The following is a 54,067-nucleotide window of genomic DNA, read 5'->3' as shown; positions in this document are numbered from 1 at the left end:
GTGATGTGTATATGAGACATGTCAGGCACCGCCGCTTGCTCCTTCGTCGCCTACGCGGCGGCGCCTGGCCGGCGACCCGGCCGCGAACCGCCGCTGCGCGGCGGACCCTCCTCGAGGTCGGGTCGTGCGGGGCTGGGAGTGTTCTGTCGCCGGACACGGAGGTGAGCGGGGTGCGGTTCCCTGCGTAGGCGGCGTGGTTGCGGCACAGTGGTGTCATGACGAACCCGAGGAAGCGGGGGCGCGCGGAGGAACCTGCTCCGGCGCAGGCGCGGAAGGTGCCGGGGGCGGAACTGCTGTCGGCGGCTCAGGCGGCGGTGGGGGCGGCGCAGACTGCGGCGGGACAGGCTATCGATGCTGCTCAGCAGACTGCGGGGTACGCCTTCGATGCGGCGGTTCGGTTGCCGCCCGCGTCGGCGCAGCTGGCCGCGCAGTTGCCGGATCTGGTGGAGAACCTGTCGATCGCGGTCGATCGGCTCAACAGCACGATCGACCGGCTCGATCGGACGTTGGCGCTGGCCGATCCGGTGTTCGCGACCTATGACCGGCTGTTGCCACGGCTCGAGGCGATGATCTCCCTGGGCGAGGACGTGTTCGGCGCGGTGGCGAAGCTGCCCGGTGTCGGATTGCTCGGGCGGATCACGGGGCGTGGGGGCGAGGAACCCGCACCGGAACCGGAGCCGGACAAGCGCGGCCGTCGGCGGCGCTGATTCCTCGAACGCCGTCCGCTCCGGCGGCGAGGTGGCCCGACCGGTGTTGCCGCGTGCGCGTCGAACTCACCTTTCGGGAGTCAGCGCCCGGAATGTCGCCGCCGCCTTGAGCACCATCTCCGCGTACTCGTCCTCGGGATCGGAATCGAGGACGATCGCGCCGCCCGCGCCGATCCGCCACTCGTCGTCGTAGCGGACGGCGGTGCGGATGACGATGTTGAGGTCGGCGGTGCCGTTCAGGCCGAGGAAACCGATGGTGCCCGAATAGATGCCGCGCGCTTGGGTTTCCAGTTCGTCGAGGATTTCCATGGTCCGCAGCTTCGGCGCGCCGGTCATCGAACCGCCGGGGAAGCAGGCGCGCAGGCAGTCGATCACCCCGGCGTCGGGGAGCAGCGTGCCACGCACGGTCGACACCAATTGGTGCAGGGTGGAGTAGGTTTCGGTGTCCATCAGCTTCGGGACGTGCACCGAACCCACTTCGCAGACGCGGCCGAGGTCGTTGCGCAGCAGATCGACGATCATCAGGTTCTCGGCCCGGGTCTTCGGGTCGTCGGCCAGTGCGCGACGCAGGCGCTCGTCCTCGTCGGTGGTCCGTCCGCGCGGGGCGGTGCCCTTGATCGGCTTGCTCTCGACCACCCGATCCCGGTCGATCTTCAGGAACCGTTCCGGCGAGGAACACGCCACGTCCAGACCGTCGAAGCGCAGGTAGGCGGCGTACGGTGCCGGATTGCAGCGGCGTAGGCGCCGGTAGAAGGCGAATCCGTCCCCGGGCGCCGCGGCGACGGCGACCGCGTCGGTCAGGCAGATCTCGTAGGACTCGCCCGCGTGCAGCCGGTCCTGACACACCGCGATGTCGGCGAGGTAGCGGTCGCGGCCACGCACCAGATGCGCCTGCACGGCGCCGGGATCGGCGGCCACGGGCAGGTCGGCGGGATTGACCCAGGTGGGGAGATCGTCGAGGGAGTCGGAAGTCTCGCGCAGCCACTGCTCGGCGTCGCTCTCGGTGGCGGGTTCGCAGAGGGCGAGCAGGTGGGTTCGCCCGGCCTCGTGGTCGACGACGATCAGCCGGTCGGCGAAGATCCACTGGGCATCGGGGGTGGGGGAGCGGTGCGCGATGTTCGCACCACAGTCGGCCTTCACCTCGTAACCGAGATAGCCGACGTAGCCGCCCGCGAAATCGAAAGGCAGCGGCGGAGTTTCGCAGTGCCGAGCCCGGAGTTCGCGATCGAGATAGTCCAGGACCGTGCCCGCGACGGTACGGGTGCCTTCGATGTCCGTCACGGTGACGCGGGCGTCGCCGACCCGATAGCCGACGATTTCGGCATGCGGCCCGCTCGCGTCGCCGAGGAAGGAGAACCGGTCCAGGCCGGGTTCGACGTGCTCGCTGTCGAGCCAGAACGCGTTCGGAGCATCGGCGCAACGGCGCAGGAAGATCGCTTCGGTGTCGATCGCGCGTTCGATCACCTTGTGCTGCAGGCTGAATGAGCGTTCATGGGAAACGGGCGCCACGACACTGGGTCCGCGCACGACCACCGGTGCGGCTACCCGTGTGCGCGCTTTGGTGAGATCGGCGAAGTTGCGCAGCAGCGCGGCGCCGAATTCGCTCGACACCGACTCGGGGTGGAACTGCACACCCCACTGTGGCCGCTCGCGATGGCGCACCCCCATGATCACCCCATCGCTGGTCGACGCGGTCACCTCGAGCGAGGCGGGCAGCGGCTCCCGCGCCGCGAGCGAGTGGTAGCGCACCACGGTGAAGCCCTGCGGCAGACCGGCGAACAGATCCCGATCGTCGTGGGTCACCCGATCGAGGAAACCGTGCCTGGCCTGTGGCGCGCGCTCCACCGTTCCGCCCGCGCCGAGCACGATTCCCTGATGGCCCAGGCATACGCCCAGCAGCGGCAGATCGGTCTGCGCGATCAGCGCTGTCGACGCCCCCATGTCGCGGGCGCGGTCCGGGCGGCCGGGTCCGGGCGAGATCACCACATTGTCGAACTGATCGAGGTCGAGGGAGCTGTCGGCCTCGTCGTTGCGCACGACGGTCGGCTCGCTCCCGTTGACCTCGCTGATCAGCTGATAGAGGTTGTAGGTGAACGAGTCGTAGTTGTCGATCAAGAGCGTGCGCATCGTGGCAGAAACATTACGCCGGGCGTGCGCGTGCGCATTCCCGCGCAGTCCCCGCCGATCTCCGGGCACAATGTGCGGCATGGCTGTTTCTCAACCTGTCGATGTTGACCCGGCGATCGCCGATTTCGCGGCGATCGGGCGGTGGATGGACGAACAGGGCTTGCCCGGGACGGAATTCGATGCGGTCACCGCTCTCGGCGGCGGCACGCAGAACGTGATGCTGCGCTTCACCCGGGGCGGGCGCGAGTACGTGCTGCGGCGCGGGCCCAAGCATCTGCGTGCCAAGAGCAATGAGGTGATCGGCCGGGAATCACGACTGCTGCGCGCGATCGCCGGCACCGAGGTGCGCTCGCCCCGGGTGATCGCGGCCTGCGACGACGAGTCGGTGATCGGTGCGGTGTTCTATCTGATGGAGCCCATCCGCGGCTTCAACCCGCAGACGGAACTGCCTGAACTGCACGCCGGTGATCCCGAGGTCCGGCGCCAGATGGGTCTGTCCGCGGTCGAGGCCATCGCCCGGCTCGGCTCCCTCGACTATCAGGCGCTCGGCCTCGGCGACTACGGACGTCCCGCGGGTTTCCTCGAGCGGCAGGTCCCGCGCTGGCTGCGCGAACTCGACTCCTACAACGCCAACGAGGGCTACCCCGGCCCGCAGATCCCCGGTCTCGAGCGGATCGGTGACTGGCTCGAGCGGCACCGGCCGGCGGACTGGCTGCCCGGCATCATGCACGGCGACTGTCACCTGGCGAACATGATGTTCGACTACGACGGCCCCGAGGTGGCGGCGATGGTCGACTGGGAGATGTCGACGATCGGCGATCCGCTGCTCGACCTGGGCTGGCAGCTGGCGACCAGGCCCGAGCCCGGCACCGTCGGGGCGGGTCTGATGGGCACCCTCGGCACCGTCGGCGGTCTGCCGACCGAGGCGGAGATGATCGAGCACTACGGCAAGTTCTCCGATCGCGATCTCAGTGCCGTCACCTGGTACACCGTGCTGGCCTGCTTCAAGCTGGGCATCGTCCTCGAGGGCACGTACGCGCGGGCCTTCGCGGGCAAGGCGCCCAAGCCGGTCGGCGACTTCCTGCACGCGGTGACGCTGGAACTCTTCGAGCAAGCGAATCAGCTCGCCGAATAATGCCGGATCTCGCCGATAGTTGGCTGAATATTGATGGAGCATAAAAAGAGGACAATTTAGGCTGACTTCCATGATCGTCCCCGACACCAAGAACTGGACCTGGGTCCTCGAACGCGCCTGCTCCGAGTGCGGATTCGATGCCGAGGCCACCGCGTACTCGGCCGTCCCCGAGCTCGTGCTCGACAGTGCCACCCGCATCGGTGCGGCGCTCGAACGCGACGACGCACGAGTGCGTCCCGACGAGCTGACCTGGTCGGTCCTCGAATACGGCGCTCACGTGCGCGATGTGTGCCGGATCTTCGATACCAGGCTCGCGCTGATGCTCGACGGTGACGGGGTCGAGGCGCCGCGGTTCGAGAACTGGGATCAGGACGCGACCGCCGTCGCCGATCGCTACGACCGGCAGGACCCCGCCGTAGTCGCCCGGGAGCTGGCGCTCGCCGCCGATCGGGTGGCTGCCGCGTTCGGCGCGGTGCCCGTCGATCGCCTCGATCTGCGGGGCGCGCGCAGTGACGGTTCACTGTTCACGGTCACCTCGCTGGGCCGGTACTTCGTGCACGACGTCGTGCACCACGTCCATGACGTGCGCGGATAGAAATCTCTCGAATATTTTCTAGAACGTGTTTCAGAAACCGGTGATTTGTGGCTAGGGTGAGTGCAGTCACAACGAGGCACGAGCTTGGCGAGAGGTCTACCGGCATGAAGACGAAGGGCGCGATCCTGTGGGGCACCGACCAGGAATGGTCGGTCGAGGAGATCGAGGTCGGCGACCCCGTCGCCGGTGAAGTGCAGATCCGGATGGAAACGGCGGGCATGTGCCACTCCGACCATCACATCGTCACCGGCGCGACGCCGATGCCGGCCTACCCGGTGATGGGTGGGCACGAGGGCGCGGGTGTGATCACCAAGCTCGGCCCGAACTGTCCGGCCGACCTGGCCGTGGGTGACCACGTCATCCTGTCGTTCATCCCCGCGTGCGGCCGCTGTCCCTCGTGCGTCGCCGGCAACATGGCGCTGTGCGACCTGGGCGCCGGACTGCTGATGGGGCAGGCCATTTCGGACGGCACGTACCGCATCCAGGCGCGTGGCGAGAATGTCATCCCGATGTGCCTGCTCGGCACGTTCTCCCCGTACATGACGGTGCACCACACGTCCGTGGTGAAGATCGATCCCACCATCCCGTTCGAGGTGGCGTGCCTCGTCGGCTGCGGCGTGCCGACCGGGTTCGGATCGTCGACCCATGTGGCACAGGTGCAGCCGGGTGAGACCGTGGTGATCGCGGGTATCGGCGGCGTCGGCATGAGCGCGCTACAAGGGGCTGTGCTCTCCGGTGCGTCGAAGGTCATCGCCATCGACCCGAATCCGTGGAAGCGCGAACAGGCGCAGAAGTTCGGCGCCACCCACACCTACGAGAGCATGGCCGCCGCGATCATGCCGATGATCGAGGCCACCGAGGGTCGGATGGCCGAGAAGGTCATCCTCACCATGGGTGAGATGCACGGCGACTACGTCGAGGAGGGCCTGATCCTCACCGGCAAGGCGGGCACTCTCGTCGTCACCTCGATGGGGCGCATGGACGCCGGCGACGTCAAGATGAACAGCTTCCTGCTGTCGATGTTGCAGAAGACGGTGAAGGGCACGATCTTCGGCGGCGGCAACGCTCGCCAGGACGCGCCGCGCCTGCTCTCGCTCTACAAGGCGGGTCAGCTCAATCTCGACGACATGGTCACGCGCACCTACTCGCTCGAAGAGATCAACCAGGGCTACCAGGACATGCTGGACGGCAAGAACATCCGCGGCATCATCCGCTTCACCGAAGCCGACTGGTAGTCAGCTCTTGCCCGCCCGCTCGGCGAGGCGGACCGCGACCTGGGCGATCAGGTCGTACGGAATCGGTTCGCCGAGTGGGAATTTCAAGGTGCCACGACCCGAGTTGTAGGGCTCGACGGCTTGCTCGAGCGCCTCGTCCCCCTCGGGGACGGGGTACACGCTCACGTGGGACTTCCAGCCCGCGAAGAAGATGAACACCCGGCCGTCGATGGTGGCGGCCGGGATGGCGTAGCTGATCTTTTCGCCCGTGTCGGGCACCGCGCGGTGGATCGTTTCGCGGATCCGCTGCAGGACAGCGCGCTCCGACGGCGGTTGGGCCGCCAGATAGGCGTCGACGGAGTCGGGTTTCTCGGTCATGTCCTCGACTCTAGGCTCTGACCAGCACTTTCTCCGGATGACCCGCGGCCTTCAGTCGCCCGTCCCGCAGCAGCAGACAGTGGTCTGCCCGGCTCGCCTCGTCCAGGTCGTGGGTGGCCTGGACGACAGTCACACCTTCCGTGCTGATCTGCGCCAGAACCCGGGAGATCTCGGTCTGAGACGCCTCGTCCAAGCCCGCCGCCGGCTCGTCCAGCAGCAGTAGATCGGACTCCTGCGCCAAAGCCTGTGCGAGCAGGGCGCGTTGGCGCTGACCGCCCGAGAGGGTGTCGAGCCGCCGGGTCGCCAGGTCGGCGAGCTCCATGCGCTCCAGGCAGGTGCGCGCGATCTCGCGATCCGCACGGGTGAGACGCCGCCACGGTCCGCGGTGCGCCCAGCGCCCCATCGCGACCACTTCTCGCACCGTGATCGGCAGCGTCGGCGGAATCGCCGTGTGTTGCACCACGAAGGCGGGTCGCCGGGTGATGGACCGGTGCACCGTCCCCTCCTGTGCCGCCACGGTGCCGGCGAGAACGCCGAGCAGGGTCGATTTCCCCGAGCCGTTGGGTCCGACGATCGCGGTCACCTGCCCGCGCGGGATCGTGGCCGTCACCTCGTGGAGTACCGGCCGCCGGGCGTAACCGGCGGTCAGCCGCTCGATTCGGATTGCTGCGTCATCTGTGTGCTGCATCTCACCTCAATTGAAACGATAATCATTTTCAGTATATCGTCTCGCGCTATGGATTGGCTGTTCGCCCCGTTCGAGGTGGCTTTCGTGCAACGCGCGCTGTGGGGTGGGCTGCTCGTGTCGTGCGTATGTGCCCTCGCCGGGACCTGGGTGGTGGTGCGCGGCATGGCATTTCTCGGCGACGCGATGGCGCACGGGATGCTGCCCGGCGTCGCGGTCGCCGCCTTGCTCGGCGGGAACCTGATGATCGGCGCCGCGATCAGTTGCACCGCGATGGCCGCCGGAGTGTCGCTGCTCAGCCGTGGCAAGCGGTTCGCGCCGGATACCGCGATCGGGCTGTTGTTCGTCGGGATGCTCGCGACCGGGGTGATCATCGTGTCGCGGTCGCAGTCCTTCGCGGTGGATCTGACCGGGTTCCTGTTCGGTGATGTGCTCGCCGTGCGTGCCGTCGACCTGTGGTATCTCGTTGCGGCCCTTGGCGTCGCGCTGGTGGTGGCAGTGCTCGGACATCGCGCGTTCGTGGCGCTGACCTTCGATGCACGCAAGGCACACACCCTCGGCCTGCGCCCGAAGCCGGCGCACGCGGCGCTGGTGGGGTTGGTCACCCTGGCGATCGTGGCGTCGTTTCATGTCGTGGGGACGCTGCTGGTCTTCGGATTGCTGATCGCGCCGCCCGCCGCCGCGGTGTTCTGGTCGAACCGGGTGCCGGTGGTGATGGCGATTGCCGCGTTGATCGGTGGGCTGTCCACCGTGGGGGGACTGGTCATTTCGTGGCACGCGGGAACCGCGGCGGGGGCCACCATCGCGGCGGTGGCTGTCGGCGCGTTCTTCGTGTCCGCGCTCGTTTCCGCGGTGCGGGAACGGGTCGGTCGGGTGGGCGTGGTCGCGCTCGCCGCTGTGCCGTTGGTCGGCTGCGGGGCAACGGAGGTTCCGGTCGTCGAGGAGGCGGCGCCGCACGGGTTCGTCGCGGGCGCGGAGGAGATGAGCGAGGCTCAGACACGCGTGGTTGTCGCCGACGGGGCCGGGGCTGTGCGGGTGATCGATCTGTCGAGTGGGGGGGTCGCGACAGTTGCCGCCGGTTCACCGGAAAGTGTTCGAGCGCAACCGCATTCGAGTGCACCAGGTGGTGCTGCACCGTCACCGAGCAGTGGCGACCAGAAGGTGTCGACCGTGGGAGCGGTGGGGGACGGGCGTTTCGCGTACCTGAGTTCAGGTGGGTCTATCCAGGTCGTGGACAGCGGAGCGTGGACCGTCGACCACGGTGACCACCGGCACTACTACAAGGCCACTGTGCGGGAGATCGGTGCGATTGCCGCGACCGACACTGGTGCGACTACCGGGCCTGGCGCCGCAAGTGTTTCTCCCGTACCGGAAGGCGGCCGCGGGGTTGTCGGGGCGTACAGCGATGCTGCCGTCGCGTCGGTGGTGCTGGACTCCGGCGCATCGATCTTGTTCGACCGTCCGGCGCTGGACGGCGGCGTCGTCCAGACGCAACGCCGCATCGAGGGCATCGCGGTGCCGTACGCCGAGCGGATCGTGGTGGCTGACAGCTCGGGTCGAGTCGAGGTGCGCGGGCGTGACGGCGTAGCCGGGCGAGTGCAGGCTGCCACGTGTCCGCAGCCGAGAGGGCAGGCCGTAACCAGGCGCGGAGTAGTTTTCGGCTGTGCCGACGGCGCGGTCGTGGTGGCACAGCGCGAGGGCGAGGTCGTCGCCGAGAAGATTCCCTTCCCGGCCCAGACCTCGGACCGGGCGAGCGCCTTCACCCACCGCCCCGGCAGCACCACCCTGACCGCGCTCGCGGGCCGCGATGGTGTGTGGACGCTCGACATCAGGAAGAAGACCTGGGCTCGTGTCGCGATCTCCGGCGCGGTCGCGGTGAACACCGCCGGTGAGGGATCGCCGCTGCTGGTGCTCACCCGCGATGGCGTGCTGCACGGCATCGACCCCGGCACCGGCACGGAGACGACGCGGACCGCGCTCCTCGCTGGACCCGTCGAAGGAGATCCGGTGATCAGTGTCGACCCGGAGCGCGCCTACATCAACGACTCTCGGGCGCGCACCGTCCACGAGATCGCCTACAACGACAATCTTCGCGTCGCGCGCACGTTCTCGCTGGACATCGCGCCCTCGCTGATGGTGGAGACCGGCCTGTGAAGCGCGCGCACATCTCTCACGTGCTCCCCTCGAGCCGACGGCGGGCAACTGCCGTGTCATCGATACCGTTGCGCCGCTACGACATTGGTCGAATCATGGAGAAGATCCGCCGCGCAGTCCCGCTCCTGTTCGCGGCTGCCCTGCTCGTGCCGCTGGTGAGTGCGTGCAGCAGCGGAGCCGAGCGGTCCGGGATCGTGGTGACCACCAACATCCTCGGCGATCTGACCCGGGCCGTTGTCGGTGACACGGTGCCGGTGACGGTGCTGATGCAGGCGGGGGCCGATCCGCATTCGTTCGGTATTTCCGCACGTCAAGCAGCCGAGATCGAGCGAGCGGCGCTGGTGGTGCACAACGGGCTCGGGCTCGAGGAAGGTGTGGCCCGGCACGTGGGGGCTGCCGCCGGTGCCGGGGTTCCCACCCTCGCCGTGGCCGAGCGGGTGGATCCGATCACCTACACCTCCGATGAGTCAGTGGGACAACCCGATCCGCACTTCTGGACCGATCCGCGCCGGGTGCGCACGGCTGTCGAGGTGATCAGTACCGAGGTGCTCGCCCGGGTCGACGGCATCGACGCCGACGCGGTGCGGGCGAACACGCAGCGCTACCTCGGCGAGGTCGACGAGCTGGACCGGTGGATGACCGATCGGTTCGCCGCCGTCCCGGCCGAGCGCAGGCAGCTGGTGACCGACCATCACGTCTTCGGGTATCTCGCACAGCGATTCGGATTCCGGGTCATCGGCGCGGTGATCCCCAGCGGCACCACCCTGGCCTCGCCGAGCGCCTCCGATCTCGACGACCTCGCGACCGCGATCAGGACCGCGGGCGTGCGCGCGATCTTCGCCGACTCCGCACAGCCCGATCGGTTGTCGCGCGTCCTCGCCGAACACACCGGGCTACAGGTGCAGGTGATCGCCCTGCACACCGAGTCGCTCACCGCGCCCGGTGACGGCGCGGCCACCTATCTGGAGATGGCTCGCGCCAACACCGAGGCCATCGCCCGTGGTCTATCCGGGCCAAGCACGTAATGCACGCACAAGAGATGGAGCACTACATGAACAGGTCACGGACCACCACCATGGTGGCCCTGTCCGCGGCACTCGCCTCGGCGATGGCGCTGAGCGGTTGCGGCACAGCGGATTCCGGTCACGACCACCCGCACACGCCCGGTGCCGAACCGATCGCCCTCACCTATGACGGCGGAATCTACGTCCTCGACGGCGCGTCACTGGCCCAGCGGGGCGAGGTGAAGATCGACGGCTACAACCGGCTCAACCCGGTCGGGGACGACGACCATCTGATGGTGTCGACCAAGGACGGCTTCCGCGTCCTCGACGCCTATGAGGCCGCGTTCACCGGAACCCAGTTCCCGGCAGCCAAGCCGGGCCACGTCGTCCGGCACGCGGGTAAGACGGTGCTGTTCGCCGACGGCTCCGGTGAGGTCACCGTCCTCGACACCGCGCAGGTCGACAGCGGTAAGCCGACGGAGGTCTACAAGGCCGCCGCCCCGCACCACGGTGTCGCGATCGAGTTGAGCAACGGGAACATGGTGCTCACCCTCGGCACCGAGGACAAGCGGGTCGGCGTCGTCGCGCTCGACAAGGACCGCAAGGAGCTCACCCGCAACGAGGACTGCCCCGGCGTGCACGGCGAAGCGGCGGCCCAGGGCGAGGCGGTCGTGATCGGCTGCCAGACCGGCGCCCTCGTCTACCGCGACGGCAAGATCACCAAGGTCACCAGCCCCACCACCTACGGGCGGATCGGCAACATGTCCGGCACCGACGCGTCGCCGATCGTGCTCGGTGACTACAAGCAGGACAAAGACGCCGAACTCGAACGCCCGCAGCAGATTTCGCTGGTGAACACCGTCGACGGCACGCTGCGACTGGTCGACATCGGCACCAGCTACACCTTCCGTTCGCTGGCCCGCGGCCCGCAGGGTGAGGCGCTGGTGCTGGGCACCGACGGCAAGATCCACGTCATCGACCCCGTCGCGGGTGCGGTGGTTCGCACCATTCCCGTGATCGGCAGCTGGCAGGAGCCGCTCGACTGGCAGGTCGCCCGCCCGAACCTGTTCGTTCGCGACGGCGTCGCCTACGTGAGCGACCCCGCGTCCAAGCAGGTGCACCGTGTCGACCTGGCCGCCGGAAACATCACCGCCAGCACCACTCTGGCCGCCACGCCGAACGAGCTGACCGGCGTCACCGCGCACTGATCGAGGTCACCACGCTCGCCCGTGTTCGTTTCGGGGAACACCGGGCGAGCGTGGTGCTCGTCGGTTCGGATCGTGGACTCAGGCGGCGCACCGCACGACGACCTCGCGCAGGTTGCGGCTGCGCACATCGTCGAGAATCGCCATACCGAGGCGATTCATGCTGTAGCCGAAGCCCACTCCGGTTGCCGGGTCGGCGAATCCGAAGGAGCCGCCCAGACCGGTGGTGCCGTACGCGCGCTTGTCCGAGCCGAAGCGGAACGTGCCGCGCGACTTGCGGAAACCGAGGTGGTAGCGGCTCTTGGTGTGCAGCACCAGGTCGTCGGCGGGCACATCGTCGGCGGTGTCGGCGGCGGCCAGCAGGTCGAGAACGTCCTCGCTGATCGGCAGCACACCGGTGCGGCCCGCGGCGGCGCCGTAGACCTTCGCCAGCGCGCGGGCATTACCGACGCCGTTCATGCCGGGCCATTCGATTTCTAGGAACTCCCGTCGCGCGGCGCGGGCGGGAGCGCCGGGGCGCGGATTGGTCAGGGCCGCGTAGGAGTATCCGCGCTTGGCATAGACCTCACCGCCGATGCGCAGCGGCAGATCGCGCCACTCGTAGCGCCAGATGTCCCAGCCCTTGGTCGCCGAGAGCTGGGCGACCCGGTCCATCGACTCGGTCTCGGGCAGTCCGATGAACAGATCGGCGCCGACCGGGGCGGCGATCTCCTCGGCGAAGAATCGCCCGAGACTTCGGCCCGCCGGATCCACCCGCCGCAGCAGTTCGCTCTGATACAGCCCCAGCGTGAGCGCGTGATAACCGTGCCGAGTGCCCGGCTCCCAGGCCGGCTTCTGCGCGGCCAGCAGTTCGCCGAGGGCCTCGCGGTCGACCAGTTCGCGCAGTTTCACGATCCGGTCCAGTCCCGACAGCCCGGCCTGATGGTCGATCAGCTGACGCACCGTGATGCGCTCCTTGCCGTGCGCGGCGAACTCCGGCCAGTACTTCGCCACCGGGGCCTCGTAGTCGAGCAGCCCCCGCGATACCGCCGCCGCGAGGGTGAACGCCGACATTCCCTTCGATGAGGAGAACACCGGCACGATCGTGTCGCGCTCCCAGGCCACCTCGCGCTTGCGGTCGCGATGGCCTGCCGACAGGTCGACCAGGGGTTGGTCACCGGAGTAGACGGCGACGGCGGCGCCGATCTCGCCGTGCTCGGTGAAGTTGCGGCGGAAGGCGTCGGCGACGGGGCCGAAACCGGCCGCCACGTCGCCGTGGATCGATGGTGCGGGACTCATGGTGTCCACGATCGTAGCCGCGTCTCGTACGCTGCCGATATGCGATCGTTGCAGCAGGTACAGCACTGGCCGGTCGAGAACGCCGCCGCCGCCGTCGTCACCGCAGGCACGGTGTCGAGCATCGGCGACACCGAACGGGTGTTCCGGCTGGCCTCGGTCACCAAACCGCTCGTCGCCTACGCCACCCTCGTGGCGCTCGAGGAAGGTGCGGTCGAACTCGACCAACCGGCGGGTCCGCCCGGTTCGACCGTGCGGCATCTGCTGGCCCACACCTCGGGCGTCGCGTTCGCCACTCCCGAAGTTCTCGCCGCACCAGGGGCCCGGCGTATCTACTCGAGCGCGGGCTTCGAACTGCTCGCCGATTTCCTCACCGAGCACACCGGGATCGAATTCCCGCAGTATCTGCGTGAGGCGGTTTTCGAGCCGCTCGGTATGCGCACGGCGGTCCTCGACGGTTCCGCCGGCCATGCGGGCAGTGCTTCCCTCGCCGACCTCACGCTATTCGCCGCCGAGTTGCTGACACCTCAATTGATATCTCAGCAAACTCTGGACGACGCGACCTCGGTGCAATTCCCCGACCGCAACGGAGTCCTGCCCGGATACGGCTCCCAGCGCCCCAACGACTGGGGATTGGGATTCGAAATCCGCGACGGGAAAACCCCGCATTGGACGGGGGCAACCAATTCCGCCCGCACCTACGGGCACTTCGGGCAGTCCGGCACGTTCCTCTGGGTCGATCCGGAAATCGGAGTGGCGACAATCGCGTTGAGCGACGAGAATTTCGGGGACTGGGCCAGAGCGGCGTGGCCGAAATTCAGCGATTCCGTTATCGCAGAGACACATAACACGCAGTAAAGTAACACGCGCAACACCGCACACTTCAGTACACTCGTGCCACGCCAGACCACGACGGGCCGTTGGGGAAGACGTTCCTTGTCGAGGCTGGAGGTGTTGGTAAGTGCGCGCATCGAGTCAGTTCGCTGACGCGACGGCGGGTGTGGTCTACATCCACTCATCGCCTGCCGCGTTGTGCCCTCACGTGGAATGGGCGCTGTCCACCGCGCTGTCGTCCCCCGCGAAATTGCGCTGGAACACCCAACCGGCCGACGGACAACTCCGCGCCAGCAGCGACTGGGTCGGCCCCGTCGGCACCGCGGCCCGGATAGCCCAATCATTGCGCACCTGGCCTGTACTCCGTTTCGAAGTCACCGAGGACCCCAGCGAAGGCGTCGACGGCGAACGCTACAGCTTCGTGCCCGCCCTCGGCCTCTGGCACGGATCCACCGGCGCCAACGGTGACGTGATGCTGGGCGAAATGCGATTACGCGCCTTACTCCAAGCGGCCAAAGAACTGGACGTCCACGGAACCTTCGACCTCTCCACCGAACTCGACCGAGCACTGGGCGCACCCTGGGACGAGGATCTCGAGGCGTTCCGTCAAGGGACCGACAACGTCGGCGCGGAAGTCACCTGGCTGCGACGGGATGTGGGCTGAACCCTGAGCCGTGCGCCGCGGCGTTCAGCGTGACTGGCCGGTTGAGGTCAGTCGGCGAGGTCCATGCGGAGGAACTCGGTGATGCGGAGGAGTTTCGGTGGGCGGGGGATTTCCGGGGGAAGTGCCTGGAACGCTTCGTCTCTGCCGACGACGCGGGGTGCGGTGAGGGCTACTTCCCGGCCGTCCGTGCGGAGTTGCGCGGTGCCTGCGGCCAAGATGTTCTGCACCCAGTCCGAGGCTGATCCGTAGACGAGGACGAACAGGTAGCCGCCGTCGACGGGGTGGGCGTCGAGTGGGGTGCGGTAGGTCTTTCCCGAGGAGCGGCCGGTGTGGGTGAGGACCGGCCATTTTCCGCCTGCGACAGCGCGGGGGTTGAAGACGCGCTTGTTGATGTGGCCCCACCAAATCGGCATAGGCATGAGGTGCTCCCTTGTTCGGGCCGGTGTGACTTACACCTGTAAGGCTGACTTACACCTGTAAGGTTGTCAACACTTCGTCACCGAGGAGGTCCCATGCCCGTACGGCAACCGCTCAGCCGCGATCGTGTGCTGGAGGCCGCGATTCGGGTCGCCGATCGTGGGGGAGTGGAGGCCATCACGATGCGGCGGGTGGCGCAGGAGCTGGGCGTGGAGGCGATGTCGCTCTACAACCACGTGCCGAACAAGGACGCGATGCTCGACGGGGTCGTCGACGCGGTGTTCGCGGCGATCGAGTTGCCGAAGGCGGACAGTGCGCAGTGGCGGGAGGCGATCCGCGACAGGGCCTGTTCGGCGCGTTCGGTACTGGCGCGACACAGCTGGGCGCTCGGGCTGATGGATTCCCGCCGGAATCCCGGATCGGCGACGCTGCGTCATCACGACGCTGTTCTCGGAGTTCTTCGCGAGGCCGGGTTCTCGCTGCCGATGGCCGCGCACGCGGTCTCGCTGATCGACAGCTACGTCGGCGGGTTCGTCCTGCAGGAGGCGAACCTGCCCGTGTCTGTGCCTGCCGACGTCGAGGAAGTCGCGGGCGACATCCTCGCGAACCTTCCGGCAGGCGAGTTGCCGTATCTCACCGAGATGATCGTCGACCACGCACTGCGACCGGGGTACGACTACTCGAGCGAGTTCGGGTTCGGTCTGGATCTGATCCTGGATGGGCTCGAGGCGCGCCGAGCTTCGCGCTGAGGCGCCAGCCCCCGATTGCTGGGGCACCGCCGTCCTTGTTTCGAAATCCTCTGTGGTGCAGCATCAAACATGTGATGAACAGACGAATTTCTGGAGCCATCCTCGCCGCGTCAGCCGCGGCTGTCGCCTTCGGTCCCGGCGCGCCCGCAAGCGCGGCGACCCCGTTCGTAGCGCCCGAGATCAGCTTCGCCGGTACCGCGGCGGGCACCGTCACCGCCACCCTGCGCAACCCGAACGACCGGGGCCAGTGCTGGGCCGAAGCGGGCGTCGGTCCCGAGAACAACCACGTGTTCTTCGGTGACAGCGCCCCGGAATCGCTGGCCGACCCCGGCAAGACGGTCGTGACCTCGCTCGACGGTCTCGAGCCCGGCACCACGATCACCGCCCGCGGTGGCTGCGTCAACGGCGCCGAGTTCGCGTTCTCCGAGTTGGTCACGGTCACCGTACCGGCCGCGACGCCCTCGACCGGAAGTTTCGGCTTCTAGGTTCGCTGACAGCCGCGGCCGGTGTGCCGCGGCTGTCCTCACTCGCCTGTGCGTCGCGGCGGGAGGGCGACACGGTCGAGATCGTGGGCGAGGACGGCGCCGGGGAAGTCGGCCTGCTCGATGAACAGGTGGTCCTCGCGTTCGGTGTAGCGCTCCGAGAAATGCGTCAGAACAAGGGTTTTCACACCGCAGGAACGCGCGACCTCGCCCGCCTGACGCGCCGTGAGATGGCCGCGTTCGTGCGCCTGATCCGTCTCCGAGTCGAGGAAGGTGGACTCGATGATCAGCATGTCGACGCCATCTGCGAGCTCGAAGACGTTGTCGCACAGGCGCGTATCCATGACGAACGCGACCTTCTGGCCCGGCCTCGGCGCCGAGCATTCCTCCAGCAGCGGTCCGGACAGCTCGCGGATCGCGGCGCCGGAAATGCCGTGCTCACGCAACTTCTCGGGCAGAAACGTTCGGCTGTCCGGTTCGGCGAGGCGATAGCCGTACGTGGGGATGCTGTGGGCGAGGGAAAGCGCGGTGAGGGTGAAACCGTTGCCCTGCAATGTTTCGCCGGGACCGCTCACCGGGTGCTCGATCAGCGTGGGAGAGCCGTAGTAGCTTGTCGCGTACCGCAGCCGTTCCCAGTACTCGGCGTTCTCGCCGGGGTAGACGGCATGCACGCCGTGGGGCACCCCGTCGCGTCCGAGCCGCTGCACGATGCCTGGAACACCCAGCGAGTGGTCACCGTGAAAATGGGTGATACACAACCAATTCAGTTCGGTCGCGGAGGCGCCCGCGTGCGCCATCTGACGTTGCGTGCCCTCGCCGGGATCGAACAGCACACCCTGCCCGTCCCAGCGCAGCAGGTAGCCGTTGTGGTTGCGACGGCGGGTGGGCACAGCCCCGGCTGTGCCGAGGACGACGAGTTCTCGTGTCGACATCGACCCATCCTGGCGGGTCGCCGTGTCGGTGTCACGTCGATTCGAATGACGGACGCGACGACCGGGTGCGCGGAGGAAGGTGATGGTGAGATGGACCGAGTGCGTGCCGCCCGCCGAGGCCCGTACCGATGACACAGCTTCCGGAGGACGACGATGGATCTGTTCGACTACGACGCCGAACTACGTCTGCACACTGCTCACTTCTTCGCGGCCGCGAGGGTCGGAGCGGGTGATCGCGTGCTCGACATCGGCTGTGGCACAGGGCAGACCACGCGCGAGGCGGCTCGCGCGGCCGTCGACGGGAGTGCGGTGGGAGTCGACATCTCGGAGGTGATGCTCGAACAGGCCCGTCGCATCAGCGCCGACGAAGGGCCGTCGAATGTCAATTTCGAGCTGGCCGATGCGCAGGAGAACACCTTTCCGCCCCTGTACTTCGACCTCTGTATCAGCAGGTTCGGGGTGATGTTCTTCACCGATCCGGTCGTCGCGTTCACCAACATCGCACGCGCATTGCGTCCGGGCGGTCGTCTCGCGTGGCTGGTCTGGCAAAGCCACGACCGCAACGAATGGGCGACGGTGTTCAGCGACGTCCTCGCCGCATCGATCGCCACGCCCGGCCGCGGACCCTTCTCGCTGGCCGACCGGACCGCGACCGAATCCATGCTGACGACAGCGGGTTTCACCGACATCGACTTCACCGAGATCGACGACCCCGTCTACTACGGTCCCGACAGCGCGGCCGCCTACGACAACCTCCTCCGCCTGACAGGTTTCACAGCCTTCCTCACCGCGCTCGAGCCCACGAAAGCCGACCGAGCCCGCACACGGTTGCGCGAGATCCTGGCCGACCATGAGACAGAAACCGGTGTGTATTTCGACGCACGCTCGTGGCTCATCACCGCTCGTCGTCCTTGAGAGGGCCTTCGGGGATCCTTGCTCGCAGGTCCGTGGCGGCCGCAGCGGCGACAGACGAACCGCAGCCCGAGGAAGGAGCCGGACAGCACGAAATTCGAACGATGCCGAGGGGCGTGTCGATTGCCGACGAGTTTCGGGACGGGTGAATCCTTTCGGGGAGCCGGTGCCTCTTATGTGTGTCGCGACGGACGTCGGGACAGGACACGGAGGTTTGTTGTGGTCATCGGTATCGGTGTTGTCGTCGGTCTGGTGTTGCTCTGCACGTGCATGGTGGTCGTGAAGCGCAAACGAGCTGGGCGTGGGTGAGTCGCGCTGGCCCGATGAGCGATTGATCGTCGCCGCGCAGGGTGGTGACGTGGATTCGATCGCGGCGCTGGTGGCGGGTTCGCATCCACATATCCAGCGCTTCGCCCATTCCCTGTGTGCCACACCGGAAGACGCTGAGGATGCGGCGCAGGAGGCGCTGATCATCCTGTATCGCAAGATCGGGATGTTGCGGGCCTCGGGTGCGCTGGCGTCGTGGATGTTCCGGATCGTTCGCAACGAGTGCCTGCGTCGGGCGCGGACGGGTCTGCCGGGACGAGTCCTCGTGCAGGACACCGTCGCGGCTGCTTCGGCCGAGGACGAAGTACTGCGACGTCTGGAAGCGGGCAGGGTGGCGGCCGCGGTCGCCGATCTGCCCGCCGACCAACGCAGCGTGCTGATCATGCGCGACATCCAGGGCTACAGCGGGCGGATGGTCGCCGATGCGCTCGGGCTCAGTACGGCGGCGATGAAGTCACGGCTGCACCGGGCCCGGGCGACAGTTCAACACGCGCTACAGGCCACGCCTGATGAGGCTGCCGGAGGAAATGATGAGCGATGATTTCGCGAGTAAGTCCATGGTCGAGCACCTGGTGCGCGGCGGGGTGGGGTTCGGCGCGCTGATCGGGTCGGTGGCGCTGATCCCGGTGGTCGGGCCGATCAGCTTGTTGCTGCTGCCCGTGGGTTTGATCGCACTACGCGGGTGTCCGACGTGCTGGGCGATCGGACTGATGCAGACCCTCTCGCGGGGTCGGCTCCAGCGCTCCTGCGACGGCGGCCAGTGCACGCTGACCGTCAGCGACACCCACCGAGTCGCTTCCTAGGAGCTGACGGCTTCGAGCGGTCGCCATCCGGCCGACCGCTCGAAGCAGCTCACGCCGCGCCGAGCAGGGGCAGGCACGGTGCGAGTCCGTCGATCTCGACGGTTGTTCGCTGCAGGCTCTCCCATTTCGCGCGCGAGAGACGTACTCGGCGCTGGACGGTGGCCTTCCCGCGCACAGTGAGGCGCCGGATTCCGTCCGGCTCGTAGCCGAGCTTCTCGGAGACTCGCAACGATGGCGAGTTGTCGGCGAAGGCGCCGGATGTTGCGTCGGTGGCTTCGAGCCCTGCGAAGGCCAGGTGGAGGACCGCTGCGCGCATTTCGGTGCCGATGCCTCGCCCTTGATGTCGAAGGCCGATCCAGGAGCCGGTGTCGACCTCACGCAACGTCGCGTAGTCGCGGGCGGCGATCGCCTGCTGTCCGACGATTCGGCCGTGCTCGAAGACCGCGAGGTTCAGTGTCCAGTTGCCGGGGGACCAGTTGCCGAGTCGGAGCCAGTGGTATTGGACCACCGAGCGTGCTCGTTCGCGGGGAGGAAGGTCGGTCCACGGGACGGCGAACGGCATGCGGTCAGGGGCGTGGACGCCGTCGGCCGCGAGCTCGGCCAGCTCGGCGAGCTCGGCATCCGAGGGCAAGCGCAGTTCCAGGCGGGGTGTGGCCAGTCGCAGTCCGAACAGCGGCCAGTGATCGGTGAGCATGAGTCATTCTGCGGGGCGGACCCGACCCTTCTCACCTCATTTTCAATGGCAGTGAATCCCCAGCGCCGCAATTGAACCGAGGGTGCGAACCCGCTGTCCGGACCGAGCGCGGCTTCCGTGTGATCTCCGGGTGTGGTCCAGGGTTGTTCCGGATGTGTGGACGGTGGGGGATTCCTAGGGTCGGATGATGCGCAGATTCTCGATCGTTGCCGCGATGGCGGTTGTCGTCTCCTTGGTGGGGTGTGCGAGTCCGGCGGACGGTCCCGAGGTCTCGCCCTCCGAGAACCGCGCGGAATCCTCCGGGCGGGTGCAGCGGGTGCGCGACGACATCGACGCGGCAGTGGCCTCGGGGGTGTCGGGGGTGATCGCGACACTCACCGAGAACGGCAAGACCACCACGTTGGCCGCCGGTGTCGGCGATCAGGCCACCGGGGTGCCGATTCCGGTCGAGCCGCCGCAGCGGGTTCGGGTCGGCAGCGTGTCGAAATCCTTTGTCGCGGCGATCGTGCTGCAACTCGTGGCCGAGGGGCGAATACAACTCGACGAGCCGATCGATACCTATCTGCCCGGCTCGATCGTCGGTGACGGCGTCGACGGACGGGCCATCACGGTGCGTCAGATCCTGCAGCACCGCAGCGGGTTACCGGAGTTCGCCGACGCACCGGAGATCGACGAATACCGCGCCGCTCTCGACCATCGGACGTTCACACCCGCCGAACAGCTCGCCATCGCCTTGCGGCGGCCGGCGAAGTTCGCACCGGGTGCCCGCTTCACCTATACGAACACGAACTATCTGGTTGCCGCGATGCTCGTCGAGCGCGTCACCGGACGCCCCTATGCGGATGCCTTGCAGGACAGGATCATTCGCCCGCTGGGTTTGACCGGAACCTACCTGCCCGCTACCGGCGAGCACGATATCCGCGGTCCGCACCCGCACGGCTACGCGCCGATCGACGGCACCCGCACCGATGTGACCCGGATCGAGCCCTCGGTACCGTGGGCGGCAGGCGCCCTGGTCTCCACCGGCGAGGACCTCAACCGATACTTCCTCGACCTGGTGGCGGGAAAGGTGGTGGCGGAACCGGAACTTCAGCAGATGCTCGCCACCTTGCCGACCGGCGTGGACAGCATGCCCGAATACGGTCTCGGCGTGATGTCGGCCGAACTGTCCTGCGGCACCCGCTATATCGGGCACACCGGCGGAATCACCGGGTACGCCACCTTCGCGGGCGCCACCACCGACGGGCGGGCCGCCACGATCGTCTGGACCGAGCCGCCCAGCGAACAGCCGGACCTGATGGCGATCCTGACCCGCGCCCTGTGCCCCTGACTCGGCTAACCCCCGAACAGCAGATACAGCCCGGTGAACGTGAATCCGACCATGGTCAGCATCAATGCCAGCTGGCCGGTCAGCCGGTGACGCGGTGGGAGAAGAACTAGGCAGCGATCGTGCGCGGCGGCGACACCGAGGATGTGGCCGATCAGGACAGCGAGCACTTTGCAGGTGGCGAGCACACTCGGATGACTCGACAGCACGTAGGCGACGTCTCGATCGGCCAGGCCCGCGATGTTCCATCCACGGTCGAGTGGGTCCGCGAACAGCAGTACTGTCGCCTGCCCCTTCTCGAGGAGGAACGTGAGGTAATGGGCGATCAGATAGCCCGCCACGATCGGGGTGAGGCTGAGTGCCAGCCGCCGCGGCAGCAGCGCTCGATCGGCGTGGGAGAGGCCGCCGGTGGCGCGCGCGGCGACGGAGAACAACCCGCCCACCACCCCGATGAAGACCAGCAGTCCGGCCGTGCGCACCAGTGTCGCGTCGACGACCGGGGCCAGATCGTCGACCAGTTCGCGCCACCGCGGAAAAGCGGAGAAGCTGTCGAAGGCGGTGGATCCGAGCAGCGTCGCCGCGACCGCGACAGATCCGGCGAGTCCGGGAGTCCCCGCGAGATTGTTCAGCGGCATTCGCAACACCGGCTGCCCGGCGTGGTCGCGGCCGTAGGCGCTCAGGTGCGCCAGCAGCGTGCTGTACACCTCGAGCGGATCGGCCCGCTCTGCCCAGACGGTGCCGAACAGTGTGAGACCGATCGTGGTCACGACCAGATAGCCGAGCAGCCAGGTGAGCACCGAGCTCACCGACCCCGGTGCGCGCCAAGCCAATTCCAGCCACACGAAGGAGAACAGGCCGGCAGCGGCCGGGAGGTAGCCCCACTCCTCGCGATAGCGGAGAAGTCCCTGCTCCGGCGGGCGCCGCAGCAGGAGGCAGCCGAATCGATGGATCGCCCGGACCGGCGAAACGACCTTCCAGACCGGTCCGATCAGCAGGGACGCCACCATCACCCCGACCCAGACGCCGATGTACAGCACTCCCGGCACCGGATTCAGGGCCGGATCCGAGGAGCCGAACACCGCGATGACGAGCAGGCAGACGGTGACCACCACGCTCGCCACGGCGATGACCGTCCGCGTCGCGCGGGCGTCGATCATCCGGCGAACCGGCATGGGCAGCGGGAATCCCGGTGAGTCGGGGTCGAGTCGGGGTCGACGCCAGGCGAGGAACAGCAGGGCGAACGAGAAGGTGAGCGCCCACGCCGCGCCGATCAACGCGTAGGTGAGCGGAATCGGCAGGTCAGCGGCGCCGTTGAGGCCGTGGGCGAGGGAATTCACTGCCGGACCAGCAGCGTCGTCACCGTCCGTCCGAGGTGGTGCAGCTCGATCTCCACCCGGCCCGGCACCGTCACGGTGAAGTCGAACTGCTGGCCCGACGCCGCGGCGACGGGAAAGGTGTGCGCGGGGGCCGAGTGGACATGCAGTTCGTCGGTGGCGTCACTGTCGACCCGCAGCACGATGCGTTGCCCGGCTGTGGCTTCGGTGCGCGTATTGGCCGGGGACACCGCGCCGTTCGCGATCCGGATGTCGATGATGCGGGCCGTGCTCGCGGGCTCGCCGGCCTGCTCGGACTCCGCACCCGATGAGCAGCCCACCAGCAGCGAACCCGCGGCGACCGTGACAAAGCCGTACCGCAGCCGACGAGGGGTCACGGATTCTCCTCGGTGCGGTCGATCGGCACGGATTGTGCTCGTGCGTCCTCGTTTTCGCGCTTCTCCGCGCGCCGGTCACGCATCGCGATGAACAGCACCAGGCCGACCAGTGCCACCGCGGGCAGGAAGGCCGGGATCGCCAGCAGGAGGGAGTGGTCGGCGAGGATGTCGACGTGCTCCTGGCCGATCACGGTCCGACCGTCGCCCGCTGGTCCGGCGTGCTGCCCGCCGCCAGATACCGGTCGTTGACGCGGGCCGCACCCCACGCCATCGCCGCGATCAAGGCCAGGCTGCACGCCAGCACCACCAGGCCCGCCAGCCCGATCAGCCAGGACGGATGATCGAAGGACCGCTCGCGTTGCAGGACCGAGATCTCCTCGACGAACGGCCGCGTGAAGCTCGCGGGCGCGGGCACCTCCGCGGCGCCGATGCCGCGATCGAGCGGCATGAAGATCGGGAGCGCGGATTGCATGCGCCCGTCCTGCAGGCGCAGCAGTGTCTTCCAGGTGCCGTGCACGGGTACGGGCCGGGTGGAGACGAAGTGGTCGTCGGCGACGCGACGCAGCTTGTCCACGACTAGGCCGTGGCCGGGGCTGTCGTCGCCGGTACCGCCCTGCCAGGCCAGGATCTCCACCCACTCCGGATCGGAACCGATGAGATCGCCGGGGGAGAGCCGGATGTCGGCGGTGACCATCCGCCCACCCTGCTCGGGATCGGCGTCGGTCAGCGCGACTGTCGCCGACGCGTTCTCCGGTACCCGGATGATCAGCCCGTTCGCGGTCGCCGCTGCCGCGATCACCACCGCGGCGACCACGAGTCCACGCCGCACCGCAGGTCTGGGCAGTGCCTCGCCGCGCAAGACGGTGCCGAGCATCGCGCCGATCACACCGCCCGCCACACCGACCGGCACCGCCATCGCGAGCAGTTCCAGCCACATCCCGCCGACCCAGGGATTGACAAACATCCGCTCGATCCACAGCGATTCGAGCCAGATACCCACCGTCGCCACACCGAGCCCGGTGAGCGCACCCCACCAGAGCGGTCGGCGAATCAGCGGAACAAGGGCGAGCAGTTCGACCACGATCGCGGCACCGAGGTAGAGCGGGAACACATTGCGTGGCGCCTCGAATCCGGTGCCGACGAGGACCGCCACGATGGACCGCACGCAGAAGGCGAAGGCCACGAGCAGCAGTGTGCTGAGTGGGCCGAGCGTCAACCGCGCCGAGATCAGCGCGATCGTGGCGGCGAAGACGATCAACATCGGTTGCAGCACCAGCCGGAACTGTTCGACGCCGAAGTCGAACTCCACCTGGAACACCGACAGCCCGATCACCAGGCCGCCGAACGCGAAGGCCTGGATCGCCCACAGCATCCGCCCGTCGGTCCGTTCGGGGTCGGGCCGGTTGTAGCGGCCCTCGAGTTCGAGCAGGAGCACCCCGATCAGCGACAGACCGGCGCCGCCGATGAGCATGAGGTGGGTGGGTCCCCAGAGCGTGACGTCCTGGCCGAACAGCCGGTGCCAGATGTCGTCGAGCGGGAAACCGATCAGCGCGTACAGACCGGCACCGGCGATCAAGATGCCGCCCACGGGGGCGTACCAGTCGCGGGTGATCTTCACCGCGGCCCTGCCCGGCTTCTCGTCGAGCGGCAGGATGATCGCGAGCATGCCCGCCATGAAGAGGAAGAACAGGCCGACGAGGATGAAATAGTGCGCCGGGTTGGCCAGCGGCCCGTCGTCGCGGCCCTTGCCGACATGCAGGCTCACGTCCCAGATGAAGCCGAGAAACGCGGTCAGGATGGTCGCGAGGAACATCGCGATCGGCAGCGCCACCCAGCCGGGACGGTTCATGAGGCGGCCGCTGAAGTCGGCCAGCCGTTGCAGCCAGGTGATGCGTCGCGTCCGGTGCAGGTAGGCCACCCACAGCAGCACCGCGCCGACCACCGCGGCAGCTCCTGTCATCAGCGCCACCTGATCGAGGGCAGCGCCACCACCCTCGGTGCCCGGGGCGGCCAGGATCGTCGACGGATCGCTCAACACTGTGGCCACGGCAGTCCTCCGATATGTCGAAGCGCCCGGTCTGCGGGGTAACGAACAGTATCCCGAATTCCGCGCTACACCGATACCCCGCGCGCGGGTCGCGGTCGAGCGCTCAGCCGCGCCAGGTGTCTACCCGGCCGGACGCAGCTGCTCCCGGTACTGCTCGCCCCAGGTCTCCATCAGCTCGATGATCGGGACGAGACCGCGGCCGAACTCGGTCAGCTCGTACTCGACCCGGGGCGGGACCTCCGGATACACGGTGCGGGTGAGCACGCCGTCGCGCTCGAGTTCGCGCAGCTGCGCGGTCAGCATTCGCTGGGTCACGTGCGTCATGGCGCGGCGCATCTCGGTGAACCGGGCCGTACCCTCGCTCAGCTGGAAGACGATCATGCCCTTCCATTTGCCGCCGATCACATCGAGGGTGACCTCGACCGGGCAGTCGAAATCGAGATCCTGCTTACGTTTGGCCATACACATCCTCGTCTCACCGGCAAAGGTATGAAAAAGGGTACTGGGTAACAGAAATGTGCGTTCTTACGCGGATATTCCCTGTCGGGCAGGCTCGATCCAGCAAGCAGACCCGGTCCCGACAGGAGTTTCAGAGATGGCCCAGCTACTTCAGCTCGATGCCAGCCCGCGCCGATCGCGCTCCCACACCCGCACGCTGGTCGGGGAGTTCGTCGCGCGCTGGAGCGAGGGCAGGCCCGGTGACACGGTGATCCGCCGCGACCTCGGCCACGAACCGCCTCCGCACCTCACCGAGGAGTGGATCGCCGCCGCCTTCACCCCACCGGAGGCGCGCACCCCGCAGATGCGCGACACCCTCGCCTACAGCGACCAGCTGGTGGACGAGCTGTTCACCTCCGACGTGCTGGTACTCGGAGTCCCCATGTACAACTTCGGGGTACCGGCCATGCTGAAGGCCTACATCGACCAGATCGTCCGGGTCGGGCGCACCTTCTCCTTCGATCCCGAGGCCGCGGCTCCGTACACACCACTCACCTCCGGAAAGCGCGCCTTCGTCATCGTCGGCACCGGCGACGCCGGCTACGAGACGGGCGGTCCGCTGGCGAGCATGAACCACGTGGAGCCGTACCTGCGCACGGCTCTGGGTTTCATCGGCATCGACGAGGTCGAGTTCGTCTACACCGGCAACGACGAATTCGGCGGGGAGCGCCTCCAACGGTCCCTCGAACGCGCCCGCGACCGGGTAGCCGACCTGACTCTCGAGCGTGAAGTTGTCGATATGGCGGGCTGAGCAGCGGCTATGACGCCGAAACCCCGGACATGGCCCGGGGTTTCGGTAACCGACCTGAGTGATTCAGGGTCAGCGAGTGGCGATGATCGCCGAACCATGGCCGAAGAGACCTTGATTCACCGCGATGCCCGCGCGGGCGTTGTCCACCTGGCGGCCGTCGGCCCGGCCGCGCAACTGCCAGGTGAGCTCGCAGACCTGGGAGATGGCCTGTGCGGGGATGGCCTCGCCGAAGCAGGCGAGTCCGCCGCTGGGGTTCACCGGTACCCGTCCGCCCAATGTCGTTGCGCCACTGCGCAGCAGAGCCTCCGCTGCACCCGTCTCGCAGAGCCCGATGTCCTCGTACCAGTCCAGTTCCAGCGCGGTGGAGAGGTCGTAGACTTCCGCGAAGGACAGGTCGGCGGGACCGATTCCGGCCTCTTCGTAGGCGGCGTGCGCGATGGCGGACCGGAAGGTGCGTGACGGGGGCTCGACGGCCACGGCGGAATCCGTCGAGAAATCCGGCAGATCGAGCACGGTCTTCGGGAACGTCGGCGTCACCGTCGACAGCGCGGAGATGCGCACCGGATCGGCGATGCCGTGGCGGCGTGCGTAGTCCATCGACGTCAGCACCAGCGCGGCCCCGCCGTCGCTGGTCGCGCAGATGTCGAGCAGCCGCAACGGATCCGACACGATCGCCGAAGCGGAGATCTCCTCGACCGAGACCTCCTTGCGGTATCGGGCATTCGGGTTGTTCAGGCCGTGCCGGGAGTTCTTCACCTTCACCGCGGCGAAGTCGTCGAGAGTGGCGCCGTGCAACGCCATGCGGCGGCGGGCGTAGAGCGCGAAATAGATCGGGTTGGTGGCGCCGAGCAGATGGAAGCGCAACCAGTCGGGGTCGTCGCGGCGCTCGCCACCGACCGGCTGGAAGAAGCCCTTCGGCGTGGTATCCGCGCCGACCACCAGCGCCACCTCGCACAGCCCGGCCAGGATCTGGGCGCGCGCGTTGGCGATGGCCTGCGCACCGGAGGCGCAGGCGGCGTAGCTGCTCGAGATCTGCGCACCCGACCAGCCGAGCGCCTGCGCGAAAGTCGCGCCCGAGACGAAGCCGGGATAGCCGTTGCGGATGGTGTCGGCGCCGGCGATGTAGCCGACGTCGCGGTGGTTCAACCCGGCGTCGGCCAGCGCCGCGCGCGCCGCCACCAGACCGTATTCGACGAAGTTGCGCCCCCACTTGCCCCACGGGTGCATGCCCGCGCCGAGGACGGCGATGTCGCGATCATTCGTGTCAGTCATTGACCGGCCTCCACATCCACACCGTGTGTTCTGCGTCCTCGTCCTCGTACAGCGTCCCGACGGTCAATTCGACCGGCATGCCGACGGCCAGATCATCGACGGTGAGACCGCGCACGACCTGCCCGAGAATCACCATCTGCTCGACCTCGAGCTCCACCGCAGCGACGACATAGGGCACGAAGGGATCGGCCGAGACGTAAGGCGCGGGCGGCTTGTACCGGGCGTCGGCGTACGACCAGATCCGGCCGCGCGTGGAGAACAGGTACTCGACGAGCTCGGAGCCGTCGTGGGTACCTGTGCACTGGGGGTTGCGGCAGGCGAGTGTGTTCTTCGGGAAGTACGGCGTGCCGCAGTCGTTGCAGCGAGTTCCTTTGAGGCGTACCTGGCCGTCGTCCGCAGTGAACCAGTCAGCCACGGCGGGGCGTTGTTCTTTCTGCACGTGGCCGACGGTATAGGAACACGTTCTACTTTGGGGCGGAATTCCGTTCCAGCGCTGCTCGGGCGCGGGTACGGTGAGCGGATCGAGGATGCGATGACATCGATCTGGAGTACCGCGCGATGGGCACCAAAGCTATTGACCCGCAGTCGATCCGCAACGTCACGATCATCGGCGATGCCGAGGAGACGGCGCGAGTGGTTCATCGCCTGCGCCGATGTTTCGGCGACACCGAGAACACGGTCTACTGGTCGATGAACAGCATCGAGCACACGATTCGCGTCACCGAACTGTCGAGCGACGCGCTCATCGCCGACTTGGAGCGATCCATTCGCGTCGCCGACGGGGTCATCGTGGTCGTGAACGCCGCCGCGCACGCCACCCCGCGACTCGAAACCATGTTGCGCGTCGCCGACGATCATCAGGTCGCCCGCCTGTGCTTGGTCGGCGGCCTCGATCAACCCACCGCCGACTTCGACCGCTGTGTCCGCACGATCGCCGACGCTCGCGGGGCGGTGCCGTTGGCCCTCCAGGTCCCCGTCGGCGCCGGTGTCGGCTTCGACGTCATCGACCTGGTCTCGCTACCGGCCCTCGAACGTGCGGCAACCGAAACCCTGGGAAGCCGAAGGCAACTCGCTGAGCGGTGGTATCGCGAACTCAGGGCGACCCTGACCGAACACCGCGCGGACTCGCTCACCGTTGGAGACCTGCACACCCGCATCCGCCGCCGCACCCGCAGCGGCGACATCGTGCCCATTCTGTGCGCCACACCCCTCGCGAGCGACGACATCGCCCCACTCCTGGACGCCGTCGTCCGCTACCTGCCATCGCCCCTGTACGTCTGTCAGCCGGAGCACGCCCTCGACTACTGACTGCCGCGTTCGGGCCTGATCGGGACTCGCTCGGCGGTGGTGTGCCCAGTCGTGTCGCCCATCCGACGAAGTGCATAATCGAACGTATGTGCGACTCGATTCGGCTCTACCTGCGCAATGGACGCTGGACGGAACCTGCGCCGCGCTTCTGCCCCAACGGACACCGGCTCGGGGCAGGCCGGTCGCTCGTCAGCGTGTTGCCCTGCGTCCGGATCGGCGGACACCACCGAACGCACACCTGCCTGGCCTGCGCCACGACCATCTACTGCCCGCCGATCCACAACGACTGCGAGCACTAGGTCTGCACCGGTCGAAATCCCCCGCCGCCGAAGCCTGACAAGGCCGTGTCCCGTCATCACTCGACGAGAAGGCCCCTTGCCGCTACGCGGTGATCTCGCCGATCTACAGAGGGATGACGATGGGCCCGCAGGAGTTGGCACCGACGGCACATCCGATCGCGGTGAGCACGGACTGCACCAGGGAGGAAGAGCCGGTGCCCGACGAGTCGCTCCCCGAACCCAGCGGGGCTTCCGCAGCGGCGGGCCCGGCGGCGGTGACCAGTCCAGCGGTGATGGCGAGGGCCGCGGCGCCGGTGCGCAATGCCCGACTGGTGAGAGTCATGCCGGAATCGTACGGTCGATCAACAGATTCCAACCGCCCCCGAATCCTGGGGCACCGGCGTGTTTGACAGCAAGCGCTTCCTCCTCGTCACCTCACAGTGGTTGATGGCGTGTGCGGGATTTCCTGCGGCGAAGAGCTGCTACTTCTGCTGCGGCGCAGAGGGGATCGAACCGTTGTCTTGTCGGACAGCCGTCGCGTTGCTGCGCGGCGTTGACCTCGAGGGCCTACCCGTGGCAGTACCCATTGCCGACAAGACGCCGGACTTACGCAGGTTTCCATCGGGCTTGTTTAGCGTCCCGACGCAACTCGCCGCGGACGGCCTGTCCTGCTGATGAACCAGCGCGGCCAGGTTTCTGGCCGCGTTGATATCGCGGTCCAGCTCGGCACTGCAATTTTCACATCGAAAGACCCGATCGGACAGGCGCAGTTTGTTTTTCACTGCGCCGCATCCGCTGCAGGTCTTCGAGCTGGGGTAGAACCGATCGGCGACAACAAGCGAGGTTCCTCGCCATTTCGACTTGTACGTGAGTTGGCGGCGTAGCTCGCCCCACGCGGCAAGCTGAATCTTCCGGCTGAGCCTTCGGTTTCGGATCAGTCCGGCGACATGCAGGTCCTCGATGGCTATGGACTCGCAGGAGGTGGTCAGCTGTGTGGTCAGTTGGTGAAGGCTGTCTGTGCGGGCATTCGTCAGCTGTTTGTGTACCCGCGCTATCTCCGCTCTGGTCTTCTCCCAGCGCCGAGATGGTGTGCGGTTGGTCCGCCTGTCGGGACCGTGCCGACGTGCGGCGCGACGTTGCAGACGTCGAAGTTTTTTCGTGGTGCGCTCGACATCCGGTGGCGCCGCGACGAACCCGTCTTCATCGGAGATACCAGGGATCGGCATCGACAAAATCGCCAAGTGCTTGATCCCGAGGTCTACACCGACAACAGGAATCCGTTTGCTTGCGGGTGTAGTCGGGGGGCCGGACAGCTCGACCGAGAACGACACTTGCCAACGCTCGTTCCGGAAGCTGACAGTGGCAGAACGGATTCGGGCGCCCCCTGGTCGGATGCGCCGTTCCAGCGACCTGGTCGACTCCAAAGTGCGGACAACGCCGATCCTGGGAAGTTTGACATGTCGTCGGTCGGTGGCCACCAGCCCGAATGCGCCGGTAGAGAATCGGCAGGACTGTCGACTCCGCTTGGACTTGAACTTCGGGAATCGACGAACCCGGTTCGTACCGGAATCCCGCCCCTGTGCCCAACGGGTCAGCGCGGTGGCCAGGTTGGCCAGCCCGCTTGCGTAGGCCTCCTTCGAGTTCTCTGACCACCACGGAGCCGCTGTCGGCTTGGCTGCGTTCCATCGTTTGCGGAGTGCGTAGGCCGACCAGTTCACATGCGGAGTCAGATCTTCTGCAGGGACACCGTACGAGCGCTCGGCTTCACGTTGCGCGAGGACGGCCCGAACCATCGCGAGTCCCCAGTTGTAGGCGAACCGCTGGGCACCGCAATGCGACTGGAGCATGTCCTGCTGGGCGGGGGTGGGGTCCAGTGCGAAGACGAACGCACGGACCACAGAGCCGGTGCCTGCCGGGTGACTCGGACTCTCCGTAGTTGCATCGAGCGAGAGCATGATAATCCCCCGTCTTGCAGCTGCTGTGATCACACTCAGTAGTCGTGATGGTGGACCTGTACAACATCTGTGGGCGCACGCGGGATCGAACCGCGGACCGCTGGTGTGTAAAACCAGTGCTCTACCGCTGAGCTATACGCCCTGGCACCGCCGGGGAGTACCGGCGGTGTCGGGTTATGAATCTAGCGCGGCGAGGGCTTTCTCCCAAGCCGCCTGGTCACGGGCCTGTCCGGGGCCGTTCATCTCCGCGAAAGTGATGTAGCCGGACTTGTCGACGACGAAGGTTCCGCGGTTGGGGTAGCCGGATTTCTCGTTGAAGACGTCGTAGGACTGGGTGACGGCGCCGTGCGGCCAGAAGTCCGACAGCAGGGGGAACAGGTAGCCCTGTTCCGCGGCCCAGATCTTGTGGGTGGGTGGCGGTCCGACGGAGATCGCGATGATCTCGGCGTCGTCGTTCTGGAATTTGGGCAGCTCGTCGCGGACCTTGCACAGCTCGCCTTGGCAGATGCCGGTGAAGGCGAGCGGATAGAACACCAGCAGCACGTTCTTCTTGCCGCGGAAATCCGACAGGGTGACGGGCTGGTTGTTCTGGTCCTTGAGCGTGAAATCCGGCGCGAGAGTGCCAACCTCTAGCGGCATACTACGAATCCTCCGTCGTGTCGGGTCCCAGCCGGGCATGCGAGCCCAACTGAGACCCTAGCGAACGGCGGATTCAGCGCTGTTTGGACGGTGCCTTCGGCTGAACGAGGCGTGAGCCCGTCCAACTGCCGAGGCTGATGGTGGATGTCTGGGTCAGGCCGGCCGTGGGTGCGGCTTCGGCGATCTCGCTCGGATCGACATGGCCTTGTTGACCGGTTTTGGGGGTGAGGACCCAGATGAAGCCTTCATCGGCCAGCGGGCTGATGGCATCCATCAGCTCGTCGGCCAGATCGCCGTCACCTTCTCGCCACCACAGCAGGACGGCGTCAACGACCTCATCGGAGTCTTCGTCGACCATTTCGCCGCCGCTGACCTCCTCGATCTCGGCGCGCAATGCGTCGTCGGTGTCCTCGTCCCAGCCCAATTCCTGAACAACCAAGCCGTGAGAAATGCCAAGCTTCTGAGCGTAGTTCTGCGCGTCCGCCGCGGCGACCACGGTGGTGTCCTCCCTAAACTTCCGACAGTAAGATAGGTGCAAGCGAACATGGTTATCGGCCGCAGCGCAAGCTGATCGGATGAATTGGGACCGTATGCCGCGTGTCGGGAGGGCGAAATCGGCCGTCTCAACAGGCGTCGTGGACGGCGGTGCGTGCCTGGTTGATGGTGCGGCTGGCCTCGTTGAGCTTGCCGACAGGTGAGTTGTAGGTCATCTTTCTGGTCTGCACGGCCAGCTCGCGTGCCGCGACGACATACGCGGTGAATTTGTCGGCCAGTTCGGTCGGCAACGCGCCCGCCGCGGCGACGACGCCGGACTCCACTTTGGTCGCCGCGTTGTCGAGGGTGGTGGCCGCGGACTCGCGCTTGGCGGCGTAGTCGGGAGCGTTGGTGTCGTGGGCGGAGACGAAGTCGTTGTACGCGGTGACGCCGGCGCCGGTGGTGGTGGCGAACTGGCCGCAGTTGTCGGTGATCGCGCGCTCTCGCGCGGCCGCGGCGCGCGAGGACGCGGCGGCCGAGGACGACGCCGCGGCGGTGGTCTTGTAGGCGGCCACTTCGGCCGCGTCGGTCGTCGGTGTGCCGGGGATCTGCTCGGCACAACCCGCCACCACCGAACCCGCGGTCACGGCGACAAAGGCACAGATCAGCCCCAGTCGGCGCGCGTGCAGCTCCCTCATCGTCCGGCGTTCCCTCTCACTCACGTGCGTGACTCGTATTTCCCCGCAGAACCTACCTAATGGTATTCGCGCTGAGGTGATGACCTCGGCAGCCGTTTCGGTAAGGATGGGGGGTGCACCCGAACCTTTCGCAACGGGTGGTCCGCACACCAAGCGGGCAGGCCCGGGGATAGCGACGCCGACCAAGCAGTTCAGCCCCCATCACGAGGAGCAGATTTGACCGACCTGATCCACTCTGCAGCTTCCAACGATCCAGTAGCGACCTCCACCGGGGGCGGTGAATCCACCACCAAACCCACCGGTGAACGGGTACGGGTCATCCGCGAAGGAGTGGCGTCGTATCTACCGGATATCGACCCCGAAGAGACCAGTGAATGGCTGGAATCCTTCGACGACATGCTCGACCGGGAAGGCCCGGGTCGCGCCCGCTACCTGATGTTGCGCCTGCTCGAGCGAGCGGGCGAACGCCGTGTCTCGATTCCGGCGCTCACCTCCACCGATTACGTCAACACCATTCCCACCGAGAACGAACCGTGGTTCCCCGGTGACGAGGAAGTCGAGCGCCGCTTCCGCGCCTGGATCCGGTGGAACGCCGCGATCATGGTGCATCGCGCGCAGCGCCCCGGAATCGGTGTCGGCGGCCATATTTCGACCTACGCGTCCTCGGCGGCGCTCTATGAGGTGGGCTTCAACCACTTCTTCCGCGGCAAGGATCACCCCGGCGGCGGCGACCACGTCTACATCCAGGGTCACGCCTCGCCGGGCATCTACGCGCGCGGTTTCCTCGAGGGCCGCCTCAGCACGGACCGGCTCGACGGATTCCGTCAGGAATACAGCCACGGCGGCCTGGGCAAGGGCCTGCCGTCCTACCCGCATCCGCGGCTGATGCCGGACTTCTGGGAGTTCCCGACGGTCTCGATGGGCCTGGGCCCGATGAACGCGATCTACCAGGCCAGGTTCAACCACTACCTCACCGATCGCGGCATCAAGGACACCTCCGACCAGCACGTGTGGGCGTTCCTCGGCGACGGCGAGATGGACGAGCCCGAGTCGCGCGGCCTGATCCAGGTGGCCGCCAACGAGGCGCTCGACAACCTGACCTTCGTGATCAACTGCAACCTGCAGCGGCTCGACGGCCCGGTGCGCGGCAACGGCAAGATCATCCAGGAACTGGAGTCGTTCTTCCGTGGCGCGGGCTGGAACGTGATCAAGGTGGTCTGGGGTCGCGAGTGGGACGCGCTGCTCGGCGCCGACCGTGACGGTGCACTCGTGAACCTGATGAACTCCACCCCCGACGGTGACTACCAGACCTACAAGGCCAATGACGGCGCGTACGTGCGCGACCACTTCTTCGGCCGCGACCCGCGCACCAAAGCACTGGTGCAGAACATGTCCGACAGCGAGATCTGGAATCTCAAGCGCGGCGGACACGACTACCGCAAGGTCTACGCGGCGTATTCGGCGGCGATGGCGCACAAGGGCCAGCCGACGGTGATCCTGGCCAAGACGATCAAGGGCTACACCCTCGGCAAGCACTTCGAGGGCCGCAACGCCACCCACCAGATGAAGAAGCTGGCGCTGCAGGACCTCAAGGACTTCCGCGATCTGCAGCGCATCCCGATCAGCGACGCCGAGCTGGAGAAGGACCCGTACCTGCCGCCGTACTACCACCCCGGCATGGACGATCCGGCCATCGAGTACATGCTGGCCCGCCGCACGTCGCTCGGCGGTTTCGTGCCGGAGCGTCGCTCGCCCGCCAAGGCGCTGAAGCTGCCGGGCGACGAGGCCTACCGCTCGGTGCGCAAGGGTTCGGGCAAGCAGAAGGTCGCCACGACGATGGCGCTGGTGCGCCTGGTCAAGGAACTGTTGCGCGACAAGGAGATCGGCAAGCGCATCGTGCCGATCATCCCGGACGAGGCCCGCACCTTCGGCATGGACTCGTGGTTCCCGACGCTGAAGATCTACAACCGCAACGGCCAGCTCTACACCTCGGTCGACGCGGAACTGATGCTCGCCTACAAGGAGAGCGCGGTCGGCCAGATCCTGCACGAGGGCATCAACGAAGCCGGTTCCACCGCCTCGTTCACCGCGGTCGCCACTTCCTACGCCACCCACGGCGAGCCGATGATCCCGCTCTACATCTTCTATTCGATGTTCGGATTCCAGCGCACCGGCGACAGCTTCTGGGCCGCGGCCGACCAGCTCGCGCGCGGATTCGTCCTCGGCGCCACCGCGGGCCGCACCACCCTCACCGGTGAGGGTCTGCAGCACAACGACGGGCAGTCGCTGCTGCTGGCATCGTCGAATCCCGCCGTGGTGACCTACGATCCGGCGTTCTCGTTCGAGATCGCGCACATCGTGCGCGACGGTCTGCGCCGGATGTACGGCGGCGGCGAAGCCCCGGCCAGTCAGCTGCCCGGCACCGAGGTGCCCGCGGTCGGCACGTTCGGCGGGGAGAACATCTTCTACTACATCACCTTGTACAACGAGCCCTATCAGCAGCCGGCCGAGCCCGACGACCTCGACGTCGCGGGTCTGCTCAAAGGTCTGTATCTGTACCAGGGCGGCGGTGAGAGCGAGGTTCGCGCCCAGATCCTCGTCTCCGGCGTGACCGTGCCCGACGGGTTGCGCGCGCAGGAGATCCTGGCGCAGGAGTGGGGTGTGGCCGCGGACGTGTGGTCGGTGACCTCGTTCGGCGAGCTCCGCCGGGAGGCGCTCGACAAGGAGATCGCGGCGCTCAAGCACCCCGATGCGGATTCGGGCTCGCCGTATGTCACCCAGGCGCTCTCGGCCGCGCGGGGACCGGTGGTCGCCGCGACGGATTGGATGCGCGCGGTGCCCGATCAGATCCGGCAGTGGGTGCCCGGCGACTACATCACCCTCGGCACCGACGGGTTCGGCTTCTCCGACACCCGCACGGCCGCGCGCCGGGTGTTCAACGTCGACGCGCAGTCGATCGTGGTCGCCGTGCTCGAGGGTCTCGTCCGGGACGGCACGTTCGACAAGGCCAAGGCGGTGGAAGCGGCCGCGAAATACGGCATCGACAGCGTGGCCGCCGCGCCGAAGCCGAGTGCGGACGCGGCAGAGGAACTCGCGTAGCGGACTATTGGACTGTGGAGCGCAAACCGCCGCGGCCCCGTCGGATCACCGAGGGCACCAGCGAACACGAGGTCTATCTGCCGACGGGGGCTCTGTCCCCGAATCGGCAGACCCGTGATCCGCTGCCCGACACGCTGCTCAAGCGGGTCAAGCAGTTCTCGGGCCGGCTGTCCACCGAGGCGGTGGGGTCGATGCAGGATCGGCTGCCGTTCTTCGCCGATCTGGACGCCGCGCAGCGAGCGGGCGTGCAGATGCTGGTGCAGACGGCGGTCGTGAACTTCCTGGAGTGGTTGCAGGATCCCGATTCCGATATCCGCTTCAGCCTGGACGCGTTCCAGGTGATTCCACAGGATCTGGCGCGGCGGCTCACGCTGCGCCAGACCGTGGACATGGTGCGGGTGGCCATGGACTTCTTCGAGCAGTGGCTGCCCGCGCTGGCGCGCAACGATCGGCAGCTGGTGGCGCTCACCGAGGCGGTGCTGCGGTACGGGCGTGAGCTCGGCTTCGCGGCCGCCTCGGTGTACGCCAGCGCCGCCGAGTCGCGTGGTGCGTGGGATACCCGCCTGGAGGCCCTGGTGGTCGACGCGGTGGTCCGCGGCGACACGGGTCCCGACATGCTTTCCCGGGCCGCCACGTTGAACTGGGACGCCACGGCGCCCGCCACGGTGCTGGTCGGCACACCGCCGCTGGACCAGGGCGTGTCGACGGTCGGCGCGGTGCACACCATCGCGACCAAACACGGCAGGGCCGCGCTGGCGGTGGTGCAGGGTGCGCGGCTGGTGATGGTGGTCAGCGGGCACCTGGGGGAGTCGGGCATGGGCTCGCCGTTCCTCACCGATCTGCTGGCCGAGGTGTTCTCCGACGGCCCGGTGGTGATCGGTCCGACGATGCGCACCCTCGGGGCGGCGCACGCGTCGGCGATCGAGGCGCTGGCGGGAATGGAGGCCGTGGTGGGCTGGCGCGCGGCGCCAAGGCCCGTTCACGCCACGGAGTTGTTGCCCGAGCGCGCGTTGCTGGGCGATAGAGCTGCGATAGAGGCGTTGAACGAGTATCTTGTGCTCCCGTTGGCTGCTGCCGGATCTTCGTTATCCGACACACTCGACGCCTACCTGGATTGTGGCGGAGCAGTAGAAACTTGCGCTCGGCAGCTGTACGTCCATCCAAATACCGTTCGGTACCGACTCAAACGAATCGGCGAGGTCACCGGCCGCGATCCGATGAATCCCCGGGACGCCTATGTGCTCCGAATCGCAGCAACAGTGGGCCGTTTGACACGAACGCATAACGAATCGTCTCCTTCTGTCACAGAAACCCCGTCTGCCCCATTGGCTCACGACCCCCTGTAACGGGATTGGGGAATCGGTCGATCCCGACACCCCACCTCGGATTTTGTGGGACCCCTACAAAAGCGATCGGAAAGCTTCATTCGCGCCGACATCTCATGCGGCGGGGGTCACAGTGTTGTCTTAGGGGGTGATCGCGTTGCTCACCCCTGGACAGGGGTCCCAGACACCCGGCATGCTCACGCCGTGGCTCGCACTTCCCGGTGCGACTGATCGCCTCGAGCTCTGGTCGAAGGCCGCAGGCCTCGATCTGGTCCGTCTCGGTACCACCGCGACGGCCGAGGAGATCGTCGACACCGCGGTGACGCAGCCGCTCGTGGTCGCCGCCGCCCTCCTCGCGTTCGCCGAAATCGCCCCCGGGTCGATTCCGGCGGATACAGTCGTCGCCGGACACTCGGTCGGCGAATTCGCCGCAGCCGCTGTCGCCGGTGTCATCACCGCCGACGAGGCAGTCGCCCTCGCCGCCATCCGCGGCCGGGAGATGGCCAAGGCCTGTGCGCTGGAGCCGACCGGCATGTCCGCAGTGCTCGGTGGCGATGAGGCCACCGTGCTCGCACGGCTCGCCGAACTCGATCTCGTCCCGGCCAACCGCAACGCGGTAGGCCAGATCGTCGCAGCGGGCCGCCTGGAAGCTCTGGCGGAGCTCGCCGCGAACCCGCCGGAGAAGGCACGGGTCCGCGCGTTGCCCGTCGCCGGTGCGTTCCACACCGTCTTCATGGCCCCGGCACAGGAAGCTGTCGCCGATGCCATCGCCCAGATCTCGCCGAGCGACCCGATCCGGACGCTGCTGTCGAACTTCGACGGACAACCGGTCACCTCGGGCGCCGACGCGATCGAAAAACTTGCCGCTCAGGTCACTCGCCCGGTGCGCTGGGACCTGTGCAACGAGACCATTCGCGCCGCGGCCGTCTCGGCCGTGGTCGAGTTGCCGCCGGCGGGCACGCTGGTCGGCATCGCCAAACGGGAACTGAAGGGCACGCCCAATCTGGCCCTGAAGACCCCCGAAGACCTCCCCGCGTTGGCCGAACTGACCACCTCGGGCTAGCTTTCCCCCGGCGGTTGTGCACAGCGAAGTGCAGGCCGTTCACGAACCCTACAAATAGCAACAAGAAGGGAGCCACCAAAGTGGCCGCTCTGACCCAGGAACAGATCGTCGAAGAACTCGGCAAGATCATCGAAGAGGTTACGGGTATCGAACCCTCCGAGGTGACCCTCGAGAAGTCCTTCGTCGACGACCTGGACATCGACTCGCTGTCCATGGTCGAGATCGCTGTGCAGATGGAAGACAAGTACGGCGTCAAGATCCCCGATGAGGATCTGGCCAGCCTGAAGACTGTCGGTGACTCCGTCGCTTACGTCCAGAAGCTCGAGGCCGAGAACGCCGACGTCGCCGCCGAGCTCAAGGCCAAGTTCGACAGCGCCGGCGAGTAGGGCCGAACTTTGACCACTCCTGCTCCCAGTACTTTGAACGGGAACTTCCCCAACGTCGTCGTCACGTCGATGGCGGCGACCACGTCGATCGCTGGTGATGTCGATGCGACGTGGAAGGGACTCCTCAACGGTGAGAGCGGAATCGACGTTCTCGAGGATTCCTTCATCGAGGAATACGACCTGCCGGTGCGAATCGGCGGTCACCTGAAGGTCAGCCCCGACACCCTGTTGAGCCGGGTCGAGATCCGCCGTATGGCGTATGTCGAGCGCCTGGCGACCGTTCTCGGTCGTGAGGTGTGGAAGAACGCGGGCAGCCCGGAGGTCGACAACGACCGTCTCGGCGTCGCGATCGGCACCGGACTCGGCGGCGGCGACGCCCTGATCGACTCGGTCGACAAGCTGAAGAACGGCGGCTATCGCAAGATCTCGCCGCTGGCTGTTCAGATGGTCATGCCGAACGGTCCGTCGGCGGTCGTCGGTCTCGAGCTGAAGGCCAGGGCGGGAGTGGTCACTCCGGTCTCGGCGTGCTCGTCGGGTTCGGAGGCCATCGCCAACGCGTGGCGGATGATCGTGATGGGTGACGCCGACATCGTCGTCACCGGTGGTGTCGAGGGCTTCATCGACTCGGTGCCGATCGCGGCGTTCTCCATGATGCGCGCGATGAGTACCCGCAACGACGATCCGAAGGGTGCTTCGCGTCCCTTCGACAAGGATCGCGACGGTTTCGTCTTCGGTGAGGCCGGCGCGCTCATGGTCATCGAGACCGAAGAGCACGCCAAGGCGCGCGGTGCCACCATCCACGCTCGTCTGCTGGGTGCCGGTATCACCTCCGACGGGTTCCACCTGGTCGCTCCCGATCCCGAGGGCACCGGTGCGGCCAGGGCGATGACTCGCGCGATGCAGACCGCTGGTCTGACCAAGAGCGACATCACCCACATCAACGCCCACGCGACCGCGACGCCCATCGGTGACTCCGCCGAGGCGAACGCGATCCACAAGGCGATCGGTAAGCACGCTTCGGTGTACGCGCCGAAGTCGGCACTGGGTCACTCGATCGGCGCCGTGGGCGCCCTGGAGTCGATCCTCACCGTGCTCGCGATCCGGGACGGCATTGTTCCGCCGACACTGAACCTGGACAACCAGGATCCGGAGATCGATCTCGATGTTGTGCACGGGGAAGCCCGTCGGCAGGAAATCGAGTACGCGATCAACAATTCCTTCGGTTTCGGTGGGCACAACGTCGCGCTCGCCTTCGGTCGGGCATAAGCCGCCGACTGCATTCCGATCCCCGGTGGGGGTCGTGCCAACTGAATGGTTCGACTCCCACCGGCGGTTCGCCACAGCAGCCGCCGCCGCGGCAATCTTTACGAAGGAGTGAGCGCGATGACCATCATTGCTCCCGCGTTTCAAGACACCACCACCGATCCGCGCGACCCACTGGGTCGGCTCCAGCGCTTCTTCGACCCCGGCACCGTCCTGCCGCTGCATCCGCGTGACCGCTCCGGCGTGCTCGCCGCGATCGGCGAGGTCGACGGGGTCCGCACCGTGGCCTATTGCTCCGACGCGACCGTCATGGGCGGCGCGATGGGCGTCGAGGGCTGCAAGCACATCGTCGACGCGATCGACACCGCGATCGAATCCTCCATCCCCGTCGTCGGGCTGTGGCACTCCGGTGGTGCCCGCCTGGCCGAGGGTGTCGAGGCGCTGCACGCGGTAGGCCTGGTCTTCGAGGCCATGGTTCGCGCGTCCGGTCTCGTTCCCCAGATTTCGGTGGTCCTCGGCTTCGCCGCCGGTGGTGCCGCCTATGGTCCCGCGCTGACCGATGTGGTGATCATGGCGCCGGAGGGCCGCGTGTTCGTCACCGGACCCGACGTGGTGCGCTCGGTGACCGGCGAGAACGTCGACATGGCGACCCTCGGTGGTCCCACCACACACTTCAAGAAGTCCGGCGTCTGTCATATCGCCGCCGATGACGAGGCCGACGCCATGCACCGCGCGCGCCGGCTGGTGTCGATGTTCGCCGAGCAGGGCGAGTTCGACCTGGTCGCGGCCGAGCACGGCGATGTCGATCTCAAGGCGATGCTGCCGGAGTCGGCCAAGCGCGCCTACGACGTGAAGCCGATCGTGCACGAGCTGCTCGACAACGTCGACGGTGAGTCCTCCTTCGAGGAACTCCAGGGTGGTTACGCCCGCAGCATGGTCACCGGTCTCGGTCGTCTCGGCGGTCGCACCGTCGGCGTCCTGGCCAACAACCCGCTGCGCCTCGGCGGCTGCCTCAACTCCGAAAGCGCCGAGAAGGCTTCACGTTTCGTGCGACTGTGCGACGCGTTCGGCATCCCGCTGGTCGTGGTCACCGACGTTCCCGGCTACCTTCCCGGTGTCGGCCAGGAACTCGAGGGCGTGGTTCGCCGCGGCGCGAAGCTGCTGCACGCTTTCGCCGAAGCCCGCGTTCCGCGCGTCACCCTGGTGACCCGCAAGATCTACGGCGGCGCCTATATCGCGATGAACGCCCGCGCCCTCGGCGCCACCGCCGTCTACGCCTGGCCCGGCTCCGAAGTCGCCGTCATGGGCGCCAAGGCCGCCGTCGGCATCCTGCACAAGAAGGCACTCGCCGCCGCCCCTGAATCCGAGCGCGAAGCGCTCCACGAGCGTCTCACCGCCGAACACGAGCAGCTCGCGGGCGGTGTCGAACGCGCCGTCGCCATCGGCGTCGTCGACGAGGTCATCGACCCCGCCAAGACCCGCAGCATCATCGCCGCGGCCCTCGCGGCGGCTCCGGCCCGCAAGAGCCACCACAAGAACATCCCCCTGTGATCTGACCGCGGTAACACTTCCACGGCCGTCGCCCTCCTCCTGATTCAGGAAGTGGCGGCGGCCGTTTCGCTTGCGCCCGAGTCGTATTCGTCAATATCGAGTTCCGCACCGGTCGCGAGCAGGAACTCGAGTACGGGCGCCGAGAGGTGCCACCCGAGCGGACGTGGCCAGGTGCGCGCCTGCGCCCATGGTGTTCCGCCGGGTGCCCCGTGCACACCATCTGGATCGTCGTAGTAGCGCACGACATTCATGCCCGCACTCACGTCGGGTTGCTTTGTCAGCAAAATAACCTGGGAGAGTACGGGATCCAGCCTCGCGATCAGATGCTCGATCTGTTCATCGATGCTCTCGGTGCTCCGCCGGACGATTTCCCAGCGGTGGGCGCGGGGAATGCGATGCTGCGCGGATTTGCTGCCCAGCACCACGGCTTCGTCTGGATCCATCTGTAGCTGGGCGGCCATCTCGACCGCTGACATCGTTGCGCTGTACAACGCGAAATAGGAATACTGACGGATCTTCATCACCGCGAGATCCCACCACGAACCCGTCAGTTCCGTCAGCTGGATTTCGCCGCGAGGACGGCGGAAGTGCGATCGAAAGTGGCAGACGGCGTGCTGGCGGAAGAGGACAGGGAAGTGGCCTGGGACCGGAGACCGTCACGGTACGCCGGGGACCACTAGCCCGGTCGCTTTCAGCGCGCCCACGCGCATAATGGCAGGGTGCGCTATGAGGAACTCGCAGATGTCCCGTGCTCGATCACGCGGCCGCTGGTGATCTTCGGTGATCGCTGGACCTTGCTGATCCTGAAGTACAGCTTCGCCGGTGTGCGCCGTTTCAATGCGTTCCAGAGCGCGCTCGGTATTTCGCGAAGCCGGCTGCGGGACCGCCTCGATCGTCTGGTCGAACACGAGATCCTGGTGAAACGTCCGGCCGATGACGGCGTCTACGAGGAATACCGCCTCACCGAGAAAGGCCACGCCATCTATCCGATCCTGATGGCTGTCCGCGACTGGGGCGACACATACATGGCACCAGACGGACCACCGGTGGAATACCGGCACCGAGGGTGCGCCGGCGAAGCCCACACCCACCTGACCTGCGACACCTGCGCGGCCGACGTCACCGCCCGCGACATCGAGCCCGAAGCGGGCCCCGGAATGATCGCGCGCACGCTGGACAATTGATCACCACGCTCTGACGCGAGCATCGGTCGAGAGCCGGCCGCCACCAGCGCGTGGTGATCTTGATCCGCGGGGTGGGTCAGGAGGTGTGCCAGGTGACCTGGTCGTCGAGGGGGGCGCGGGCGGTGCGGAAGGCGTTGATCGGGTGGGTGGTGTCGGGGTGGCCGAAGGAGATGCCGAAGACGACCTTGCGGGTGTCGGGGATGGCGAAGTAGTCGCGGATGAAGGGGGCGTAGGAGGCCAGGGCGGCTTGGGGGGCGGCGCCGAGGCCGAGAGCTTGGGCGCCGAGGAGGAAGTTCTCGAGCCAGAGGCCGCAGTCGACGGCGCCGTAGATGCCCAGGTCGGCTTCGGAGGTGACGATGGCGACGTGCGGGGCGTCGAAGAACTCGAAGTTGCGCACCATCTGGCGCATGGTCTTCTCGTGGTCGCCCTTGACGATGCCGACGCTGTCGTAGAGCTGGAACCCGCAGGCCCGGCGACGGTCCCGGTAGATGCCCTCGTAGGCGGCGGGGAACTCGAAATCGGGTGTGTTGCCTGCGGTTTGGATGTGGTCGAGGAGTTCCTTGCGGAACCGCTGGGTGCCCTCGCCCGCGGTGACCACGACCTGCCAGGGCTGGGTATTGCACCACGACGGCGTGCGCTGGGCGAGGGTCAGCAGCTGTTCGATGGTCGCGCGGTCGACCTGTTCGGCGGTGAACTGACGGCAGCTCCAGCGTTCGTCGGCCAGCCGCTGGAGGGTGGCGAAATCGCTGCTGTCGGGGTCGGTCTGCGCCATCGCGTGGCTCCCTCGGGTACGGAGAACTGGTCTCATTTCGAGACTGAATCTAGCAGTTCCGCCGCTGCCGCGGAACCCGCCGGCACCACGAGTTCGGGTGCCGGCGGGCGCGGATCAGCCGCGTCGGCGGCCGACGACCAGGATCGCGATACCGATGCCGGCGACCAGCGCTACACCCGCCCCGACCAGGACGTACCAGGCCCACGGCCGGGCGATCGTCGCCGGACCGCTCACGGCGACAGGCTGTTCCGCTGCCTGCTGCGCACTGGCACCGATATAGGTCGGGCCGGGCTCCGCCGCACCGGCCACGGTGACGTCGAGCTGTACCGGCGTCGGCGGCAGAGCGTCGGCGCCGGTCGGGATGCCGACCTTCACCGCGAGGTAATACCAACCTGCCACCGACTGCGCGCGAACGTCGTAGCTGTCGCGGTTGGCGTAGCGGACCGGCACCGATGCCAGGCGAAGTTCGGCGCCCGATCGGCCGGTATAGGCGTTGGTGTCGGAGCCGATTTCGGTGCCGAGCGGGGAGTACAGCGTGGTCGTCACGTTCGAGGCCGCGATGCGATTGGCGCCGCCGGTCTCGGCGAAACGCACCCGGTAGGCCAGGCCCTGTCCCCACTCGAGCCGAACACGGTAGAAGACGTACTCGCCCGACTGCACGGTGTCGGTGTAGCTGCCGCCGCCGGGCAGCGTGGCGGCGGTCGTGAACGAGCCACTGCCGCTGACCGGCCGGGCAGGCGACGTCGGTTCGGCGAACGCGGTCTTGGTGGTCGAGGCCGCCGGGCCGGGATCGGTGACGCCGGGTTCGATGCCGACGAGAATCTCCACGGGCAACCGATCGGAGGAGCCCTCCGATACCAGATCCCAGGTCAGCTCGAAGGTGTAGCGACCGGCGCCGGTGCACTTGTCGGACTCGAACAGCGGTTTGGCCGCGCCGTCGAAGGCCTTGGCGATGGTGAGGGTGGCGCCGTCGCTCGATCTGGTCTCGAGTTCACGCTCGCGAATGCCGCACTCCACGCTCTCGCGTCCGAAGAGGCGAAGGTCGAGTGCGTTCATGTCTTCGGTCGCCGAGGTGCTTCGCCCGCGGGGGAACGAGACGATCCCGGTGAAGTAGGCCGTGGCGCCCTCGGGTACGTCGACCGCGTAGTACCGCTTCTCCCGCTGGCCGAGGGTGTCGAGGTACTGGCCGGGCTTCGCGACCGGTGCGGTGCCGATGCTGCCGGTGCCGGTGATGGGCGTGCCGGTGGCCTGGTAATCGCGCAGTGCGGCCGTACTCACCCGCGGCAGAATGCGTTCCAGCGCGGCGCCGTCGGCCGCGTCGCTGTAGGTGCCGCCGGTGGCCTGCGCCGTACAGGTGAGCTGGGCGCGCGCCTTGTCGTCGACGGCGAAGCCGATCGAATGCACGATCAGGTCGACGCCCTGCTGCTTCAACTCCTTGGCGACCTCACACGGGTCGGGCGGGGAGCAGGTGTCGTCACCGTCGGAGACGAGCACGATCGAGCGCGGACCGGAATCGGGCAGTGCGTCGGCGGCTCGGCGCAGCGCGGTGCCCATCGGGGTCCAGCCGCGCGCGTGGATGCTGTCGACAGCGGTGGTGAGGGCGGGCTTGTCGATGATCTTCGGCTGCTGCAGCACTTGGACGTCGCGGCAACCGGCCGCCTTGTCCGCCTCGGAATTGCTCGTGCCGGTGCCGTAGGTCGTGAGTCCGACCGAGGATTCGGTGGGTGCGGAGGCGACGAACGAGCGGACGGCCCGCTTCGCGGAGTCCATCATGGTGCCGCCCTGATCGGGCCGTTCCATCGAGCCGGAAGCATCGAGGATGAGCATGGTCGGCGCGTATTGTGCGGGGTCGGCCTGCGCCATGGCCGGTAACGATGCGGGCAGCACGGTGAGGGCTACTGCGGTGAGTGCGGCGGTCAGCGTGCTGATTCTCGGCATCGTCCTAGATTCGGTGTCGCGGGGTGAAACCGGACAGACGTTACCGATCGCTCGGTGGTCGCTCCACCCCTGCTGAAGTGGTGCAGCCCACCGTTTGAAAACATCGGTCACGTTTGGGCAGGTGAGGACGTTGCGCTCGGGGGCGGCTCGCGCCTGCGGCGAATCGGGGCAGTTCCGGGGCACAATCGACCGCATGGCTTCGCAGGCCCGCGACGCGCAGGAGCGCAAACGGCACGGCAGGCACTACACGCCACCGGAACTCGCGCGGTTCCTGGCGCGACGGGCGCTGCGCCACGCGCCACGCGCCACGACGCTGCGTGTGCTCGACCCGGCCTGCGGGGATGGCGAGCTGCTGCTGGCGGTGCATCGGGAAATCGCTTCGAACGCACCGGATGTGACGGTTCACCTCACCGGATATGACCTGGATCGACAGGCGGTCGCCGAAACCGTCGGGCGGGCTGACGCACTCGGTGTCGAAATAGACTGCCGTGCAGGTGATTTCCTGGCAGCCTCCGCTCAACTGGCCGACGGCTCCTTCGACTTGATCATCAGCAATCCGCCGTACGTCCGGACCCAGCAGCTGGGCGGAGCGACCGCTCAGCTGCTGAGCAAACAGTTCGGCCTGCGCGGGCGGATCGACCTCACCCATCCCTTCGTCGCCGTGGCGCCGCGGCTGCTGACTGCCGGGGGTGTGCTCGGATTGCTCTGTGCCAACCGCTTTCTCACCACGCGGGCCGGATCGAACCTGCGCCGAATTCTCACCGATGAACTGACCCCGGTTGAGCTCTACGACCTCGGTGACACCAAGCTCTTCGCCGCCGCGGTGCTGCCCGCGATCACCGTCGCCCTGCGTGCCACCGGACCACCCGACTGCCGCTATGTCTCGGTCTATGAGGAATCAGGGATCGAACCCGACTGCACCACCGAGCTTTTCGACGCGCTGGCGGGCGACGATGCCTGCCGCGTCGGCGCCGGGGGGCGGGTGTTCGCGGTGGAGGTCGGCGTGCTGGCGACCGGCGACGTGGTGGCCCGTGCGCCTGTGACAGACGTGCGGTCGCCGGAGCTGTCGGCCACGGTGACGGCCCCGCCGACGGTGGGTGCGGAGCCGGCAGGGCTGCTCGCCCCGCGAAGCGGGATCCGATCCGGCCGTCACGGTGACGCCGCGTGGCGCATGTCCCGCCCCGCTGTCGATCACTGGCTCGGCCGGATCGCCGATCGCACCTGGCGCTCGTTCGGGGAGGCCGCGCGGATCCGGGTGGGGATCAAGACGACGGCCGATCGGGTGTTCATCTCGGACCGCTGGGATCAGATGGACCCGACGCCGGAGCCGGAACTGCTGCGGGAGTTGATCACTCACCATGATCTGCAACCCTGGCGAGTCGCGATGGCACGCGGCACGAAGGTGCTCTATCCCTACGATCTGCTGCAGCCGCGCCGCACCCCGATCGACCTTTCCGAATTCCCCTGTGCGGCAGCATATTTACAATCACACGAACAAGCTCTGTCGGGCAGACGTTACGTACTCGACGGCGGCCGGAAGTGGTTCGAGATCTGGGTTCCACAGCGCCCGCATCTCTGGGGCGCACCGAAATTGGTGTTTCCCGACATCAGCGAACGTCCGCGATTCGCCCTCGACCGATCGGGTGCGGTGGTCAACGGTGACTGCTACTGGATCTCGCTCACCGATCTCGGTGCGGGCCGCGCGGCCATCGATCTGGCGTACCTGCTGATGGGCGTGGCGAATTCGGCACTGGGACTGCGGTTCTACGACGCCGTCTGTGGCAACCGGCTGTACTCGGGCAGGCGCCGCTGGATCACCCAGTACGTGGCGCGACTGCCGGTGCCCGATCCTGGCTGTCCGGCGGCGGGTGAGGTCGTGCGAAGGGTGCGCGCCCTGCTGGAAGACGGTGTACCGGTGGCTGATTCGGGTATCGACGAGGTGGTGGCGGCGGCCTTCGGCGTCTCAGTGGATGTCGCGCAGGCCGACCATCGGTAGCAGCGTGCGCCGCGCGAACTCGCGCCCGGCTTCGGCGTCGTCGAGTGGAATGAGTCCGTCGGGGGTCAGCGCCAGCGACAGCGCGAGTCGCGCCATGATCTCGGCGACCAGATCGGGATCGAATTCGGGCACCGGCGCGCTGACCTGGAGCTCGCGCAGCTTCTCGGCCAGATACGCGCGCCCGACGGCGAGGATGGGCCCGGCGTCGGTGGTGAGCCGGGGCAGGATGATCTCCGGCTCGGTGCTGAGCAGTCGGCGTAGCAGTTCATTGCCGGCGATGGTGGTGACGAAGGCGACGAAGATCTCGACGAGCTGCTCGCCGGGTTCGGTCACCGCGCGCACCCGCTCGTCGATCTCGGTCACATAGCGCTGTGCCTCGCGCACGCCGACGGCTTCGACCAGCTCGTTCTTGGATTCGTACCGCCGATAGAGGGTGGCCGGGCTGATGCCGGCCCGCCGCGCGATCTCGCCCATGCTCGTGCGCTTGATCCCGAAGTCCAGAAATGCCGACAGCGCGCTGTCGAGCAGCTTCTCCCCGTCGGTGACAGGCTTTTCGAGTATCCGCGCGAGGATCGACGTAACGGTAGGCATTACCCCATTATCCCCGCGGCGGCAGATCCAAGGCGGCCATCTCCTGCTCGATCGCATTGGCCGCGAAATGTACTCCGCGAGAACGGAGTTCGTGAACACGGGATTGGAGTGCCTCGACCCCGCCGGGCTGGGCCGCGATATCGGCCACGCTGAGCCGTCCCGCTGCTCGGCGCACGCCGGAATGCACGTAAGCCACCGTGATACCTCCTGCCTCGCGTATCCGGTGCCGATCGCCACTCTTATGATCGGACGCAATACGCAGGACAAATGCTATCAGGGTTCCCTACTGGTCACTTGCTCAGTGTGACGGGTCACAACACCTCGGCGTCACGATGGTTGGTCAGATTGTGTAGATACACCGCCGCGTTCAGCTTGATGCCGTCCTGCTGTGCCGGGGTGAGTTCGCGGCGCACCTTGCCCGGCACTCCTGCCACGAGTGAGCCGGGCGGAATCTGCGCGCCCTCGGGAATCAGGGCATTGGCCGCGATCAGGCTGCCCGCGCCGATCACCGCGCCGTTGAGCACGGTCGCGCCCATGCCGACGAGAACATCGTCGCCGATGGTGCAGCCGTGCAGAATCGCGTTGTGTCCCACCGAGACCCCGGTGCCGACGGTGAGCGCGAAACCGGGGTCGGCGTGCAGCACGCAGCCGTCCTGGATATTGGTGCGCGCGCCAATGCTGATCTGTTCGAGGTCGCCGCGCAGCACCGCCGAGTACCAGACGCCGACCTCGGCGCCCAGACGCACCCGCCCGATCACGGTCGCGTTCGGCGCGATCCAGGCAGTGTCGTCGATCTCGGGAGTGAACCCGCTCACCTTGATGATCATGAACGTCATTATTGCGCCGCACCGCGGAACTGCGCACGGTGGGCCGCCGGAGACGTGCCGAGCACCCGGTGGAAGTGGTGGCGCAGGCTCACCGTGCTGCCGAAGCCGGTGTCGCGGGCGACCCGGTCGACAGTGTCGTCGGTCGATTCCAGCAGCAGCCGGGCATGGTCGATGCGCTGCTGCAGGAGCCACTGCTGGGGACTGGTGCCGGTGCGATCGCGGAAGCGGCGGGTGAAGGTACGCCGCGACATCAGCGCCTCTCGTGACCAGTGGTCGAGGTCGACGGCGGTGTCGAGGCGGGCGCGAGCCCAGGCCATCGCGCATTCGATCGGGTCGTCGGGATCGTCGTCGGGCACCGCGATCGGGATGTACTGCGCCTGCGAGCCGTGGCGGTGCGGGGCGGTGACCAATGATCGTGCCAATTCGGTGGCAGCGCGGACGCCGAGGTCGGTGCGGACGATGTGCAGGCAGCAGTCCAGCGCGGCGGCGACGCCCGCGGAGGTGATCACGTCGCCCAGATCGCTCCACAGGGTGTCGGCGCGCACGTGGACGTCGGGGTAGGCCAGAGCCAGTGCGTCGGCGGCGGCCCAATGGGTGGTCACCTCGCGGCCGTCGGCGAGCCCGGTCGCCGCGATCGCCCAGGAGCCGAGGCACAGGCCGACCAGCCGGGCGCCGTGGGCGTGGGCGGTGTGGACCGCCTCGTTCAGCGCGGGCGAAATCCCTTGGTCACGGACCCATCCGGGAAAGACCACCAAGTCGGCGGTGCGCACGGTATCGAGGCCGTATCGGACGGTGATGTCGAAACCGGCTGCGGTGGACAGTGTTCCGGGTTCCTCGGCGCAGACCCGCACGTCATAGGGCGACGTGTCGTCGACGCCGGTACCGGATCGGCCGAACACCAGGCTCGGCACCGACAGGTGGAACGGGCTGATTCCGTCGAACGCGATCACGGCCACCGAGGTCATGGCCCGATCTTATCGGTGTACGGCCTGCAGGCCACTGTCGGGCGGTGGGCCCGCTCGGCGAGAGTTATCGGCATGACCGAGATGATCACCCGCCCCGCCCTGGCAGCCGCCCTGCACATCGGCGGCCCGACCCTGCGTTTCCGCTACGGCGGACTGACCTGGCTCACCGATCCGACGTTCGACGAGCCCGGCGACTACCCGGGTCCGATCACCCTGCACAAACTCAGCGGCCCGGCCGTACCCGTCGAGGAGATCGGGACGATCGACATCGTGCTCCTCTCGCACGACCAGCACGCCGACAACCTCGACACCGCGGGCCGTGCGCTTCTCGCCGAGGTCGACACGGTCCTCTCGACACCGGATGCCGCGAGCCGGATCGAGGGTGTGCGCGGCCTGGCGCCGTGGGAGACGGTGACCGTCGGCGCGGTGGAGGTCACCGCGGTGCCCGCACTGCACGGGCCGCCGGGATGCGAGCCGCTCAGCGGTGTGGTCACGGGATTCGTGCTGCGCGCGCCGGGCGAGCCCACGGTGTACGTGTCCGGCGACAACGCCTCGGTGGAGTTGGTGGAGCGGATCGTCGAGCGGGTCGGGCACATCGATGCCGCGGTGCTGAACATCGGCGGGGCCAATGTGGGGCGGTTCGGCGACAGTGACGTCACGTTGAACGCCCGTACCGCCGTCGCGGCCGCCGCGGCGCTCGGCGACGCCGTGATCGTCGCCGTGCACGCGGAGGGATGGGGTCACTTCAGTGAGTCGCTGGACTATCTCGAGCGCACCTTCGCCTACGCCGATCGGGCGCATCAGCTGATCGTGCCGGTGCGAGGTGAAATGTTTTCCGTGTGAGCGGCGATTCAACGAATAGTTCTGCTATCTAACATCTTTCGTGCGACCCGCATCTGCTCCTGCCAGGTGCGGGTCCGTGGGCTGAGGAGAAGACATGGTGCGGAAGTTACTGAGGGGCAACCTGTTCCGGATTGCGCTCGGTGTGCTGATGGCTGTGGTGGTGTTCGCTGTCGGTGCCTGTTCGTCGGACGGTGGTGACTCCGGTGGTTCCGGATCGACTTCGGTTTCGAAGACGTCGGTCACCGCGACGCCGTCGGTGACGCCGACGAGTTCGCCCGCGGCATCCACTGTTCCGGGAGGTTCGGGTGGTGGATCGACGCCGGAGTCGTCGTATTACCACTCACCCACGCAGGCCGCGCCGGGGTCGCCCGCGCAAGGCGAGATTCCGCCCGGGTACACCTGTGTACCGGGGCCTGAATGTGGAACGGACTCCTGCGGTCACAACGAATGCGGTATCCCGCCCGGGTACAACTGTGTGCCCGGCCCGGATTGCGGAACAGACTCCTGCGGCCACAACGAGTGTGGTGAAACGGTCCCGCCGGTCACGACGACCCTCGCCCCGACCACCACGCCACCCGCGGTGACGACCACGCAGACAACAGCACCGCCGACCACCACCACCACCGTTCCGGCGACGGCCCCGGAAACGACGTCCAGCCCGCCGGTTCCAGCCCCGGCGTAATCGGCGCTGCCGCGACACGCGATCGAGCCGACGGCTGAGCTCCGGCCCAGGTCCTAGGCTTGCCCGATGACGCGAACGGGCGTAGTCGTCGGGGTGCCGACGGAGGTCAAGCCGCAGGAGTTCCGGGTGGCGCTCACCCCGGCGGGCGCCGCCGAACTGGTCGCGCACGGGCACGAGGTGCTCGTGCAGGCCGGTGCCGGTGCCGGGTCCGGCTTCGCTGACGACGACTACCGCGCCACGGGTGCGTGGATCGTGGCCGACGCCGATCAGGTCTGGGCACGAGCGGATCTGGTGGTGAAGGTGAAAGAGCCTATCGCGCGGGAATACTCACTGATGCGCCGCGATCAGGTGCTGTTCACCTTCTTGCACCTGGCGGCGTCGAAGGAGTGCACCGACGCGATCCTGTCCGCGGGAGTTGTCGCCATCGCGTACGAAACAGTGCGCGGGCCCGACGGGTCGCTGCCGTTGCTCGCACCGATGAGTGAGGTGGCGGGCAAGCTCAGCGCGCAGGTCGGGGCCTACCACCTGATGGCGCCGATGGGAGGCGGTGGCGTGCTGCTCGGCGGTGTGCCCGGGGTGCGACCGGCCGATGTGGTGGTGCTCGGCGGCGGTGTCGCGGGGACGAACGCCGCGAGTATCGCGGTTGGGATGGGTGCTGTGGTGAGCGTGCTCGATACGAACCTGGCGCGCCTGCGTGAGCTCGACGCTCGCTTCGCCGGTCGGGTCGGCACCCTCGCCTCGCATGCGCTCGAGATCGAAAAAGCCGTTGTCGCCGCGGATCTGGTGATCGGGTCGGTGCTGGTGCCGGGGGCAAAAGCGCCGAAACTTGTGTCCGACGAACTCGTCGCGCGCATGCGGCCCGGCTCGGTGCTCGTCGATATCGCCGTCGACCAGGGCGGTTGCTTCGCCTCGACCCGGCCGACCACCCACGCGAATCCGACCTTCGCCGTGGCCGATTCCCTGTTCTACTGCGTGGCGAACATGCCGGGCGCGGTGCCGCACACCTCGACGGTGGCGCTCACCAACGCCACCCTGCCGTTCGCCTCGGTGATCGCCGACAAGGGCTGGCGCGGAGCCTGCGCCGCCGACCCCGGCCTGGCCGCGGGACTCACGGCCGTCGACGGCAAGCTGCTGTCCGCCGAAGTCGCGGCCGCGCACGGATATTCCCTCGGCGCGTAACCGGGCCGCGTCGCGGCTACCGGCCGCCGCCCAGGTACCAGTCCGGGTCGCCGTCGATGGGCAGGTCGCGCAGCTTGTCGGGATTGCGCACCACATTGATGGCGACGACGCGACCGGCGTCGATGACGAACGAGAAGACGCCCATATTGGTGCCGTCGAAGACGACCAAGCCCGGCATGCCGTTGACCAGCACCGCACGACCCCAGCCGTTCGCGGCGGTGTACCAGCCGAGCAGCATCTTCGCGATGAGCTCCGCGCCGCGCACTGGCTGGCGGATGGCGGGCACCTTGCCGCCGCCGTCGGCGGTGAGGACCACGTTCTCGTCGAGAATGCCGAGCAGCGAACTCAGATCACCCGAGCGCCAGGCCAGCGAGAACGCCGAGACGACCTTCTCCTGTTCGGCGGGCGAAGCGGGAAAACGTGGAGTGCCGTTCTCGACGTGCTTGCGGGCACGGGAGGCGAGCTGCCGGACCGCGGCGGGCGTACGCCCGACCACCTCGGCGACCTCGGGGCCGGTCATGCCGAACACGTCTTGCAGCACGAACGCGGTGCGTTCGGCGGGCGAGAGCGACTCGAGCACGACCAGCAGCGCGGTCGTGACGCGTTCGTCCTGGGAGATGCGGTCGGCCGGATCGTCCCAGGAAGTGACCTCGGGTTCGGGCAGCCACTCGCCGACGTACTGTTCGCGGCGAGCGCGCGCGGACCCGAGCTGATCCAGGGCGAGGCGGCCGATGACGGTGGTGAGCCAGGCACGCAGGTTGTCGATCTCGTCCGCCTTGCCCGCGTCGAACTGCCGTTGCAGGCGCAGCCACGCGTCCTGCACCACGTCTTCGGCGTCGCTGATGCTGCCGAGCGTGCTGTAGGCGAGACGCCGCAGGTACGGGCGGTGTTCCTCGAAGCGGCGGGCCAGTTCGGCCTGATCGAGAGGCTGCGGTGCGGTCATGGTGTGCGCCCGTTCGGTTGATCTTGCTCGGTCCCGGCGAGTCTAGAAGTGCCGTCACAGTGATGACGAAGCAGTGGTCGCGGGTGTGACATTCGGGTCGAGGGTTACCCTCGGCCGGTGCGGAACGGGACACCGACGGCGGTCGGGCTGGTGCTGGGATTTGTGCTCGATCGGGTCTTCGGCGATCCACGGCGGTGGCATCCGGTAGCCGGGTTCGGTTCGGCGGCAGTGGCACTGGAAGCCGAGACCTATGCCGACGATCGACGTGCGGGGGTGGTGCACGAGGTGATCGCGGTCGGGTCGGTGGTCGGGATCGGTGCGCTCGCTACCCGCCGGAGAGGCGCGGGTGGTGCTGTGCTGCTGACCGCGTTGGCTACGTGGACCGCGTTGGGCGGTCGCAGCCTCGTTCGTGCTGGACACGCTATGGCCGATCGTCTCGACGCCGGCGATCTCGTCGGTGCCCGCGAACTGTTGCCTTCGCTGTGTGGGCGGGACCCGTCGGTGCTCGATGCCGAGGGGCTTGCGCGCGCCGCGCTCGAATCCATCGCCGAGAACACCTCGGATGCGGCGGTCGCGCCGTTGCTGTGGGGCGCGGTCGCGGGTGTGCCGGGGGTGCTGGGGTACCGCGCGGTCAACACACTCGACGCGATGGTCGGATACCGGAACGAGCGGTACGAGCGGTTCGGCTGGGCTGCTGCTCGTACCGACGATGTCGCCAATCTTGTTCCTGCCCGGGTCACCGGGCTGCTCACGGCGGCCCTCGCTCCGTTGGTCGGCGGGAGACCTTCGGGTGCGTTGCGCGCGTGGCGGCGTGATGCTGCCGGGCACCCGAGTCCCAATGCGGGGGTTGTCGAGGCGTCTATGGCGGGTGCTCTCGGTATCGGGTTGGGTGGACGCACGCAGTATCGGCACGGGACCGAACTTCGGCCGACCCTGGGTGACGGGCCGGCGCCCACTGCCGCGGATCTGCGGCGTGCGGTGCGGATGTCGGGGGCTGTGCAGGTTGGTGCGGTTGCGGTTGCGGGTGTGATTGCCTGGCTGCGGGGTGGTAGGCGTGCGGGGTGGTAGTGGTGGGGATGACAGGGGTGGGGATGACAGGGGATAGGTAGTCCTAGACGGTTTGACGCTGTGTTTATTGGCGCGCTGGCGCGCGCGTGTCCGCGGCCCTGAGGGGCCGCCGGTCAGGCGCCGCGGAATCGCTCCTTCGTC

General features: G+C 67.5%; 56 protein-coding genes and 1 tRNA gene. 29 read left to right on the top strand and 28 right to left on the bottom strand.

Translation table 11 applies throughout. From position 1 onward, the window contains the following. Positions 1-215: 215 nt before the first annotated feature. A complete protein-coding gene (locus tag ACFQ9R_RS32740) occupies positions 216-707 on the top strand; it encodes a hypothetical protein (protein ID WP_378996359.1) in 492 nt (163 codons plus the stop codon). Positions 708-773: 66 nt separating this feature from the next. Here ACFQ9R_RS32740 and pabB read toward each other — a convergent pair whose 3' ends face one another. Continuing rightward, complete coding sequence (pabB, locus tag ACFQ9R_RS32735) at positions 774-2,834, bottom strand: aminodeoxychorismate synthase component I (RefSeq protein WP_378996356.1); 2,061 nt, start codon at positions 2,832-2,834, stop codon at positions 774-776. A 70-nt stretch (positions 2,835-2,904) separates the two neighbouring features. Here pabB and ACFQ9R_RS32730 point away from each other — a divergent pair, with 70 nt between their 5' ends. The 3 genes from ACFQ9R_RS32730 to ACFQ9R_RS32720 all read left to right on the top strand — a co-directional run bounded on the left by ACFQ9R_RS32730 (position 2,905) and on the right by ACFQ9R_RS32720 (position 5,799). After that, positions 2,905-3,969, top strand: a complete 1,065-nt coding sequence (locus ACFQ9R_RS32730) for a phosphotransferase family protein (protein ID WP_378996354.1) — start codon at positions 2,905-2,907, stop codon at positions 3,967-3,969. 70 nt (positions 3,970-4,039) lie between these two features. After that, positions 4,040-4,564: a DinB family protein gene (locus ACFQ9R_RS32725; protein ID WP_378996351.1), complete on the top strand. Its 525-nt coding sequence runs from the start codon at positions 4,040-4,042 to the stop codon at positions 4,562-4,564. Positions 4,565-4,668: 104 nt separating this feature from the next. Next, positions 4,669-5,799: an NDMA-dependent alcohol dehydrogenase gene (locus tag ACFQ9R_RS32720; RefSeq protein WP_378996349.1), complete on the top strand. Its 1,131-nt coding sequence runs from the start codon at positions 4,669-4,671 to the stop codon at positions 5,797-5,799. Here the strand turns inward: ACFQ9R_RS32720 and ACFQ9R_RS32715 are convergent, their stop codons facing one another. Together ACFQ9R_RS32715 and aztA are read right to left on the bottom strand one after the other, a co-directional pair. Continuing rightward, positions 5,800-6,156 (bottom strand): iron chaperone, encoded by a 357-nt coding sequence (locus tag ACFQ9R_RS32715; protein ID WP_378996347.1) that lies wholly within the window; start codon positions 6,154-6,156, stop codon positions 5,800-5,802. A 10-nt stretch (positions 6,157-6,166) separates the two neighbouring features. Next, on the bottom strand, positions 6,167-6,844 hold the full coding sequence (gene aztA, locus ACFQ9R_RS32710) for a zinc ABC transporter ATP-binding protein AztA (protein WP_378996345.1): 678 nt from the start codon (positions 6,842-6,844) through the stop codon (positions 6,167-6,169). On the opposite strand from aztA, the gene aztB reads away from it, so the two are divergent. From aztB to aztD, 3 genes are all read left to right on the top strand, one after another. Then, positions 6,836-8,995, top strand: a complete 2,160-nt coding sequence (aztB, locus tag ACFQ9R_RS32705; RefSeq protein WP_378996342.1) for a zinc ABC transporter permease AztB — start codon at positions 6,836-6,838, stop codon at positions 8,993-8,995. The genes aztA and aztB overlap by 9 nt on opposite strands. A gap of 95 nt (positions 8,996-9,090) precedes the next feature. Beyond that, positions 9,091-10,020, top strand: coding sequence for a zinc ABC transporter substrate-binding protein AztC (aztC, locus tag ACFQ9R_RS32700; RefSeq protein WP_378996340.1), 930 nt, complete (start codon positions 9,091-9,093; stop codon positions 10,018-10,020). A gap of 26 nt (positions 10,021-10,046) precedes the next feature. Beyond that, positions 10,047-11,207, top strand: coding sequence for a zinc metallochaperone AztD (gene aztD, locus ACFQ9R_RS32695; protein WP_378996337.1), 1,161 nt, complete (start codon positions 10,047-10,049; stop codon positions 11,205-11,207). 78 nt (positions 11,208-11,285) lie between these two features. On the opposite strand, the gene ACFQ9R_RS32690 is transcribed toward aztD, so the two are convergent. Beyond that, positions 11,286-12,482: a serine hydrolase domain-containing protein gene (locus ACFQ9R_RS32690; RefSeq protein ID WP_378996335.1), complete on the bottom strand. Its 1,197-nt coding sequence runs from the start codon at positions 12,480-12,482 to the stop codon at positions 11,286-11,288. Between the two features lie 39 nt (positions 12,483-12,521). Here ACFQ9R_RS32690 and ACFQ9R_RS32685 point away from each other — a divergent pair, with 39 nt between their 5' ends. Then, positions 12,522-13,337 (top strand): serine hydrolase domain-containing protein, encoded by an 816-nt coding sequence (locus ACFQ9R_RS32685; protein ID WP_378996333.1) that lies wholly within the window; start codon positions 12,522-12,524, stop codon positions 13,335-13,337. Between the two features lie 103 nt (positions 13,338-13,440). Beyond that, positions 13,441-13,977, top strand: coding sequence for a DUF3145 domain-containing protein (locus ACFQ9R_RS32680; protein ID WP_378996331.1), 537 nt, complete (start codon positions 13,441-13,443; stop codon positions 13,975-13,977). A 47-nt stretch (positions 13,978-14,024) separates the two neighbouring features. Here the strand turns inward: ACFQ9R_RS32680 and ACFQ9R_RS32675 are convergent, their stop codons facing one another. After that, positions 14,025-14,396 (bottom strand): nitroreductase family deazaflavin-dependent oxidoreductase, encoded by a 372-nt coding sequence (locus tag ACFQ9R_RS32675; RefSeq protein WP_378996329.1) that lies wholly within the window; start codon positions 14,394-14,396, stop codon positions 14,025-14,027. Between the two features lie 93 nt (positions 14,397-14,489). On the opposite strand from ACFQ9R_RS32675, the gene ACFQ9R_RS32670 reads away from it, so the two are divergent. Next, a complete protein-coding gene (locus ACFQ9R_RS32670) occupies positions 14,490-15,143 on the top strand; it encodes a TetR/AcrR family transcriptional regulator (RefSeq protein WP_378996326.1) in 654 nt (217 codons plus the stop codon). A 74-nt stretch (positions 15,144-15,217) separates the two neighbouring features. Next, complete coding sequence (locus ACFQ9R_RS32665; protein ID WP_378996324.1) at positions 15,218-15,628, top strand: hypothetical protein; 411 nt, start codon at positions 15,218-15,220, stop codon at positions 15,626-15,628. Between the two features lie 38 nt (positions 15,629-15,666). Here ACFQ9R_RS32665 and ACFQ9R_RS32660 read toward each other — a convergent pair whose 3' ends face one another. Continuing rightward, the gene (locus ACFQ9R_RS32660) at positions 15,667-16,557 is read right to left on the bottom strand and encodes a ribonuclease Z (RefSeq protein WP_378996321.1); all 891 of its coding nucleotides are present in this window, start codon (positions 16,555-16,557) and stop codon (positions 15,667-15,669) included. A 153-nt stretch (positions 16,558-16,710) separates the two neighbouring features. Here ACFQ9R_RS32660 and ACFQ9R_RS32655 point away from each other — a divergent pair, with 153 nt between their 5' ends. The 3 genes from ACFQ9R_RS32655 to ACFQ9R_RS32645 all read left to right on the top strand — a co-directional run bounded on the left by ACFQ9R_RS32655 (position 16,711) and on the right by ACFQ9R_RS32645 (position 18,599). Beyond that, positions 16,711-17,472 (top strand): class I SAM-dependent methyltransferase, encoded by a 762-nt coding sequence (locus ACFQ9R_RS32655; protein ID WP_378996319.1) that lies wholly within the window; start codon positions 16,711-16,713, stop codon positions 17,470-17,472. Positions 17,473-17,770: 298 nt separating this feature from the next. Then, positions 17,771-18,337, top strand: a complete 567-nt coding sequence (locus ACFQ9R_RS32650) for an RNA polymerase sigma factor (protein WP_378996317.1) — start codon at positions 17,771-17,773, stop codon at positions 18,335-18,337. Further along, complete coding sequence (locus ACFQ9R_RS32645; protein WP_378996315.1) at positions 18,327-18,599, top strand: hypothetical protein; 273 nt, start codon at positions 18,327-18,329, stop codon at positions 18,597-18,599. The genes ACFQ9R_RS32650 and ACFQ9R_RS32645 overlap by 11 nt, the downstream gene beginning before the upstream one ends. A gap of 49 nt (positions 18,600-18,648) precedes the next feature. Here ACFQ9R_RS32645 and ACFQ9R_RS32640 read toward each other — a convergent pair whose 3' ends face one another. After that, complete coding sequence (locus tag ACFQ9R_RS32640) at positions 18,649-19,293, bottom strand: GNAT family N-acetyltransferase (protein ID WP_378996313.1); 645 nt, start codon at positions 19,291-19,293, stop codon at positions 18,649-18,651. Between the two features lie 187 nt (positions 19,294-19,480). Here ACFQ9R_RS32640 and ACFQ9R_RS32635 point away from each other — a divergent pair, with 187 nt between their 5' ends. Beyond that, positions 19,481-20,623, top strand: coding sequence for a serine hydrolase domain-containing protein (locus tag ACFQ9R_RS32635; protein ID WP_378996310.1), 1,143 nt, complete (start codon positions 19,481-19,483; stop codon positions 20,621-20,623). A gap of 5 nt (positions 20,624-20,628) precedes the next feature. Here ACFQ9R_RS32635 and ACFQ9R_RS32630 read toward each other — a convergent pair whose 3' ends face one another. From ACFQ9R_RS32630 to ACFQ9R_RS32610, 5 genes are all read right to left on the bottom strand, one after another. After that, the gene (locus tag ACFQ9R_RS32630) at positions 20,629-21,957 is read right to left on the bottom strand and encodes a hypothetical protein (RefSeq protein WP_378996308.1); all 1,329 of its coding nucleotides are present in this window, start codon (positions 21,955-21,957) and stop codon (positions 20,629-20,631) included. Then, positions 21,954-22,331 (bottom strand): hypothetical protein, encoded by a 378-nt coding sequence (locus ACFQ9R_RS32625; protein ID WP_378996306.1) that lies wholly within the window; start codon positions 22,329-22,331, stop codon positions 21,954-21,956. Before ACFQ9R_RS32625 ends, ACFQ9R_RS32630 begins: the two co-directional genes overlap by 4 nt. Then, positions 22,328-22,519, bottom strand: a complete 192-nt coding sequence (locus ACFQ9R_RS32620) for a hypothetical protein (protein ID WP_378996363.1) — start codon at positions 22,517-22,519, stop codon at positions 22,328-22,330. Before ACFQ9R_RS32620 ends, ACFQ9R_RS32625 begins: the two co-directional genes overlap by 4 nt. Continuing rightward, positions 22,519-24,378: a hypothetical protein gene (locus ACFQ9R_RS32615; RefSeq protein WP_378996304.1), complete on the bottom strand. Its 1,860-nt coding sequence runs from the start codon at positions 24,376-24,378 to the stop codon at positions 22,519-22,521. Before ACFQ9R_RS32615 ends, ACFQ9R_RS32620 begins: the two co-directional genes overlap by 1 nt. A gap of 120 nt (positions 24,379-24,498) precedes the next feature. Further along, positions 24,499-24,840 (bottom strand): winged helix-turn-helix transcriptional regulator, encoded by a 342-nt coding sequence (locus tag ACFQ9R_RS32610; protein WP_378996302.1) that lies wholly within the window; start codon positions 24,838-24,840, stop codon positions 24,499-24,501. Between the two features lie 133 nt (positions 24,841-24,973). On the opposite strand from ACFQ9R_RS32610, the gene ACFQ9R_RS32605 reads away from it, so the two are divergent. Next, positions 24,974-25,627: an FMN-dependent NADH-azoreductase gene (locus ACFQ9R_RS32605; RefSeq protein WP_378996300.1), complete on the top strand. Its 654-nt coding sequence runs from the start codon at positions 24,974-24,976 to the stop codon at positions 25,625-25,627. Between the two features lie 69 nt (positions 25,628-25,696). On the opposite strand, the gene ACFQ9R_RS32600 is transcribed toward ACFQ9R_RS32605, so the two are convergent. After that, positions 25,697-26,899 (bottom strand): lipid-transfer protein, encoded by a 1,203-nt coding sequence (locus ACFQ9R_RS32600; RefSeq protein ID WP_378996298.1) that lies wholly within the window; start codon positions 26,897-26,899, stop codon positions 25,697-25,699. After that, complete coding sequence (locus ACFQ9R_RS32595; protein WP_378996296.1) at positions 26,892-27,338, bottom strand: Zn-ribbon domain-containing OB-fold protein; 447 nt, start codon at positions 27,336-27,338, stop codon at positions 26,892-26,894. The genes ACFQ9R_RS32600 and ACFQ9R_RS32595 overlap by 8 nt, the downstream gene beginning before the upstream one ends. 119 nt (positions 27,339-27,457) lie before the next feature. Here ACFQ9R_RS32595 and ACFQ9R_RS32590 point away from each other — a divergent pair, with 119 nt between their 5' ends. After that, positions 27,458-28,207 carry a GTP-binding protein gene (locus tag ACFQ9R_RS32590; protein WP_378996294.1) on the top strand — a complete coding sequence of 250 codons (750 nt, stop codon included), beginning with the start codon at positions 27,458-27,460 and terminating at the stop codon, positions 28,205-28,207. Between the two features lie 86 nt (positions 28,208-28,293). After that, positions 28,294-28,506 (top strand): hypothetical protein, encoded by a 213-nt coding sequence (locus ACFQ9R_RS32585; RefSeq protein WP_378996292.1) that lies wholly within the window; start codon positions 28,294-28,296, stop codon positions 28,504-28,506. A gap of 103 nt (positions 28,507-28,609) precedes the next feature. On the opposite strand, the gene ACFQ9R_RS32580 is transcribed toward ACFQ9R_RS32585, so the two are convergent. From ACFQ9R_RS32580 to ACFQ9R_RS32555, 6 genes are all read right to left on the bottom strand, one after another. Next, positions 28,610-28,828 (bottom strand): hypothetical protein, encoded by a 219-nt coding sequence (locus ACFQ9R_RS32580; protein WP_378996290.1) that lies wholly within the window; start codon positions 28,826-28,828, stop codon positions 28,610-28,612. A gap of 139 nt (positions 28,829-28,967) precedes the next feature. After that, positions 28,968-30,440, bottom strand: coding sequence for an IS607 family element RNA-guided endonuclease TnpB (tnpB, locus tag ACFQ9R_RS32575; protein ID WP_378996287.1), 1,473 nt, complete (start codon positions 30,438-30,440; stop codon positions 28,968-28,970). A 70-nt stretch (positions 30,441-30,510) separates the two neighbouring features. Then, positions 30,511-30,582 (bottom strand) — tRNA-Val (locus ACFQ9R_RS32570). A gap of 32 nt (positions 30,583-30,614) precedes the next feature. Beyond that, positions 30,615-31,079, bottom strand: coding sequence for a peroxiredoxin (locus ACFQ9R_RS32565; protein WP_067456651.1), 465 nt, complete (start codon positions 31,077-31,079; stop codon positions 30,615-30,617). 73 nt (positions 31,080-31,152) lie between these two features. Next, positions 31,153-31,575, bottom strand: coding sequence for a DUF3052 domain-containing protein (locus tag ACFQ9R_RS32560; protein WP_101469203.1), 423 nt, complete (start codon positions 31,573-31,575; stop codon positions 31,153-31,155). Between the two features lie 127 nt (positions 31,576-31,702). Beyond that, positions 31,703-32,251, bottom strand: coding sequence for a hypothetical protein (locus tag ACFQ9R_RS32555; RefSeq protein WP_378996285.1), 549 nt, complete (start codon positions 32,249-32,251; stop codon positions 31,703-31,705). A gap of 216 nt (positions 32,252-32,467) precedes the next feature. Between ACFQ9R_RS32555 and aceE the strand changes: the two genes are divergently transcribed. The 6 genes from aceE (at position 32,468) to ACFQ9R_RS32525 (ending at position 40,938) form a co-directional block, all read left to right on the top strand. Further along, positions 32,468-35,350, top strand: a complete 2,883-nt coding sequence (gene aceE / locus ACFQ9R_RS32550) for a pyruvate dehydrogenase (acetyl-transferring), homodimeric type (protein ID WP_378996283.1) — start codon at positions 32,468-32,470, stop codon at positions 35,348-35,350. A gap of 44 nt (positions 35,351-35,394) precedes the next feature. Beyond that, entirely contained in the window at positions 35,395-36,696 is a 1,302-nt protein-coding gene (locus tag ACFQ9R_RS32545; RefSeq protein WP_378996361.1) for a PucR family transcriptional regulator, read from the top strand. A gap of 127 nt (positions 36,697-36,823) precedes the next feature. Next, positions 36,824-37,738, top strand: coding sequence for an ACP S-malonyltransferase (locus ACFQ9R_RS32540; RefSeq protein WP_101469200.1), 915 nt, complete (start codon positions 36,824-36,826; stop codon positions 37,736-37,738). A gap of 80 nt (positions 37,739-37,818) precedes the next feature. Further along, positions 37,819-38,124 (top strand): meromycolate extension acyl carrier protein AcpM, encoded by a 306-nt coding sequence (gene acpM / locus ACFQ9R_RS32535; protein WP_056821158.1) that lies wholly within the window; start codon positions 37,819-37,821, stop codon positions 38,122-38,124. A gap of 9 nt (positions 38,125-38,133) precedes the next feature. Further along, complete coding sequence (locus ACFQ9R_RS32530; RefSeq protein ID WP_266299014.1) at positions 38,134-39,390, top strand: KasA/KasB family beta-ketoacyl-ACP synthase; 1,257 nt, start codon at positions 38,134-38,136, stop codon at positions 39,388-39,390. 117 nt (positions 39,391-39,507) lie between these two features. Then, positions 39,508-40,938 (top strand): acyl-CoA carboxylase subunit beta, encoded by a 1,431-nt coding sequence (locus tag ACFQ9R_RS32525; protein ID WP_378996281.1) that lies wholly within the window; start codon positions 39,508-39,510, stop codon positions 40,936-40,938. Between the two features lie 44 nt (positions 40,939-40,982). Here the strand turns inward: ACFQ9R_RS32525 and ACFQ9R_RS32520 are convergent, their stop codons facing one another. After that, positions 40,983-41,459, bottom strand: a complete 477-nt coding sequence (locus ACFQ9R_RS32520) for a DUF4279 domain-containing protein (RefSeq protein ID WP_378996279.1) — start codon at positions 41,457-41,459, stop codon at positions 40,983-40,985. Between the two features lie 198 nt (positions 41,460-41,657). Between ACFQ9R_RS32520 and ACFQ9R_RS32515 the strand changes: the two genes are divergently transcribed. Next, positions 41,658-42,122: a winged helix-turn-helix transcriptional regulator gene (locus tag ACFQ9R_RS32515; RefSeq protein ID WP_378996277.1), complete on the top strand. Its 465-nt coding sequence runs from the start codon at positions 41,658-41,660 to the stop codon at positions 42,120-42,122. A 76-nt stretch (positions 42,123-42,198) separates the two neighbouring features. Here ACFQ9R_RS32515 and ACFQ9R_RS32510 read toward each other — a convergent pair whose 3' ends face one another. Both ACFQ9R_RS32510 and ACFQ9R_RS32505 read right to left on the bottom strand, forming a co-directional pair. After that, positions 42,199-42,894, bottom strand: a complete 696-nt coding sequence (locus ACFQ9R_RS32510; RefSeq protein ID WP_378996275.1) for a nitroreductase — start codon at positions 42,892-42,894, stop codon at positions 42,199-42,201. A 114-nt stretch (positions 42,895-43,008) separates the two neighbouring features. Next, complete coding sequence (locus ACFQ9R_RS32505) at positions 43,009-44,832, bottom strand: VWA domain-containing protein (protein WP_378996273.1); 1,824 nt, start codon at positions 44,830-44,832, stop codon at positions 43,009-43,011. A gap of 193 nt (positions 44,833-45,025) precedes the next feature. On the opposite strand from ACFQ9R_RS32505, the gene ACFQ9R_RS32500 reads away from it, so the two are divergent. Further along, on the top strand, positions 45,026-46,828 hold the full coding sequence (locus ACFQ9R_RS32500; RefSeq protein WP_378996271.1) for an Eco57I restriction-modification methylase domain-containing protein: 1,803 nt from the start codon (positions 45,026-45,028) through the stop codon (positions 46,826-46,828). Here the strand turns inward: ACFQ9R_RS32500 and ACFQ9R_RS32495 are convergent. From ACFQ9R_RS32495 to ACFQ9R_RS32480, 4 genes are all read right to left on the bottom strand, one after another. Beyond that, the gene (locus ACFQ9R_RS32495) at positions 46,796-47,419 is read right to left on the bottom strand and encodes a TetR/AcrR family transcriptional regulator (protein ID WP_378996269.1); all 624 of its coding nucleotides are present in this window, start codon (positions 47,417-47,419) and stop codon (positions 46,796-46,798) included. The two genes, ACFQ9R_RS32500 and ACFQ9R_RS32495, sit on opposite strands and share 33 nt — an antisense overlap. A gap of 7 nt (positions 47,420-47,426) precedes the next feature. After that, entirely contained in the window at positions 47,427-47,615 is a 189-nt protein-coding gene (locus ACFQ9R_RS32490; protein WP_378639113.1) for a hypothetical protein, read from the bottom strand. A 115-nt stretch (positions 47,616-47,730) separates the two neighbouring features. Then, the gene (locus ACFQ9R_RS32485) at positions 47,731-48,246 is read right to left on the bottom strand and encodes a gamma carbonic anhydrase family protein (RefSeq protein ID WP_101469311.1); all 516 of its coding nucleotides are present in this window, start codon (positions 48,244-48,246) and stop codon (positions 47,731-47,733) included. Between the two features lie 8 nt (positions 48,247-48,254). Further along, on the bottom strand, positions 48,255-49,211 hold the full coding sequence (locus ACFQ9R_RS32480) for a GlxA family transcriptional regulator (RefSeq protein WP_378996267.1): 957 nt from the start codon (positions 49,209-49,211) through the stop codon (positions 48,255-48,257). Positions 49,212-49,283: 72 nt separating this feature from the next. Here ACFQ9R_RS32480 and ACFQ9R_RS32475 point away from each other — a divergent pair, with 72 nt between their 5' ends. After that, positions 49,284-50,054, top strand: a complete 771-nt coding sequence (locus ACFQ9R_RS32475; protein ID WP_378996265.1) for an MBL fold metallo-hydrolase — start codon at positions 49,284-49,286, stop codon at positions 50,052-50,054. 748 nt (positions 50,055-50,802) lie between these two features. Continuing rightward, positions 50,803-51,915: an alanine dehydrogenase gene (gene ald, locus ACFQ9R_RS32470; RefSeq protein WP_378996262.1), complete on the top strand. Its 1,113-nt coding sequence runs from the start codon at positions 50,803-50,805 to the stop codon at positions 51,913-51,915. A 16-nt stretch (positions 51,916-51,931) separates the two neighbouring features. On the opposite strand, the gene sigJ is transcribed toward ald, so the two are convergent. Then, positions 51,932-52,858 (bottom strand): RNA polymerase sigma factor SigJ, encoded by a 927-nt coding sequence (gene sigJ / locus ACFQ9R_RS32465; protein WP_378996260.1) that lies wholly within the window; start codon positions 52,856-52,858, stop codon positions 51,932-51,934. Positions 52,859-52,975: 117 nt separating this feature from the next. Between sigJ and ACFQ9R_RS32460 the strand changes: the two genes are divergently transcribed. After that, positions 52,976-53,926: a cobalamin biosynthesis protein gene (locus tag ACFQ9R_RS32460; protein WP_378996258.1), complete on the top strand. Its 951-nt coding sequence runs from the start codon at positions 52,976-52,978 to the stop codon at positions 53,924-53,926. The last annotated feature ends 141 nt before the right edge of the window (positions 53,927-54,067 follow it).

Source organism: Nocardia sp. NPDC056541, from assembly GCF_042794235.1.
Lineage (GTDB): Bacteria > Actinomycetota > Actinomycetes > Mycobacteriales > Mycobacteriaceae > Nocardia.
This window is presented reverse-complemented; position numbering and strand designations above follow the sequence as displayed.

Excerpts from the sequence above, each read along its gene's own strand:
- ACFQ9R_RS32500 (WP_378996271.1), top strand. The coding sequence starts at position 45,026 with ATGGCTTCGCAGGCCCGCGACGCGCAGGAGCGCAAACGGCACGGCAGG.
- ACFQ9R_RS32605 (WP_378996300.1), top strand. The coding sequence starts at position 24,974 with ATGGCCCAGCTACTTCAGCTCGATGCCAGCCCGCGCCGATCGCGCTCC.
- ACFQ9R_RS32610 (WP_378996302.1), bottom strand. The coding sequence starts at position 24,840 with ATGGCCAAACGTAAGCAGGATCTCGATTTCGACTGCCCGGTCGAGGTC.
- ACFQ9R_RS32475 (WP_378996265.1), top strand. The coding sequence starts at position 49,284 with ATGACCGAGATGATCACCCGCCCCGCCCTGGCAGCCGCCCTGCACATC.
- ACFQ9R_RS32675 (WP_378996329.1), bottom strand. The coding sequence starts at position 14,396 with ATGCCTATGCCGATTTGGTGGGGCCACATCAACAAGCGCGTCTTCAAC.
- ACFQ9R_RS32510 (WP_378996275.1), bottom strand. The coding sequence starts at position 42,894 with ATGGCGCAGACCGACCCCGACAGCAGCGATTTCGCCACCCTCCAGCGG.
- ACFQ9R_RS32485 (WP_101469311.1), bottom strand. The coding sequence starts at position 48,246 with ATGATCATCAAGGTGAGCGGGTTCACTCCCGAGATCGACGACACTGCC.
- ACFQ9R_RS32660 (WP_378996321.1), bottom strand. The coding sequence starts at position 16,557 with ATGTCGACACGAGAACTCGTCGTCCTCGGCACAGCCGGGGCTGTGCCC.
- ACFQ9R_RS32585 (WP_378996292.1), top strand. The coding sequence starts at position 28,294 with ATGTGCGACTCGATTCGGCTCTACCTGCGCAATGGACGCTGGACGGAA.
- aztD (WP_378996337.1), top strand. The coding sequence starts at position 10,047 with ATGAACAGGTCACGGACCACCACCATGGTGGCCCTGTCCGCGGCACTC.
- ACFQ9R_RS32730 (WP_378996354.1), top strand. The coding sequence starts at position 2,905 with ATGTGCGGCATGGCTGTTTCTCAACCTGTCGATGTTGACCCGGCGATC.
- ald (WP_378996262.1), top strand. The coding sequence starts at position 50,803 with ATGACGCGAACGGGCGTAGTCGTCGGGGTGCCGACGGAGGTCAAGCCG.
- ACFQ9R_RS32635 (WP_378996310.1), top strand. The coding sequence starts at position 19,481 with ATGCGCAGATTCTCGATCGTTGCCGCGATGGCGGTTGTCGTCTCCTTG.
- ACFQ9R_RS32685 (WP_378996333.1), top strand. The coding sequence starts at position 12,522 with ATGCGATCGTTGCAGCAGGTACAGCACTGGCCGGTCGAGAACGCCGCC.
- ACFQ9R_RS32720 (WP_378996349.1), top strand. The coding sequence starts at position 4,669 with ATGAAGACGAAGGGCGCGATCCTGTGGGGCACCGACCAGGAATGGTCG.
- ACFQ9R_RS32565 (WP_067456651.1), bottom strand. The coding sequence starts at position 31,079 with ATGCCGCTAGAGGTTGGCACTCTCGCGCCGGATTTCACGCTCAAGGAC.
- sigJ (WP_378996260.1), bottom strand. The coding sequence starts at position 52,858 with ATGACCGCACCGCAGCCTCTCGATCAGGCCGAACTGGCCCGCCGCTTC.
- ACFQ9R_RS32525 (WP_378996281.1), top strand. The coding sequence starts at position 39,508 with ATGACCATCATTGCTCCCGCGTTTCAAGACACCACCACCGATCCGCGC.
- ACFQ9R_RS32655 (WP_378996319.1), top strand. The coding sequence starts at position 16,711 with ATGGATCTGTTCGACTACGACGCCGAACTACGTCTGCACACTGCTCAC.
- ACFQ9R_RS32640 (WP_378996313.1), bottom strand. The coding sequence starts at position 19,293 with ATGCTCACCGATCACTGGCCGCTGTTCGGACTGCGACTGGCCACACCC.
- ACFQ9R_RS32665 (WP_378996324.1), top strand. The coding sequence starts at position 15,218 with ATGAACAGACGAATTTCTGGAGCCATCCTCGCCGCGTCAGCCGCGGCT.
- ACFQ9R_RS32670 (WP_378996326.1), top strand. The coding sequence starts at position 14,490 with ATGCCCGTACGGCAACCGCTCAGCCGCGATCGTGTGCTGGAGGCCGCG.
- ACFQ9R_RS32690 (WP_378996335.1), bottom strand. The coding sequence starts at position 12,482 with ATGAGTCCCGCACCATCGATCCACGGCGACGTGGCGGCCGGTTTCGGC.
- ACFQ9R_RS32725 (WP_378996351.1), top strand. The coding sequence starts at position 4,040 with ATGATCGTCCCCGACACCAAGAACTGGACCTGGGTCCTCGAACGCGCC.
- ACFQ9R_RS32600 (WP_378996298.1), bottom strand. The coding sequence starts at position 26,899 with ATGACTGACACGAATGATCGCGACATCGCCGTCCTCGGCGCGGGCATG.
- ACFQ9R_RS32495 (WP_378996269.1), bottom strand. The coding sequence starts at position 47,419 with ATGCCTACCGTTACGTCGATCCTCGCGCGGATACTCGAAAAGCCTGTC.
- pabB (WP_378996356.1), bottom strand. The coding sequence starts at position 2,834 with ATGCGCACGCTCTTGATCGACAACTACGACTCGTTCACCTACAACCTC.
- ACFQ9R_RS32520 (WP_378996279.1), bottom strand. The coding sequence starts at position 41,459 with ATGAAGATCCGTCAGTATTCCTATTTCGCGTTGTACAGCGCAACGATG.
- ACFQ9R_RS32580 (WP_378996290.1), bottom strand. The coding sequence starts at position 28,828 with ATGACTCTCACCAGTCGGGCATTGCGCACCGGCGCCGCGGCCCTCGCC.
- ACFQ9R_RS32740 (WP_378996359.1), top strand. The coding sequence starts at position 216 with ATGACGAACCCGAGGAAGCGGGGGCGCGCGGAGGAACCTGCTCCGGCG.
- tnpB (WP_378996287.1), bottom strand. The coding sequence starts at position 30,440 with ATGCTCTCGCTCGATGCAACTACGGAGAGTCCGAGTCACCCGGCAGGC.
- ACFQ9R_RS32645 (WP_378996315.1), top strand. The coding sequence starts at position 18,327 with ATGAGCGATGATTTCGCGAGTAAGTCCATGGTCGAGCACCTGGTGCGC.
- ACFQ9R_RS32505 (WP_378996273.1), bottom strand. The coding sequence starts at position 44,832 with ATGCCGAGAATCAGCACGCTGACCGCCGCACTCACCGCAGTAGCCCTC.
- ACFQ9R_RS32555 (WP_378996285.1), bottom strand. The coding sequence starts at position 32,251 with ATGAGGGAGCTGCACGCGCGCCGACTGGGGCTGATCTGTGCCTTTGTC.
- aztA (WP_378996345.1), bottom strand. The coding sequence starts at position 6,844 with ATGCAGCACACAGATGACGCAGCAATCCGAATCGAGCGGCTGACCGCC.
- ACFQ9R_RS32480 (WP_378996267.1), bottom strand. The coding sequence starts at position 49,211 with ATGACCTCGGTGGCCGTGATCGCGTTCGACGGAATCAGCCCGTTCCAC.
- aztC (WP_378996340.1), top strand. The coding sequence starts at position 9,091 with ATGGAGAAGATCCGCCGCGCAGTCCCGCTCCTGTTCGCGGCTGCCCTG.
- ACFQ9R_RS32590 (WP_378996294.1), top strand. The coding sequence starts at position 27,458 with ATGGGCACCAAAGCTATTGACCCGCAGTCGATCCGCAACGTCACGATC.
- ACFQ9R_RS32715 (WP_378996347.1), bottom strand. The coding sequence starts at position 6,156 with ATGACCGAGAAACCCGACTCCGTCGACGCCTATCTGGCGGCCCAACCG.